This window comes from Ruegeria atlantica (assembly GCF_013032455.1).
Classification (GTDB): domain Bacteria; phylum Pseudomonadota; class Alphaproteobacteria; order Rhodobacterales; family Rhodobacteraceae; genus Ruegeria; species Ruegeria atlantica_B.
This window is the reverse complement of the sequence record NZ_WQCF01000002.1, coordinates 1-57,671: the sequence shown is the minus strand read 5'-3', so window position 1 is coordinate 57,671 and position 57,671 is coordinate 1. Positions and strand designations below refer to the sequence as shown.

General features: G+C 58.0%; 55 protein-coding genes and 1 tRNA gene (1 of these 56 running past the window's edge). 38 read left to right on the top strand and 18 right to left on the bottom strand.

Features of this window, described 5'->3' with window-relative positions:
• Positions 1-575, top strand: partial view of a 5-aminolevulinate synthase gene (gene hemA / locus GOW93_RS04305; protein WP_170381894.1) — the final stretch only. Its footprint begins 649 nt before the window's first position; only the last 575 of its 1,224 coding nucleotides appear in the window; its start codon lies off the left edge, out of view; the stop codon is at positions 573-575.
• A gap of 57 nt (positions 576-632) precedes the next feature.
• Here hemA and GOW93_RS04300 read toward each other — a convergent pair whose 3' ends face one another.
• From GOW93_RS04300 to GOW93_RS04270, 7 genes are all read right to left on the bottom strand, one after another.
• The gene (locus GOW93_RS04300; RefSeq protein ID WP_254443464.1) at positions 633-881 is read right to left on the bottom strand and encodes a cytochrome C oxidase subunit IV family protein; all 249 of its coding nucleotides are present in this window, start codon (positions 879-881) and stop codon (positions 633-635) included.
• Positions 882-886: 5 nt separating this feature from the next.
• Positions 887-1,435, bottom strand: coding sequence for a cytochrome c oxidase subunit 3 (locus GOW93_RS04295; RefSeq protein ID WP_170381892.1), 549 nt, complete (start codon positions 1,433-1,435; stop codon positions 887-889).
• A complete protein-coding gene (locus tag GOW93_RS04290) occupies positions 1,432-3,354 on the bottom strand; it encodes a nitric oxide reductase activation protein NorD (RefSeq protein WP_170381891.1) in 1,923 nt (640 codons plus the stop codon). Before GOW93_RS04290 ends, GOW93_RS04295 begins: the two co-directional genes overlap by 4 nt.
• 9 nt (positions 3,355-3,363) lie before the next feature.
• Complete coding sequence (locus GOW93_RS04285) at positions 3,364-4,173, bottom strand: CbbQ/NirQ/NorQ/GpvN family protein (RefSeq protein WP_170381890.1); 810 nt, start codon at positions 4,171-4,173, stop codon at positions 3,364-3,366.
• Between the two features lie 2 nt (positions 4,174-4,175).
• Positions 4,176-5,576 (bottom strand): cbb3-type cytochrome c oxidase subunit I, encoded by a 1,401-nt coding sequence (locus tag GOW93_RS04280; protein ID WP_170381889.1) that lies wholly within the window; start codon positions 5,574-5,576, stop codon positions 4,176-4,178.
• A 16-nt stretch (positions 5,577-5,592) separates the two neighbouring features.
• Complete coding sequence (locus GOW93_RS04275) at positions 5,593-6,042, bottom strand: c-type cytochrome (RefSeq protein WP_170381888.1); 450 nt, start codon at positions 6,040-6,042, stop codon at positions 5,593-5,595.
• Positions 6,043-6,141: 99 nt separating this feature from the next.
• Entirely contained in the window at positions 6,142-7,323 is a 1,182-nt protein-coding gene (locus GOW93_RS04270; RefSeq protein WP_170381887.1) for an NnrS family protein, read from the bottom strand.
• Positions 7,324-7,557: 234 nt separating this feature from the next.
• On the opposite strand from GOW93_RS04270, the gene GOW93_RS04265 reads away from it, so the two are divergent.
• The 20 genes from GOW93_RS04265 to GOW93_RS04175 all read left to right on the top strand — a co-directional run bounded on the left by GOW93_RS04265 (position 7,558) and on the right by GOW93_RS04175 (position 28,078).
• Entirely contained in the window at positions 7,558-9,234 is a 1,677-nt protein-coding gene (locus GOW93_RS04265; protein WP_170381886.1) for a cytochrome D1 domain-containing protein, read from the top strand.
• 122 nt (positions 9,235-9,356) lie between these two features.
• A complete protein-coding gene (locus GOW93_RS04260; protein ID WP_170381885.1) occupies positions 9,357-11,144 on the top strand; it encodes a NapC/NirT family cytochrome c in 1,788 nt (595 codons plus the stop codon).
• A 53-nt stretch (positions 11,145-11,197) separates the two neighbouring features.
• Positions 11,198-11,599, top strand: a complete 402-nt coding sequence (locus tag GOW93_RS04255; RefSeq protein WP_170381884.1) for a cupredoxin domain-containing protein — start codon at positions 11,198-11,200, stop codon at positions 11,597-11,599.
• 189 nt (positions 11,600-11,788) lie between these two features.
• The gene (gene cobA / locus GOW93_RS04250; protein WP_170381883.1) at positions 11,789-12,550 is read left to right on the top strand and encodes a uroporphyrinogen-III C-methyltransferase; all 762 of its coding nucleotides are present in this window, start codon (positions 11,789-11,791) and stop codon (positions 12,548-12,550) included.
• Between the two features lie 49 nt (positions 12,551-12,599).
• Positions 12,600-12,923 carry a c-type cytochrome gene (locus tag GOW93_RS04245; RefSeq protein WP_170381882.1) on the top strand — a complete coding sequence of 108 codons (324 nt, stop codon included), beginning with the start codon at positions 12,600-12,602 and terminating at the stop codon, positions 12,921-12,923.
• The gene (locus tag GOW93_RS04240) at positions 12,920-14,065 is read left to right on the top strand and encodes a cytochrome D1 domain-containing protein (RefSeq protein WP_170381881.1); all 1,146 of its coding nucleotides are present in this window, start codon (positions 12,920-12,922) and stop codon (positions 14,063-14,065) included. Before GOW93_RS04245 ends, GOW93_RS04240 begins: the two co-directional genes overlap by 4 nt.
• A 3-nt stretch (positions 14,066-14,068) precedes the next feature.
• Positions 14,069-15,058 (top strand): siroheme decarboxylase subunit beta, encoded by a 990-nt coding sequence (gene ahbB / locus GOW93_RS04235; RefSeq protein WP_170381880.1) that lies wholly within the window; start codon positions 14,069-14,071, stop codon positions 15,056-15,058.
• Positions 15,055-15,504 (top strand): Lrp/AsnC family transcriptional regulator, encoded by a 450-nt coding sequence (locus GOW93_RS04230; protein WP_170381879.1) that lies wholly within the window; start codon positions 15,055-15,057, stop codon positions 15,502-15,504. Before ahbB (GOW93_RS04235) ends, GOW93_RS04230 begins: the two co-directional genes overlap by 4 nt.
• The gene (gene ahbB / locus GOW93_RS04225) at positions 15,501-15,983 is read left to right on the top strand and encodes a siroheme decarboxylase subunit beta (RefSeq protein WP_170381878.1); all 483 of its coding nucleotides are present in this window, start codon (positions 15,501-15,503) and stop codon (positions 15,981-15,983) included. Before GOW93_RS04230 ends, ahbB (GOW93_RS04225) begins: the two co-directional genes overlap by 4 nt.
• Before the next feature lie 4 nt (positions 15,984-15,987).
• Complete coding sequence (gene nirJ, locus GOW93_RS04220; protein WP_170381877.1) at positions 15,988-17,202, top strand: heme d1 biosynthesis radical SAM protein NirJ; 1,215 nt, start codon at positions 15,988-15,990, stop codon at positions 17,200-17,202.
• Between the two features lie 76 nt (positions 17,203-17,278).
• Positions 17,279-18,802, top strand: coding sequence for a nitrite reductase (locus tag GOW93_RS04215; RefSeq protein ID WP_170382514.1), 1,524 nt, complete (start codon positions 17,279-17,281; stop codon positions 18,800-18,802).
• The gene (locus tag GOW93_RS04210; RefSeq protein WP_170381876.1) at positions 18,759-19,022 is read left to right on the top strand and encodes a hypothetical protein; all 264 of its coding nucleotides are present in this window, start codon (positions 18,759-18,761) and stop codon (positions 19,020-19,022) included. Before GOW93_RS04215 ends, GOW93_RS04210 begins: the two co-directional genes overlap by 44 nt.
• Positions 19,023-19,151: 129 nt before the next feature.
• The gene (locus GOW93_RS20995) at positions 19,152-19,616 is read left to right on the top strand and encodes a DUF2946 family protein (protein ID WP_438826205.1); all 465 of its coding nucleotides are present in this window, start codon (positions 19,152-19,154) and stop codon (positions 19,614-19,616) included.
• A gap of 44 nt (positions 19,617-19,660) precedes the next feature.
• Entirely contained in the window at positions 19,661-21,784 is a 2,124-nt protein-coding gene (locus GOW93_RS04205; RefSeq protein ID WP_174819017.1) for a NosR/NirI family protein, read from the top strand.
• A gap of 15 nt (positions 21,785-21,799) precedes the next feature.
• Positions 21,800-23,707: a TAT-dependent nitrous-oxide reductase gene (gene nosZ / locus GOW93_RS04200; protein WP_170381874.1), complete on the top strand. Its 1,908-nt coding sequence runs from the start codon at positions 21,800-21,802 to the stop codon at positions 23,705-23,707.
• 2 nt (positions 23,708-23,709) lie between these two features.
• Positions 23,710-24,966, top strand: coding sequence for a nitrous oxide reductase family maturation protein NosD (locus GOW93_RS04195; protein ID WP_170381873.1), 1,257 nt, complete (start codon positions 23,710-23,712; stop codon positions 24,964-24,966).
• Entirely contained in the window at positions 24,956-25,849 is an 894-nt protein-coding gene (locus GOW93_RS04190) for an ABC transporter ATP-binding protein (RefSeq protein WP_170381872.1), read from the top strand. The genes GOW93_RS04195 and GOW93_RS04190 overlap by 11 nt, the downstream gene beginning before the upstream one ends.
• Positions 25,846-26,667: an ABC transporter permease gene (locus GOW93_RS04185; RefSeq protein ID WP_170381871.1), complete on the top strand. Its 822-nt coding sequence runs from the start codon at positions 25,846-25,848 to the stop codon at positions 26,665-26,667. Before GOW93_RS04190 ends, GOW93_RS04185 begins: the two co-directional genes overlap by 4 nt.
• On the top strand, positions 26,664-27,179 hold the full coding sequence (locus GOW93_RS04180; RefSeq protein WP_170381869.1) for a nitrous oxide reductase accessory protein NosL: 516 nt from the start codon (positions 26,664-26,666) through the stop codon (positions 27,177-27,179). The genes GOW93_RS04185 and GOW93_RS04180 overlap by 4 nt, the downstream gene beginning before the upstream one ends.
• On the top strand, positions 27,176-28,078 hold the full coding sequence (locus GOW93_RS04175) for an FAD:protein FMN transferase (protein ID WP_170381867.1): 903 nt from the start codon (positions 27,176-27,178) through the stop codon (positions 28,076-28,078). Before GOW93_RS04180 ends, GOW93_RS04175 begins: the two co-directional genes overlap by 4 nt.
• A 67-nt stretch (positions 28,079-28,145) precedes the next feature.
• Here the strand turns inward: GOW93_RS04175 and GOW93_RS04170 are convergent, their stop codons facing one another.
• The 5 genes from GOW93_RS04170 to GOW93_RS04150 are packed head-to-tail and all read right to left on the bottom strand — an operon-like array spanning position 28,146 to position 33,486.
• Positions 28,146-29,123, bottom strand: coding sequence for an HpcH/HpaI aldolase/citrate lyase family protein (locus GOW93_RS04170; protein ID WP_170381865.1), 978 nt, complete (start codon positions 29,121-29,123; stop codon positions 28,146-28,148).
• 38 nt (positions 29,124-29,161) lie between these two features.
• The gene (locus GOW93_RS04165; protein ID WP_170381864.1) at positions 29,162-30,133 is read right to left on the bottom strand and encodes a 2-hydroxyacid dehydrogenase; all 972 of its coding nucleotides are present in this window, start codon (positions 30,131-30,133) and stop codon (positions 29,162-29,164) included.
• On the bottom strand, positions 30,133-31,020 hold the full coding sequence (gene sucD / locus GOW93_RS04160; protein WP_170381862.1) for a succinate--CoA ligase subunit alpha: 888 nt from the start codon (positions 31,018-31,020) through the stop codon (positions 30,133-30,135). The genes GOW93_RS04165 and sucD overlap by 1 nt, the downstream gene beginning before the upstream one ends.
• On the bottom strand, positions 31,020-32,216 hold the full coding sequence (locus GOW93_RS04155; RefSeq protein WP_170381860.1) for a malate--CoA ligase subunit beta: 1,197 nt from the start codon (positions 32,214-32,216) through the stop codon (positions 31,020-31,022). Before GOW93_RS04155 ends, sucD begins: the two co-directional genes overlap by 1 nt.
• Before the next feature lie 28 nt (positions 32,217-32,244).
• Entirely contained in the window at positions 32,245-33,486 is a 1,242-nt protein-coding gene (locus GOW93_RS04150) for an aminotransferase class V-fold PLP-dependent enzyme (protein WP_170381859.1), read from the bottom strand.
• A gap of 219 nt (positions 33,487-33,705) precedes the next feature.
• Here GOW93_RS04150 and GOW93_RS04145 point away from each other — a divergent pair, with 219 nt between their 5' ends.
• Complete coding sequence (locus GOW93_RS04145; protein ID WP_254443463.1) at positions 33,706-34,335, top strand: response regulator transcription factor; 630 nt, start codon at positions 33,706-33,708, stop codon at positions 34,333-34,335.
• Positions 34,336-34,624: 289 nt separating this feature from the next.
• Here GOW93_RS04145 and GOW93_RS04140 read toward each other — a convergent pair.
• Positions 34,625-34,714: transfer RNA gene (locus GOW93_RS04140), tRNA-Ser, on the bottom strand.
• Positions 34,715-35,029: 315 nt separating this feature from the next.
• Here GOW93_RS04140 and GOW93_RS04135 point away from each other — a divergent pair.
• The gene (locus GOW93_RS04135) at positions 35,030-36,019 is read left to right on the top strand and encodes a FecR family protein (protein ID WP_254443462.1); all 990 of its coding nucleotides are present in this window, start codon (positions 35,030-35,032) and stop codon (positions 36,017-36,019) included.
• Positions 36,020-36,125: 106 nt separating this feature from the next.
• Positions 36,126-38,360: a CHASE2 domain-containing protein gene (locus GOW93_RS04130; RefSeq protein ID WP_368039634.1), complete on the top strand. Its 2,235-nt coding sequence runs from the start codon at positions 36,126-36,128 to the stop codon at positions 38,358-38,360.
• A gap of 56 nt (positions 38,361-38,416) precedes the next feature.
• Here GOW93_RS04130 and GOW93_RS04125 read toward each other — a convergent pair whose 3' ends face one another.
• Both GOW93_RS04125 and GOW93_RS04120 read right to left on the bottom strand, forming a co-directional pair.
• Positions 38,417-39,175 (bottom strand): pyridoxine 5'-phosphate synthase, encoded by a 759-nt coding sequence (locus GOW93_RS04125; protein WP_174819007.1) that lies wholly within the window; start codon positions 39,173-39,175, stop codon positions 38,417-38,419.
• Positions 39,176-39,184: 9 nt separating this feature from the next.
• Positions 39,185-39,835 carry a pyridoxamine 5'-phosphate oxidase family protein gene (locus GOW93_RS04120; RefSeq protein ID WP_170381856.1) on the bottom strand — a complete coding sequence of 217 codons (651 nt, stop codon included), beginning with the start codon at positions 39,833-39,835 and terminating at the stop codon, positions 39,185-39,187.
• 93 nt (positions 39,836-39,928) lie between these two features.
• Between GOW93_RS04120 and GOW93_RS04115 the strand changes: the two genes are divergently transcribed.
• From GOW93_RS04115 to GOW93_RS04100, 4 genes are all read left to right on the top strand, one after another.
• Positions 39,929-41,332: a PLP-dependent aminotransferase family protein gene (locus tag GOW93_RS04115; RefSeq protein ID WP_254443461.1), complete on the top strand. Its 1,404-nt coding sequence runs from the start codon at positions 39,929-39,931 to the stop codon at positions 41,330-41,332.
• Positions 41,333-41,464: 132 nt separating this feature from the next.
• Positions 41,465-43,390, top strand: a complete 1,926-nt coding sequence (locus tag GOW93_RS04110; RefSeq protein WP_170381852.1) for a DUF3604 domain-containing protein — start codon at positions 41,465-41,467, stop codon at positions 43,388-43,390.
• 144 nt (positions 43,391-43,534) lie between these two features.
• Positions 43,535-44,356, top strand: coding sequence for a peptidyl-prolyl cis-trans isomerase (locus GOW93_RS04105; protein ID WP_170381851.1), 822 nt, complete (start codon positions 43,535-43,537; stop codon positions 44,354-44,356).
• A 50-nt stretch (positions 44,357-44,406) separates the two neighbouring features.
• Positions 44,407-45,354, top strand: a complete 948-nt coding sequence (locus tag GOW93_RS04100; protein ID WP_254443460.1) for a HupE/UreJ family protein — start codon at positions 44,407-44,409, stop codon at positions 45,352-45,354.
• Between the two features lie 18 nt (positions 45,355-45,372).
• On the opposite strand, the gene GOW93_RS04095 is transcribed toward GOW93_RS04100, so the two are convergent.
• The 3 genes from GOW93_RS04095 to GOW93_RS04085 form a co-directional block, all read right to left on the bottom strand.
• Positions 45,373-46,056: a GntR family transcriptional regulator gene (locus tag GOW93_RS04095; protein WP_170382510.1), complete on the bottom strand. Its 684-nt coding sequence runs from the start codon at positions 46,054-46,056 to the stop codon at positions 45,373-45,375.
• 309 nt (positions 46,057-46,365) lie between these two features.
• Positions 46,366-47,184, bottom strand: coding sequence for a DUF2189 domain-containing protein (locus GOW93_RS04090; RefSeq protein WP_170381847.1), 819 nt, complete (start codon positions 47,182-47,184; stop codon positions 46,366-46,368).
• A 161-nt stretch (positions 47,185-47,345) separates the two neighbouring features.
• A complete protein-coding gene (locus tag GOW93_RS04085; protein WP_170381845.1) occupies positions 47,346-47,759 on the bottom strand; it encodes an Rrf2 family transcriptional regulator in 414 nt (137 codons plus the stop codon).
• Between the two features lie 250 nt (positions 47,760-48,009).
• On the opposite strand from GOW93_RS04085, the gene GOW93_RS04080 reads away from it, so the two are divergent.
• The 10 genes from GOW93_RS04080 (at position 48,010) to GOW93_RS04035 (ending at position 57,317) form a co-directional block, all read left to right on the top strand.
• Entirely contained in the window at positions 48,010-48,546 is a 537-nt protein-coding gene (locus GOW93_RS04080; protein WP_254443458.1) for a DUF2478 domain-containing protein, read from the top strand.
• Positions 48,547-49,023: a hemerythrin domain-containing protein gene (locus GOW93_RS04075; protein ID WP_170381843.1), complete on the top strand. Its 477-nt coding sequence runs from the start codon at positions 48,547-48,549 to the stop codon at positions 49,021-49,023. It abuts the gene before it with no gap.
• Positions 49,020-49,217 (top strand): hypothetical protein, encoded by a 198-nt coding sequence (locus GOW93_RS04070; RefSeq protein WP_170381841.1) that lies wholly within the window; start codon positions 49,020-49,022, stop codon positions 49,215-49,217. The genes GOW93_RS04075 and GOW93_RS04070 overlap by 4 nt, the downstream gene beginning before the upstream one ends.
• Before the next feature lie 3 nt (positions 49,218-49,220).
• Positions 49,221-49,730, top strand: a complete 510-nt coding sequence (gene ubiT, locus GOW93_RS04065; protein ID WP_170381839.1) for a ubiquinone anaerobic biosynthesis accessory factor UbiT — start codon at positions 49,221-49,223, stop codon at positions 49,728-49,730.
• Positions 49,731-49,747: 17 nt separating this feature from the next.
• Complete coding sequence (ubiU, locus tag GOW93_RS04060; RefSeq protein ID WP_170381837.1) at positions 49,748-50,746, top strand: ubiquinone anaerobic biosynthesis protein UbiU; 999 nt, start codon at positions 49,748-49,750, stop codon at positions 50,744-50,746.
• A 5-nt stretch (positions 50,747-50,751) separates the two neighbouring features.
• Entirely contained in the window at positions 50,752-51,663 is a 912-nt protein-coding gene (ubiV, locus tag GOW93_RS04055; protein ID WP_254443457.1) for a ubiquinone anaerobic biosynthesis protein UbiV, read from the top strand.
• A 20-nt stretch (positions 51,664-51,683) separates the two neighbouring features.
• Positions 51,684-52,826 carry an NnrS family protein gene (locus GOW93_RS04050; protein ID WP_170381834.1) on the top strand — a complete coding sequence of 381 codons (1,143 nt, stop codon included), beginning with the start codon at positions 51,684-51,686 and terminating at the stop codon, positions 52,824-52,826.
• 9 nt (positions 52,827-52,835) lie between these two features.
• Complete coding sequence (locus GOW93_RS04045) at positions 52,836-52,988, top strand: hypothetical protein (protein ID WP_438826206.1); 153 nt, start codon at positions 52,836-52,838, stop codon at positions 52,986-52,988.
• A gap of 139 nt (positions 52,989-53,127) precedes the next feature.
• Positions 53,128-54,225 (top strand): efflux RND transporter periplasmic adaptor subunit, encoded by a 1,098-nt coding sequence (locus GOW93_RS04040; protein ID WP_170381831.1) that lies wholly within the window; start codon positions 53,128-53,130, stop codon positions 54,223-54,225.
• Entirely contained in the window at positions 54,225-57,317 is a 3,093-nt protein-coding gene (locus GOW93_RS04035; protein ID WP_170381829.1) for an efflux RND transporter permease subunit, read from the top strand. Before GOW93_RS04040 ends, GOW93_RS04035 begins: the two co-directional genes overlap by 1 nt.
• The last annotated feature ends 354 nt before the right edge of the window (positions 57,318-57,671 follow it).

Genomic DNA, 57,671 nt, shown 5'->3' with positions numbered 1-57,671 from the left:
CCGTTGGCCTCTATGGCCCTCGCGGCGGTGGTATTGCCGAACGCGAAGGGTTGATGGATCGCCTCACCGTGATCGAGGGCACATTGGGCAAAGCCTTTGGTGTGGTCGGTGGATACATCGCCGCCTCGGCAGCACTGTGTGATTTCGTCCGCAGCTTTGCCAGCGGGTTCATCTTTACAACTGCCCTGCCCCCGTCGACGGCGGCTGGTGCTGCTGCATCGATCCGACATCTGAAACAGTCGAACATCGAACGCGATCAGCAAAAGGCCCGCGTGGCACAAGTCCGCGCAAGACTGGACGCAGAAGGCATCCCGCATCTGCCCAACCCCAGCCACATCATCCCGGTGATGGTGGGCGACCCAGTGAAATGCAAATTCATTTCGGACACGCTGTTGGAAGAGTTCGGCATCTATATCCAGCCGATCAACTACCCCACCGTTCCAAAAGGGACCGAACGTCTGCGGATCACGCCATCTCCGGTGCACACGGATGAGGATATCGATCATTTGGTCGGTGCGCTGTCGACCCTCTGGCAACGCTGTCAGATCGCCCGGATGCCTATGGCCGCCCAGTAATTCAAAGCGCTCCTTAGCTTGGCTAACTGCCGCCCAATTTGGGCGGCTTTTTCTTTTTCAGATCGAGTAAAGGCCAAAGATCAGCACAGCGAAACCGGTGAGAACTATTGTAAACCCTCGCAGCCAGGCCGGACTGTGGGCAAGCTCTAGATACCGGGCAAGAATTATCCGCCCTTTGATCAGCGCCAGCAGCAGAATACCCCCGCCCATGACAGCAGGAGGCACAGGTGTCATAGTCAACAACGCCGACCCTAGGCTAAGCCCCAGAAGGGCAAACCAGGCCTTTATCAATGGATTGTTGACCATAGCGTTCATCCCAACAGGTAAACCACTGGAAACAGCATGATCCAAACCAGATCAACCATGTGCCAGAACTGCGCGCCCGCCTCTATGTTGCGGGGATCATCTCGCCAGGTGACCAGCAGCAGGATACCCACCCCGGCCAGCACATGAGCCGCGTGAAAGCCAGTCAGCAAGTAATAGAACAAAAAGAAAGGGTGGCTTTCATAACTGATACCCTGCGCTGCCTTATCCGCATATTCCACGCCCTTGATGACCAGAAACACCACACCCAGAAAGGCCGCCCCGATCAGCGCCAGACGGGCCACACCGCGACGCGCCACCTGACGCCATTGCAACGCCTGCGCGGCCAGATAGCCCGAGGTGACCAGAACAGCCGTATTGAATGCAGCACCGGTGCGGTGCAGGTGCGACTGCGCCTCGGCAAAGCCTGCCGGGTCAGTCAGGCGCACCCCCATGAAGGCAACCATCCCGGCACCGAATACCAGCAGTTCCGAGATGATCAGCACCCACATAAGCAACTCGCCCGGAAGCTCGTCGATCAGAGACGCATCGCTCATGCGCCAACCAGTTGACGATAAATCTGCGGCAGGGCCATGGTCAGACGGTGCGGGTCTGGTATGACAGCAAAACCGCCCTGCCCGAACATGCGCGGGAACCAGCTTTTGCCGGTTTTGTCGATTGTGACGCCAAAGACCGACTGCCCGCCCCGGCGCGCCTCGCGGACAGCCATGCAGGTGTCCTCAATACCGTGGCGGCCTTCGTAGTGATCCAGGTCGTTGGGTTTGCCGTCGGTGATCACCAAAAGCAAACGGCGTTTGCGCGACTGCTCTGCCAGATCGGCCGAGCAATGGCGGATCGCTGCCCCCAGCCGAGTATAGTGTCCGGGCCGCAACGAGGCGATGCGCTGTTCGACCAGAGAGCCCATCGGTTCATCGAACCGCTTGCAGCGCTGCACGTAGACTCGCTGTCGTTTCAGCGAACTGAAGGCGTGGATGGCGAAATCGTCGCCGCAGGCATTCAGGCCCCAGGCAAGCGCGGCGAGCGCCTCGCGTTCGATGTCGATCACGGCGCGGCCGGTGACGGCACTTTCGGTCGAGCGGCTGACGTCCAGCAGGATCGACACGGCCAGATCACGGGCCTCTGGGCGGGATTGCATCCATATGCGTTCGGTACCTTCGCCATTGGCGCAGCGGTCCACCTGCGCCCGCACAGCGGCCTCAATATCCAACTGATCTCCGTCCAGATGACCGCGCGTCATCACCCGACCGGGGCGCAGGGCCTCGAACTGGCGTTTCACAGAGCGGATGCGGCGGGCGGTAGCGGGGTCCTTGCCAAACTCGGCGGCATCTTCGCGGATATCGGCATCCGACAACAGGACATTGACGTGGTCCGGCAGATACTGACCGGTCCGCACATCCCATTCAGGATAGAGGATACGGCCGGAAAGGCGTTCACGGTTCACGTCCTCGGGTGCAAGATCCAGATGCAGTTTCAACTTGGTCGGCGGCGCCTTGGAAATCTGGCCCAGGCCGATTTCTTCCTGATCATCGGCGGCTTTCTTTGCATTGTCAGGATCATCGTCGTCGATGCGACGATTGATGTTCAGGAACTCGGCCCAGCTGAGAATGGCCTCAAACTTATGCAGAATAAAACTGTCGCTGCGGTTGGCCTGATCCGATTTGCGGCGGCGCGCGCGGTGGGTTTTCTCACTGGATTCTTCAGGTGGACCTTCGGTTTCAGGGTTCTCTACCTCGTTATGTTCCGAAAACCCAACCGGGCGCAGCTCTGGCCACAGTGGGACAGGCCGGAAATGCTGATACCCACGCGGGGCGGTCAGGTCATCGCCCAGAGCCAAAAGCTGCTCGGCCTTCGGGGGCAGGGGCGCGGGGTCGCCCAGCATGTGACGAACCAGCTCTTCAACGGTAGCTTCAACCGGCGGAAGGCCGGAAATGTCGCGGTGATGGAGAACCCCTTTACAAAGCTCGGTATAAAGCGGGCGCAGGCCAGAGGCATCGTCCAATGTCGCCTCGACCATGCTCTGCGCCGCGATCAGCGCGCGCAGGTCGGCACGCAGCGGATCGTCTTCATCAATTCGGGTACCGGCATGGGCCGCTGCGGCCGCCAACCAGACATAGAGCGCGCCGTTTGCTTCGCGCGCGGGGAAAACGGCCAACCGGTCCGGCAGGCGCAGAACTTCGCCATCGAACGAGGCACGCGGCATCAGCTCGGCTTCGGTCGCCAGCTTGCGGCGCCAACTTAGCCGGTGTCGTGAAACCTCGGGTGAGACCGGGCGCAATTCGACGCCCGGACTACCCCCAAGCCCTCGGAAGAGGACAGCCAACCGCCCCGCGACCTCAGAGAGGTCGACCGCGGCTCCAACATGCACCTCAGGTGCATCGAGGCGGCTGGCAAGGGTGTGCCACAGTTTCCCGATCGTTTCTTCGGGTTCCCATGGCTCGAAATCGATCTTGACCATCGGCCGGCCTCACCCAAAGACAGCCGTGACAAGATCGAGGAGCCCGCGTTTGATATCCTCGTCATCAGTCAGAGGTTCGATCATTGCGGCAAGGATGGCGCGGTCGGTCGACATGCCCTGTGCGATCAGCGTCGCGGCATAAACGACCAGACGGGTGGAAACGCCTTCCTCTAGGTCCTGACCCTTGAGCCCGCGCAGCTTGTTCGCCAACCGGATCAGCGGCTTGCAGCGCTCCAGCGCCAGCCCGCTTTCCTGGGCTACAACTTCGGCCTCCATCTCGGGCGACGGGAAGTCGAATTCCAGCGAGATAAACCGTTGCCGGGTCGAGGGTTTCAGGGTTTTCAGGATATTTTGGTATCCTGGGTTATACGAAGCGACCAGCATGAAACCGGGTGCGGCCTCAAGCTCTTCGCCGGTGCGGTCGATCGGCAGGATACGTCGGTCGTCGGTCAGGGGGTGCAACACGACGGTGACGTCTTTGCGGGCCTCGACAACCTCGTCGAGATAGCAGATCGCGCCTTCACGCACCGCCCGGGTCAGGGGGCCATCGACCCAGACGGTTTCTCCACCCTTCAGAAGATAGCGACCGATCAGGTCTGCGGCTGCCAAGTCGTCATGGCAGGCGACCGTATAAAGCGGGCGGCCAAGGCGGGCGGCCATATGGGCCACAAAGCGGGTTTTGCCGCAGCCTGTCGGACCTTTCAGCAGAACCGGCAAGTCATTATTGTAGGCGGCAGTGAACACATCGCATTCATCACCTTGGGCGAGGTAGAAGGGGGCGTTTGCCGCCCCCATTCCCATGTTTCTTGAGCCGTCCATCTTCATGACTCCGCTGCGACGTGGTCAGGATCGTTTTCCAGCCGGTCGCGTTCGATCGGGCCGGGTTCAACCATCTCTTTCCGGGGCACCCAGATCGAGTAGATGAACAGCAGCGCGCCGAGGACAACGACGATACCCGAACCAAGACGCATCCAGTAGAAGATCGCGATCTGGTCTTGTACGTCCATGAAGTAGTCTCCGACCACACGTTGCATGTGTGTCTGCACGGTACCGCCGAAGGTCAGCACGAAGGTCATGAAGACCATACCGCTGGTCATCAGCCAGAACGAACCCATGTTCAGCACTTGGTTGTACGGATCACGGTTCTTCAGGATCGGCATCGCGTAGCTGAAGATCGCCAGGTTGAGACAGACATAGGCACCGTAGAAGGCCAGGTGGCCGTGGGCCGCAGTGATCTGGGTACCGTGGGTATAGTAGTTCACCCCGTGCAGCGTGTGCAGGAAGCCCCATACACCGGCACCGAAGAAGGCAAGCGTGGCACAGCCCAGCGACCACAGCAGCGCAGCCTTGTTGGGGTGGTCACGACGGCCCTTCCAAACCATGACGAAGGCAAAGGCCATCATTGCGAAGAACGGGATTACCTCGAGGCTCGAGAAGATCGAACCGATCCACTGCCAGTACGCAGGCGTACCGATCCAGTAGTAGTGGTGACCCGTGCCAAGGATGCCCGAGAACAGCGCGGCTGCGACGATGACATAAAGCCATTTTTCGACGATTTCACGGTCAACACCGGTCAGCTTCAGCATCAGGTAGGCCAGGATCGAGGCCATGATCAGTTCCCACACGCCTTCAACCCACAGGTGGACAACATACCACCAGTATTGTTTGTCCAGGGCCAGGTTGCCCGGATTGTAGAAGGCAAACAGGAACAGCAGCGCCAGACCCCACAGACCCAACAGAAGGATGTTGGTGATAGCGGTCTTCTTGCCCTTCAGAACAGTCATCGACACGTTGTAAAGGAAGATCAGCGCGGCCACGACGATGCCCGCCTTGACCCATTTTGGCTGCTCAAGGAACTCGCGCCCCTCTTTACCCAGTAGCCAGTTGCCTTCGAACAGGTTGAAGACATAGGTCACAACCACGCCCAGCGTACCGACCACAAGGATGATCAGCTGCAGATAGGCCAGCTTGGGCGAATGGATCTCACGTTCAGATTCTTCTGGGATCAGGAAGTAAGCCGCACCGAAAAAGCCCAGGATCAGCCAGACGATCAATGAGTTGGTGTGCAGCATCCGCACGATATTGAACGGCAGAAGCTCACTCAGGAAGTTCGGGAATACATAGATCAGACCGGCCAGAAGGCCGCCGATCACCTGTATCGCAAACAGGGCCATTGCCACCGCAAAGTAGGCGTAGGCGATTTTTTGGGATTCGTATTTCATTTCTCCGTTCCCTTTCTCAACCGGCCTCGTTAGGCGGCCAGCCCTGAGCGTCGATATTATCCGTCCAGATCAGGAAGTTGGTCAGGTCGCGGAGTTCTTCGTCGCTGAGGTTGAATTGCGGCATCTGCCGACGACCGGGAATGCCGGTCGGCTGCGCCTCCATCCAGCCCTTAAGGGCCTCAAAGGCTGTTTCCGGGTCGTCCAGAACACCCCAGCGGGTCATCACATTCGCGACTTCGGGGGCAAAGTAGGCCCCTTCACCCAGAATCGTATGACAGTTGATACAGGCGTGTTTTTCCCAAACATGTTTGCCCCGGACCACACTTTCATCGAGTTTTGCCGAATTCTCGGAATTCACGATGTACCAGTGTGAATGGGCCGACAGGGCCAGAAAGATGAGGATAAAGAACAGTGACCCGCCATAGAATATGTTGCGGGCCATGCTCTTGGTCATGACTTCTCGCATTGCGCTCTCCTTTGCGCAGATTAGCTAGTCTGACCAACATGGCGGCTGGGCCATGGTGTCTCCTTAACGAAAGTCAAGACCAGCTGAAGTAATTAAAATTCATCCCGCCCGGGCCGCGCGGGGACCGGTCAGCGCGGGCCACATGGCAATCAGGTACAGAGCAAAGGCGCAGATCCACAATCCGTCCGACAGCAACATCGCTACCAAGTAACCCCCGTTCAATTCGCCACCGACCCAACGCGACAGGGCGGCGACGGCCATCAGCCCATATGCAACCACCATCGGTCCCGGCGCGATCAATGCGCGACCACTGTGGCCCAGCGCTGCGCGACTCATGACCGCTAGGGTCATCCCGCCGACGCAGCCGATTCCCAGGACGTGCAGTGCAGCGACCTCGTTGCCAAGGCCCAGCACCGCCAATCCCCAGAGTATCAGCCCCGTCGCCAACATTCCGAGCCCCAGATGCAAAGCCAGAAGAATCGGTTGCCGCGCAGCCCAGCGCGCACGCCAGCGTGCCATGCGCAGAATCTGCACACCTCCTAAAGCCAATGCCCCAATCCCGGGAACCAGCCCTGCGCCTAGCACCAGAACGCTAAGAGGCAGAACCAACGCCAGAATCATGCCTGCTTTGTCCAAAACTGGAACTGAAACCGGCCAGGCGGCCTCGGGTTCGCCCGCGCGTTTCATAGCATTTCTTGTAAAGGCCGGGGTGATCCGCCCACCCAGAATGGCAATCATTGAACACAGCGACAGCAGCCCCGCGCGCAATCCAATCTGCAGCGTATCCGACGTGACTCCCATCCATTCCAGATGTGTCAGCAAGTCTGCGACCCAAATCAGGGTCAGCAGCAGGAGGAAAATCATGTTTTGCGGTTTCGGGCGCCGGATCAACTGGGTCAGGATTTTGGCTGCCAAAACAGGCACAAAGGCCAGGTCAACCACGGCAACGAAGACAGGCGGCAGCATCCCCGAAAACCACATCGCCATCCGCCCGGCCAGCCACAGTCCAGCGGCAAATGTTATAAAGCGAGCGCGCGCTTCGGGCGCACCTGTCCAATTCGGCACAGCCGTCAGGAAGAATCCGCCCAGCGCAGCCGTGGCATAGCCAAAGATCATTTCATGGGCATGCCACATCGGTGGAGTCATGCCGTAATCCGGTGCTAGATAGGGCGCAGTCAGCCACAGCCCCCAGACCAACCCCACGAACAGCCCATAAAGACCCGCAGACAGGAAGAAAACACGAAATCCCTCTCCGAGAACACGGGTGACGACGGTGGACATGACTGCTCTCCTTGACCGTTTTCTCAGCCCTAGCAGCGCGCCCACTTGCGTGACTTAACCAAAATCAAAAGCGCCCTAAACATATGTCTAAAACGCTTATTTTACGGGAGTTATTTAGTACTTTTTTCCCTTCTGCGCGTCAATTTACACCCCCGGTGTTGACTTTCGTCAAGGAGCGCCCACGCGCGATGTCTCACCCTTGGACCTGCCTCACCACGCAAATGGAGAGTGATCATGTCACTTGGAATCAGCTACAACAAAACTGGCCGCGCCTTTGGGGCCGGTTTGGCGATGCTGCTGGGCAGCGTCGCTGCACCAGCCTTCGCCGAAGAGCCAACCCTCAGCGAGGAAGCGTTTGAATCATCCAAACAGCTTTATTTCGAACAATGCGCAGGCTGTCACGGCGTTCTGCGCAAAGGCGCCACAGGCAAGAGTCTTGAACCACATTGGAAGAAAACCGCAGCCGACGGAACCGTGACCGAAGGCGGAACCCTTGCACTCGGGCAGGAACGTCTTGAGAAAATCATCGCCTGGGGTACCGAAGGCGGTATGAACAACTTCTCGGACATCATGACCGAGCAGGAAATCAAGGATATGGCGACGTACATTCAGATGGAGGCCCCCAAGCCGCCTGAGATGTCGCTGGAGCAGATGAAAGAGACCCGCAAGGTCTATGTCGAAGAAGCCGACTACCCGACCGAGCCGCTTCACGGCCGCAACTGGGAAAACTTCTTCGTCGTCATCGAGCGTGACGTAGGTAAAGTAGCCGTTATCGACGGTGACACCAAAGAAGTGCTGACACACATTCCGACAGGTTACGCCGTGCACGTTCTGAAAGCATCGGAACACCACAGCATTACCGAGCCGGAACATCCCGGCCGCTTCTGGTACACCATGGGCCGCGACGGCAAGATGACCAAGATCGACCTCTGGCAGAAGCCCGAGAACATGTTGGTTTCGGAAGTCAAGATTGCCTATGACGCACGCGACGTGGCCGTTTCCGGCGACGGCAAATACGTCATCGGTGGTGGTTACTGGCCGCCGCACTTTGCAATCGTAGATGCCCAGACAATGGAACCGGTCAAGGTTGTATCGACCCGCGGTGTGAACGTGGACGGCGACTATGTGGAAGAGGCCCGTGTGGCCGCAATCTACACAACGCCGAACGAACCGACCTGGATCGTCGCGATCAAGGAATTGGGTCAGCTGTGGCAGGTTGATTATACCGACCTGGATAACCTGCGGATCGACAAGATCGACAGCGCCAAGTTCCTGCATGACGGTTTCTTTGACCCGACAGGCCGGTACTTCCAGATCGCCGCGAACGCGTCGAACAAGATGGTTGTCGTCGACACTGAAACTCACAAGCTTGAGGCGATGATCGACACAGCCGCGCTACCGCACCCTGGCCCCGGCGCCAACTGGGTTGACCCGAACTGTGGTCCGGTGGCTGGCACAACCCACCTTGGTGTTGGTACTGTGACTGTCTGGGGCAACGACCCCGAGAACCGTCCGGACGATGCCTGGAAGGTTTGCTACGAAGTGGAAACAGACGGGCCCGGCCTGTTTGTCCGCACCCACCCGAACTCGGACTACATCTGGGCTGACCAGACCAAGCACCCCGAGCCTGAAATTCAGCAATCGGTGCAGGTCATCTCGAAAGAGACCGGCGAGATCGTGAAAACCATCCAGATCACCGAAGATGAAGGCAGCGCTGCCGTACACTTCGAGTTCAACGCGGATGGCACCGAGGTCTGGGTTTCCAAGTGGAACCTGTCGGACTCGAAAGAGCCCAACGGTCAGATCGTGATCTTCGACGCCAAGACGCTGGAAGAAATCGGTCGCATCGAAGGGCTGTATGCCCCGACCGGCAAGTTCAACGTCTACAACCGGTCGAACCACGTTACCTAACGGGTTCGCAGTAAAACCGGAAAGGGCGGGCCCCTCGCCCGCCCTTTCCTCGTTTGACCATCAGCCAAACTCACCGGCCTGCCACCCAAGGCCAGACAAGACAGCCAAAACGGAGCCCGGATATGACTTCCGAACCGGAAAAGAAAAAACCGATCTGGCGCCGGTATTTCCTATGGGGAATGCCTGTGGCCGGCATTGCCGCAGCCTTTGTCGGCGGCATCGTCTTCTGGGGCGGATTCAACACCGCCATGGAAGCAACCAACACCAAAGATTTCTGCATTTCGTGCCACGAGATGCGAGATTTCGTTTATGAGGAATACACCGGCACGATCCACGACGTGAACCGTTCGGGCGTGGGCGCGGTCTGTTCGGACTGTCACGTACCCAAAGACTGGACCCACAAGATCATCCGCAAAATCAAGGCGTCCAAAGAGCTCTATGGCAAGATGGTCGGCACCATTAACACCCGCGAGAAATTCGAAGCCAAGCGCGTGCATCTGGCCATGAACGAATGGGAGCGGATGAAGTCCAGCGACTCACGCGAATGCCGCAACTGCCACGACTTCGAATCGATGATGCCCGAGTTTCAGAAACCCCGTGCCCGTCAGCAGCACCTGAACGCGATGGAGATCGGTCAGACCTGTATCGACTGTCACAAGGGGATTGCACACTCGGACGCGCGTGATCGGGCCGAGGAAGAGTATCTGGAGCAGTTGGAAGCTCCCAACCCGGCCTTCATCCGCCCAATCCCGCCTGAATATCTGGCCAGCCTTGAACGCATTGAAGCCAAAGAGGCCGCTGAAGCCGAAGCAGAAAAAGCTGCTAAAAAGGCCCAGCAAGAGGCCGTACAGGCCCAAATCGCAGCCGCTGTTGACGCGGCCGTTGCAGAAGAACGTGCCAAGGCAAACGGAGACGAAGCCGCGGCGCCCGCAGGCGGCGGTGGCGGCGATGTCCCAGGCAACGTCGACTGGAACGCCGTGGCCAGTACGGATCTGAAACTGTTCTACCCAGGCCAGGCCTCGTTTGAATGGGTCCAGAACGGCAAGTTCCATGGCGGCGCGCGTCCTCTGACCAAGGGTGGTGATCAATGCACGACCTGTCACGCCAAAGAGCTGGACACGATTGGCAACAAGATTGTCGCCGGTGGTGAACTGGAACCGACCCCGATCCCCGGTAAACGCGGTGTGATCGACGCTACTGTTCAGGCAGCTCATGACGATGAAAACCTGTACATTCGTCTGCAATGGCCGGATGCGGGTCATAGCCCTGCGCCCTTCGTGGACGGTGGCAAGATGGACCCCGACAACCAGATCAAGGTTGCCATGATGATCACTGGCACCGGTATCGAACTGGGTGAACAGGTTGGTTGCTGGGCTTCGTGCCACGCCGACAACTCCTATATGCCCTTTGATCCGGGCGCGGAGGCAATCGCCGCCAATGGTGATGTCGCGGGTCGTCTGACCGCGCAGGACACGGTGACCAAATACATCAGCGAAAGCCGCACCGAGGTTGATACCAAGGGTCGCCGCGGTAAGCCGATGGGTGGTTGGGACAAACTGCACGCCGCTGAACAGATCGAGCAGTATCTGGCCGACGGCACCTATCTTGACCTGATGCGTGTCTACGCCGATGGCAGCGCCACAAACGGCTACCTGCTGGAACAGCGCGTGGTCAATGACGGCGAGATCGCCGCATCGGCCGAGCTGTCCGGTGGTACATGGACCGTGGTCTTCAGCCGTCCTCTGAACTCTGGCGCCCCCGGTGATGTGCCGCTGGAAGCTGGTCAAACCTACACGGTCGGCTTTGCCATCCACGATGACTTTGCCGCAGCGCGGTTCCACCATGTGACGCTAAACACCAGCCTGGCGTTGGATGACGACAGCGCCAGCATTAACGTGGTAAAACAATGACAAAGGGGGCCGGGCAATCCGGCCCCTTCCCTTATGGAAAGGAGATATGGACGATGAAACTCCGCCACCTTCTTCCCGCGCTGCTGCTCTTGGCGGCGCCCGCAATGGCGGATGGGTCCGCCGAAATCTGCGCCGAGGCCGAAGAGCGCTATGTCGAACTGTTTGGTCAACCTTCCTCGGCGGTTGAGGACGCCGAAGTTGTGCTCATGTACAAATACAATTTCTGCCCCTTCGAATTGACCGTAAAAGCGGGCACCACGGTCCGTTGGGTGAATGTGGACAAACGCACAAGCCATTCGGTCCTTCTGAAAGATGGTAGTGAACCGGAAAGCGACCGGTTGTTCCCAGAGGAGACGCTCGACCTGACATTCCTCACACCGGGATCGCAAGACTATTTGTGCGGCCCTCATTGGGAAACCCAGAACATGATCGGCATGATCACCGTAGAACCCTGAGCCGAGGCAAAAATACAGGCAAGATCAAAGGAGCGCGGGCGCAAAACTCGCGCTCCTTAACTTATGTCAAGGAGGTTGGTTTACGATTGAGCCAACCTGCCCTCATGACACGCCCGGCCCACCCAGCGACGTCCCGACTGCGCGAAATAAATCCGGGTTCGAATACATTCAGAACAAGCGAGTTTGCACATGAGCGGTAAGGTTTTTCTGATTGGTGCCGGCCCCGGAGACCCCGAGTTGATGACCCTGCGCGCCCTGCGCATGCTGCAAGAGGCCGACGTGGTCGTCTATGACCGGCTGGTCTCGGCAGACATCCTCAACCTGCATGCCGACAACGCGCGCCTGATCCCGGTTGGCAAAGCCCCTAAATGCCACACGGTGCCGCAGGATCGTATCAACGAAATCCTGGTGGAAGAGGCCAACGCCGGACACACGGTTGCCCGATTAAAGGGCGGCGATCCGATGATCTTCGGTCGCGGCTCGGAAGAAGCGGCCCATCTGATGGCCAATGGCATCGCCGTCGAATACGCGCCCGGCATCACTGCAGCACAGGGCGCGTCCTGTTCCACCGGGGTACCACTGACCCATCGCGGGCTGGCAACTTCGGTACAATATGTCACCGGTCACCGGCAGGCCGACAAGGTGCTGGATCTGGACTGGAAACGCCTGGCCGATCCCGAAACGACGCTGGTGGTCTATATGGGTGTAGCCAATATCGGCCAGATCGCCATGGGGCTGATGACGGAAAACCTGCCCGGATCAACCCCCGTTCTGGCCGTGGGCAAAGCCACGACCCCTGACGAACGCCGTCTTGTGTCCCGATTGGACCAGCTGGCGGCGGATGTGCGCGACGCCAATCTGAAAGCACCGACGCTGTTTATCATCGGCAAGGTCGTATCGCTTTATGCAGAACAGCCCTTGGCGGACCTGTTGGAACAGGCTCATGGCTAGGCTAGGATCAAGATGCAGAGGGCAAGCCCCCCAACCGCGCAGGCGTGAGATGCGCTCTGGTTGGGTGGCGCGCAGCGTTCTGACAACCGCCGTACTGGTAGCTACTTCGGCCTTTGCCGCAGATGCCATCGACCCCAACGCCCTGAAACGGCTTGTTCATCAGGATTGCGGATCGTGTCACGGGCTTTCCTTGAAGGGCGGTCTTGGCCCCGATCTGCGGTCCGAAACTCTGGAACACTATGACCCTGAGGTTCTAACCGGTGTCATCCTAGACGGTATTCCCGACACCGCGATGCCCCCCTGGCGGCCTTTGATCACCGAAGAAGAGGCCGAATGGATCGCTCGTTACCTGCTGGAACAGGAGGCACAATGAAACATCTCATCCTTGGCCTTGCAGCTACTCTGATGATGACTGCGGCCTATGCCGAACCCACCGCAACCGGAGACCTTGGTCTTGTGATCGAGCGCGCCAAGGGATCGGTACTGCTGGTCGACCAATCAGACCGGGCCGCGCTGGCGCGGATCGAAGGATTAGGCGATCTGTCCCACGCCTCTTTGGTTTACTCCCCCGATGAACGTTTTGCCTTCGTGTTCGGACGCGATGGCGGCCTGACCAAAGTCGATATCGTCACCCGCCAGATCGTAAACCGCGTCGTGCAGGCAGGCAACGCCATCGGCGGTGCAATCTCGGACGATGGCAAACTGGTCGCCGTGTCGAATTATGAACCAGGCGGCGTACGTGTCTTTGATGCGGACACGCTGGAGATGGTCGCGGACATCCCCACCGACAGCAAAACCATCGGCCTTGTCGACGCACCAGGTCGTCGGTTCGTCTTTACCATGTGGGACACGGGCGAGACCTGGATTGCCGATTTTGCCAAGGGCGATCCAGCGATCACCAAGATCACCGACATGGGTAAAAATCCCTATGACGCGCTGATCACCGCCAATGGCCGCACCTATATCACCGGCCTGTTTGGCGAAGACGGTTTGACCGCGCTGGATCTCTGGGCGGAGACGCCCGAACCGATCCGCGTATTGCCTGATTACGGACGCGGACAGGAAGAAATGCCCGTCTACAAGATGCCTCACCTCGAAGGTTGGGCGCTGACCGGGCGTGAATTCGTCCTGCCCGCCGTTGGCCATCACGAAGTTCTGTGGATCGACGCTGACACCCTGACTGAGACCGGACGCACCAAGACGCACGGGCAACCGGTCTTTGCTATGGCCCGGCCCGACGGGCGTCAGGTCTGGGTGAATTTCGCCCATCCGTTGAACGATACGATTCAGGTGATCGACAGCGTCAGCAAAGAGATCATCCACGAATTCAAACCCGGCCCCGCAGTGTTGCACATGGAGTTCACGCCTCGCGGGCATGAGGTTTGGCTCAGCGTGCGCGACGCCAACAAGGTCATGGTCTACGACACGCAAACATTTGAAAAACTGCGTGAGATCGATGCCGACAGCCCTTCGGGCATTTTCTTTACCGCACGTGCGCACAGAACGGGGCTGTAACGGATGGAACACATCACTGATCCGATCGACCGCCGCCTGCTGGACGATTTCCAGCGTGACTTTCCCATCACCGACCGTCCATTTCAGATTCTGGGCAATGCGTTGGGTCTTGAAGAGGCCGAAGTGATCGACCGTCTGACCCGCATGCGCGCAAACGGTCGAATTACTCGGGTTGGCGCGACAATTTCACCAGGTGCGGTATCCGCCAGCACTCTGGCCGCCGTTTCCGCACCGGAAGACCGCCTGGAGGAGATCGCTGCCCTGATCGATTCTGAACCTGGCGTGAACCACAACTATCAGCGCGAGGATACGTGGAACCTTTGGTTCGTCGCCACTGGCCCTGACCGCGCGCATGTCAACGACACACTAGCCCGCATCAGTCACCGCACTGGGCTGCGCGTGCTGGATCTGCGATTGGTCCGCCCGTTCAATGTCGATCTGGGCTTCCGCATGTCCGGCAAGACCCGCAACGTACCCGGCCCCCGCAAAGTGGACCGCACGGCCATGCAGGACGGAGACCTTACCCTGCTGCAAGCACTCAGTTCAGGTCTGCCGCTGGTCGCAGACCCTTACGATGCGCTGGCTCGGTCGTTGGGCCGGAACACGCATGACGTGATGGAACGGATCGAGACATTGCAAGGCGCCGGTATAATCTCGCGTCTTGGTGTCATCGTGCGGCACCGCGCGCTAGGTTGGTCGGCCAATGCGATGGTGGTCTGGGACATGCCAGCCAATCAGATCGATACGGCGGGCCCTGCCCTGGCAGCGCATCCCGGCGTGACCCTGTGTTACGAACGTAATCCGGTCGAGGATGTCTGGCCCTATCGCCTTTACTCGATGATCCACGCCCGGTCACGCAGCGAAGCGCTGGACGTTTTGTCGGCCGCGGTCGCCCTGCCAGAAATGGCCGGTGCGCGCCACAAGGTACTGTTCTCGACCCGCTGCTTCAAACAGACTGGGGCACTGATCCAACCGAAAGAGGCCGCCGCATGACGCTGGATGCAACAGACCGCGCGATCCTGAACCGGATGCAAGACGATCTGCCGCTGACCAATCACCCATACGCCGTGATTGCAGATGATCTAGACATTGCAGAAAGTGACTTGTTGAACCGTCTTTCCCGTTTGAAAGACGAACGCATCATCACCCGGTTCGGCCCCTTCTTCGACGCCGCCGCAATGGGCGGCGCGTTCTGTCTGTGCGCCATGGCGGTGCCGATCGAAGAATTCGAAACCGTCCTGACCAAAGTCAATGCGCATCCCGAGGTAGCGCATAATTATGAACGCACGCACCGGCTGAACATGTGGTTCGTTCTGGCGACCGAAACACCCGAGGGGATCGCAGCCACAGCCGAGGCTATCGAACGGGAAACCGGGATCGCGGTCCTGCAATTCCCCAAACTTCAGGAATTCTTCATCGGCTTCCGGGTGGCGGCATGATCGACGCGAAAGACAGAGAGATTATCGAGGCGCTGCAAGGTGGCCTGCCGCTGGTGTCCGCGCCCTATGCGCAGGTGGCCAAAACACTGGGGTTGGACGAAGACGCGCTGTTGTACCGTCTGGCCGAGTTGAAATCCCGCGGAGTCATTCGTCGCATCGCCGCCGCTCCGAACCATTACAAACTGGGCATGACGTCGAACGGGATGACCGTCTGGGATGTAGACGATGCCCGCATCACCAAATTGGGCGCGCAAATCGGCGCGTTGCCCTTTGTCACCCATTGCTATGAGCGCCCGCGTGCCTTGCCCGACTGGCCCTACAACCTGTTCGCCATGGTTCACGGCTCGGACCGGGATGAAGTCGAAGAAAAGCGCGCCGAGATCGCAGCTATTCTGGGCGATGCCTGCCGTGCCAAAGATATCCTCTATTCCACGCGCATCCTGAAAAAGACCGGGCTGCGCCTGAAAACGAAAGGCTGAGACCATGTTCCGCCTGACCGAATACATGCACCAACTCGTCAATCCGACCCCGGTACGCAAACGCCGACCCGGACCAGTCAAACCAGTGGTGATCTGGAATCTGACGCGGCGCTGCAATTTGAAATGCCGCCATTGCTACACCGTCTCGGCGGATGTCGCGTTCCCGGGTGAGCTCAGCCACGAGCAAGCCATGGTAACCCTTGAGGATCTGGGCCAATTTCGCGTCCCGGCCCTGATCCTCTCGGGTGGGGAACCGCTGGATCGTTTTGATTTCTTCGACATTGCCAAGCGTGCTCGCGATCTGGTGCCGATGCTGGCGTTGTCCACCAACGGCACCCGGATTTACGGCGAAACTGCCGACATGATCGCCGATGTAGGATTCAATTATGTCGGCATTTCACTGGACGGGATCGGAGCAACGAATGACTGGTTCCGCGGTGTCGAGGGCGCCTTTGCAGACGCATTGCGCGGTGTACGCGAATGCAAGAAACGCGGCATCAAAGTCGGTCTGCGGTTTTGCCTGACCGAAGGTACCCAGCACCACCTGCCTGATCTGTTGAAGCTTTGCGATGACGAAGGCGTCGACAAGTTCTACCTGTCCCACCTCGTCTATGCAGGCCGTGGCGACAAGAACCGGGGCGAAGATGCTGAACACCTTCGAACCCGCAACGGTCTGGACCTGCTGCTTGAACGCGCGTGGGAGGCCGCATCAGGCGGACGCCCGCTGGACATCGTAACCGGCAACAATGATGCCGACGCCGGATATTTCCTGAACTGGGTCCGCACGCGTTTCGACGATACGAAAGCCGCCCATGTGCGCGAGCATCTGGCGGCATGGGGAGGCAACTCCAGCGGTCTGGGTGTGGCCAATATCGACAATCTGGGCCGCGTGCATCCCGATACTTATTGGTCCGACTACACGGTCGGCAATGTGAAAACCCAGCCATTCTCTGAGCTTTGGACCAGCGACGATCAGATGCTGTCCATGCTGCGCACCCGCCCGCGCCCGCTAAAGGGACGCTGCGGGGCTTGCCAATTGAAGGATGTCTGCGGTGGCAACACCCGTATCCGGGCCTTGCAATTGACCGGCGATCCCTGGGCCGAAGATCCGGCCTGCTATCTGTCAAATCAAGAAATCGGCGTTGAGGGCGCAGGCGAACGTCTGCAGGTCACGCCGTTCCGGGGGAAACGTCATGATCCTGCGCATCAGTTCTTTTGAAATCGACTTTTCTGTCCCTTCAGCCGTGGCACCCGTGAAAACTGTGGGAGTCTCCGGCGGGAGTATTTTGGAAAAGATGAAGATTGGAGCGCTTTGTTCGGTCTTGAGCATTGGAGCAGCATGGGCGGATGCACCTTCGGACTATGCTGAACACTGCGCGTCTTGCCACGGCGAAAACCGTTTGGGTGGGGTCGGCCCTGCATTGATCCCCGAAACGCTGAAACGCATGCGTGGCCCCCGTGTGGCCGCTGTGATTGCCGAAGGGCGTACGGCCACTCAGATGCCCGCTTTTTCGCATGAACTCGACGCGCTGCAGATCGAGGAACTGGCGGGATGGTTGAAATCTCCGCTGGAAACCGACCCAGAATGGGGCGAAGTCGATATCATGGCCAGCCGTACTTTGGATGAGGACTATATTCCGGTTGACGCACCTCTCTGGGACAGCGATCCGATGAATATCACGCTGGCGGTTGAGACTGGTGACCACCATGTCAGCGTTCTGGACGGTGATACGTTCGAGGTTCTGGATCGGTTCGAGACGCCTTTTGCCGTACATGGCGGACCAAAGTTCAGCCCCGATGGGCGCTATGTGTTCATCATGTCGCGTGATGGCTGGGTTCAGAAATATGACATCTGGGCCCTGAAACAGGTGGGCCGCGTGCGCGCCGGACTGAACAGCCGCAACATCGCCATGTCTGGTGATGGTAAATGGGTGGCTGTGGCGAACTATTTACCAAACAGCCTGACCTTGTTGTCAACACAAGACCTGTCGGTTGCGAAGGTCGTTGAGATCAAAAGCAAAAAGGGCGTACCCAGCCGCGTCTCAGCCGTCTATCAGGCGCCCCCGCGTGAGAGCTTCGTGCTGGCTCTGAAAGACGTACCCGAGATTTGGGAGGTCTTTTACGGCGCCAATCCGCCGCAATCCGGCATTGGGCATGACTTCCGCATCGAGGGTCAGTTCAAGAACCCGGACCCCTTCCCGGTGCGCAAGATCACCACGCCGGACTATCTGGACGATTTCTTTTTCGACCAGAGCTACGAATACGTCATGGGTGCGTCCCGCGATGGAAAAGGCGGTCAGGTAATTGATCTGGTGATTGGTCACAAGGTGGCTGATCTGGACCTGCCGGGGATGCCGCATCTGGGCTCGGGCATAACTTGGAAGCATGGCGATACAACCGTAATGGCCACGCCGCATCTGACCGACGGCACCGTTTCAGTCATCGATATGCAGACATGGGAAACCGTCAAAAGGATCAAGACCGAGGGTCCCGGGTTCTTCATGCGCAGCCATGAGAATTCGCCCTATGTTTGGGCCGATGTGTTCTTTGGACCCAACAAGGACGCCATGCATGTGATCGACAAGCAAAGCCTTGAGATCGTTAAAACTCTGCGCCCAGCGCCCGGCAAAACCGTGGCACATGTCGAGTTCACCAAGGATGGCCGCCACGCGCTGGTTTCCATCTGGGAAGATGATGGCGCAGTGATCGTTTATGACGCGCAGACGCTGGAAGAGGTTCGCCGCCTGCCGATGCGCAAACCGTCTGGAAAATACAATGTCTGGAATAAAATCACCTTCTCGGAAGGAACCAGCCACTGAGGGCAAATGGCCAGTTTGGAAACTGGCCATTCTGCTTTATCCGGCCACGGCGCTGACCGTGGCCATCAACCTGTTTCTGGCAGGCCTGATCGCTAACAGCGCCGGGTTTGGCGTGATCGAACCTGTCACAGCAATCCTGTGGTCAATCCCTCTGGGCATACCTGCGTCCTGGCTGGCCGGTCGCTGGCTGCGCGGATTGATGGATGAAGCCGACGACTAACCATCTGCTATTTCTCCAAAAACTTCCTAAAATTAAATTTGGGGCAGTTCGCGAACAAATGACTTAAGTCAAGTTTCGAATCGAGAGGACAACATACGACTCTGGAAAGATTGCCGAGTTGGATTCTCCATGCCCGCCCTCAACCCTCTGCACATTTCAGCTGTTCGCGCGTCCCGCGTCGTATGTGCATGTGCGGGCATCCTCCTTCTGCTATTGCAGCTGCTTGGCCCGGCACTGGCGAGTCCCGGGCAAAGCATGTGGGTGGAGATCTGCTCGGAGACAGGGGCGGTCTGGGTTCAGGTAGACCTTGAGAAAGAAGCCGATGACCCAACCGCGCCCTGTCCGAAATGCGCTGACTGCGCCCTGTGTGCTGTCACATCTGCGGCACCGGTGCCGGACCTCCCCATCCTGGCGCAGGACAGTTTTGTTCATATGGCAAGCTGCGATTCCCACGATCTGCCACATGACAACGGCATAAAACGGTTGTGGCCTGAAACCCGGGGTCCCCCGCGTGCAAACCAAGTAGAATCTGAACGCGCCCAGCGCGCGTCCAAGGCGTCCACCCAATTAATCGGAGGTGCGCCGTGGTCGTAAGTCGCGCAATCCATTTCCTGCTAGCCTTTACCCTGTCCTGCCTGATGGCGATCAGCGCCCATGCCGACAGCCTTGCCAGCTTCCTGCCCGAAATTGAACCCGCCGATCTGGTCCCCGGTGCCGATGCCTTTGGCCCGGTGCGCGATGACGTGCCCGTTGCCCCCATTCTGAAAGGCCGCGAGACCGTAGCCTGGGCCTTCCTGACCTCTGATTTTGTGGGAACCACCGGGTATTCCGGCAAACCCATCCACGTGGTCGCCGCCATTGATGATGATGCGGTCCTGACCGGGGTCAAACTGGTCAAGCACTCGGAGCCCATCGTTCTGATCGGCATTCCCAATTCGCGTATGGTTGAACTGACCGAGGGTTACGCTGGGCTAGATCTCAAGCGTGAGGCCGAGACCGGGGGTGAGGGGCATGACCTCGACATCATCTCGGGCGCGACCGTGACCATCATGGTGATCGACGACAGCCTTGTACGTGGCGGCATCAAAGTAGCCCGTGCGCTGGGGCTGGGCGGCTTGTCTCCGGTGCAGTCGGATGGGCCAAAACGCGAAGTCGATATGGCGAAAAATGCCATCTATGACTGGACCACTCTCTCCGGAGACGGTTCAATCCGGCGGCTGACGCTGGATATTGGTCAGGTCAATGCCGCCTTCGAGGCGACGGGAGATCAGCGCGCGATCAAGCGCCCGGAACCGGGCGAGCCGGATGATACCTTTATCGACATGCATATGGCGCTGGTTTCGGTGCCGTCGATCGGCAAGTCGCTGTTGGGAGAGGCTGAATATCAGAACTTGACCAACTGGCTGGACGAGGGCGAACACGCCATTCTTGTGCTGGGCCGCGGGGCCTACAGCTTTAAAGGCTCGGGTTATGTTCGCGGCGGTATCTTCGACCGGATTCAATTGATTCAGGGTGACAGCTCGGTCCGGTTCTTCGACCGCCAACAGCGCCGCTTGGGTGAGGTTGACGCGCCGGATGCGCCCAGCTTTAGTGAACTGGACATCTTCAAAATCCCAGCCGACGCCGAATTTGATCCGACCGAGCCGTTCCGCCTGCAACTGCTTGTGCAGCGTGCCGTCGGCGCGGTTGAGAAAACCTTCCTGACCTTCGATCTGGGCTACAAGCTGCCCGAACAGTACCTGTTGCCCGTCGCTGCCCCTGTGGTGGTTGATGACGCAACCGGAGAGGCTGCTGCCAAAGCCGCCCTGTGGCAACGTATCTGGAAAGACCGCACGGTCGAGATTGTGGTGCTGGGCGTTATGCTGCTGGTGCTGACGGCCACATTCTTCTTCCAGTTCCACGCGACGATGAATGCGCGCGTCTTCTACTGGTTCCGCATCGGTTATCTGTCCATGACGCTGTTCTTCATTGGCTGGTACGCCAATGCTCAGTTGAGCGTGGTGAATTTGATGGCGCTGGCGGGCAGCTTGCGCACCGGGTTCTCGTGGGATGCTTTCCTGTTGGACCCGCTGGTCTTTATCCAGTGGTTCGCAGTCGCCGCCGCCCTGCTGTTCTGGGGACGTGGCGCCTATTGCGGCTGGCTCTGCCCGTTCGGTGCCCTGCAGGAACTGACCAACAAGATCGCGCGGGCGCTGAAAGTGCCGCAATGGACCCTGCCCTGGGGGCTGAACGAACGACTTTGGCCCGCTAAATACATGATCTTCCTCGTGCTCTTCGGCATCAGCTTCGTCTCGATCCCGCTGGCCGAGAAATATGCCGAGATCGAGCCGTTCAAGACCGCGATCATCCTGAAATTCATGCGCGACTGGCCGTTTGTGGTCTTTGCGCTGCTCCTCCTGGGGATCGGGCTGTTCATCGAACGGTTCTACTGCCGCTACCTCTGCCCGCTGGGCGGAGCGCTGGCGATCCCTGCCCGTATTCGCATGTTCGACTGGCTGCGCCGCTATCCCGATTGCGGCAGCCCCTGTCAGACCTGCGCCAACGAATGCCCCGTTCAGGCGATCCACCCCACCGGTGAGATCAATCCGAACGAGTGCGTCACCTGCCTGCATTGTCAGGTGCTCTACCAGTCCGAGACGAAATGTCCCGTCGTTATCCGCCAGTTGAAACGGCGGGCCAAGACAGGGTCGGTCCAAATGAAGACCCCACTCGGACAGCCACCGGCGAACCATCCGAACGCCAAACCGCAATCCGTTTCCTAAAAAGGAGGAACGATCATGTCGGACAATGAAAACAAACTGAATATCACACGCCGTGGGATGCTGGGTGCAACCGCAACTGGCGCCGTGATTGCCGGGACCGGTCTGGGCTCTACCCTAATGACCGCCAAGGAAGCCAGTGCCGCCGCAAACGCCGCGCTGGAGCCCGGTGAGCTGGATGAATATTACGGCTTCTGGTCCTCGGGTCAGACCGGCGAGGTGCGTATCCTCGGCGTACCGTCGATGCGCGAACTGATGCGTATTCCGGTGTTCAACCGCTGCTCGGCCACTGGCTGGGGTCAGACCAACGAGTCGCTGAAGATCCTGACAGAAGGCCTGCTGCCAGAAACCAAGGAATACCTGGCCGCAAATGGCAAGGTCACCTACGATAACGGCGACCTGCACCACCCGCACATGTCCTTCACAGACGGCACCTATGACGGCCGTTACCTGTTCATGAACGACAAGGCCAACACCCGCGTGGCCCGCGTGCGTTGCGACGTGATGAAATGCGACAAGATCATCGAGATCCCGAACGCGCATGACATCCACGGCCTGCGTCCGCAGAAATACCCGCGCACCGGTTACATCTTTGCCAATGGTGAGCACGAGGCACCGCTGGTCAATGACGGCCAGATCCTCGACGATCCGTCGCAATACGTGAACATCTTCACCGCCATTGACGGTGACACGATGGAGATCGCATGGCAGGTGATGGTGTCGGGCAACCTCGACAACACCGACTGCGACTATCAGGGCAAATACGCGTTCTCGACCTCGTACAACTCGGAAATGGGTATGAACCTGGCCGAGATGACCGAGAATGAGCTGGACCACGTGGTGGTGTTCAACCTGAAAGCTATCGAAGAGGCCGTGGCCGCCGGGAACTATCAGGAACTGAACGGCGTCAAGGTCGTGGATGGCCGCAAAGAGGCCGGCGGCAACCTGACCCGCTATATCCCGATCCCGAACTCGCCGCACGGTGTGAACGCAGCACCCGACAAGAAACACATCATGATCAACGGTAAGCTGTCGCCGACCGTGTCCGTGATCGATGTTGAGAAGGTCGACGCGCTGTTTGCAGACAACGCTGATCCGCGCTCGGCCATCGTGGCTGAGCCGCAGCTGGGTCTTGGCCCGCTTCACACCGCGTTTGACGGCAAGGGCAATGCCTACACCACTCTGTTCCTGGACAGCCAGGTGGTGAAATGGGACATTGCCAAGGCGATCGAAGCCTATGCCGGTGCGGATGTTGATCCGATCGTCGACAAGGTGGACGTGCACTACCAGCCGGGCCACAACTCGACCTCGATGGGTGAGACCGCCGAAGCTGATGGCAAGTGGCTGATTTCGATGAATAAGTTCTCGAAAGACCGCTTCCTCAACGTGGGTCCGCTGAAGCCTGAAAACGAGCAGCTGATCGACATCTCGGGCGACAAGATGAAGGTGGTCCATGATGGCCCGACTTTTGCGGAACCGCATGACTCGATCCTTGTTCACCGGTCCAAGGTGAACCCGGTCAACGTCTGGGATCGCAACGACCCGATGTGGGAAGATGCGCGCAAACAGGCCGAGGCTGACGGTGTCGATCTGGAAGAAGGGGCCGAGGAACCAATCCGTGACGGCAACAAGGTCCGCGTCTACATGACCTCGACCGCGCCGGTGTTCAGCCTTGAGAAGTTCACCGTCAAGCAGGGCGACGAGGTTACGCTCTACGTCACCAACCTGGATGACGTGGACGACGTGACCCACGGGCTGTGCCTGTCGAACTTTGGCATCGCAATGGAGATCGGGCCGCAGGCGACCGCCTCGGTCACGTTCATCGCCGACCGTCCGGGCGTACACTGGTTCTATTGCCAGTGGTTCTGCCACGCGCTTCACATGGAAATGCGCGGCCGGATGTTTGTTGAGCCGCGGAGCGCATAACAATGCGTTGGTCCCTGCTCATACCGCTCCTGCTCGGCTCGCCCCTTTGGGCAGCGGATTGGGATGTGCCCAACCGGGCGGGGGCCATCAATGAGATACTGGCGCAGGCGGCGGATGGAGACACCCTCCGCCTGAGCCCCGGCGTTTACGCCGAAACACTGGTGCTGGACCGGCCCATCACGATTGATGGGCAGGGCTTGGCCACCATTGACGGACAAGGCAAAGGCAGCGTCATCACCGTGACCGGGCCGGGCGTGACCGTGCGCGGGCTGACGGTGATCGGCTCAGGCTCGGACCATGACGGGATCGACAGCGGCATCCAACTAACCAAGACGGCCCACGCGCCAGTGGTCGAGGATAACGTGCTGCTGGGTAATCTCTATGGCGTCGACATCCATGGTGCCAAGGACAGCATCGTGCGTGGCAACCGGATCGAAGGCCGCCAGGACCGGCGAATGAACGACCGTGGTAATGGCGTTTACGTCTGGAACGCGCCGGGTGCGCGGGTCGAAGATAACGATATTCGTTTTGGACGTGATGGGATCTTTGTGAACTCGTCCAAGAAAAATACCTTCACCGGCAACCTGTTCCGCGATCTGCGTTTCGCCGTGCACTACATGTATGCCGACAATTCGGTCGTCAGCGACAATGTCTCGATTGGCAACGATCTGGGCTATGCGGTGATGTTCACGACCAATGTGACCGTCGCTAACAATGTCTCGATCGGGGACCGTGAACATGGCGTGATGCTGAACTACGCCAACAAGAGCACCATCACCGGCAACGTGGTGAAAGGTGCCAAGGAAAAATGCACCTTCCTTTATAACTCCAACAAGAACGAATTCACCGACAACTGGTTCCAGGGTTGCGGCATCGGCATCCACTTTACCGCCGGTAGTGAACGCAACCGTATCCTTGGCAACGCCTTTGTAGGCAACCGGACCCAGGTAAAATACGTTTCGACCAAATGGGTCGAGTGGTCCGAAGACGGGCGCGGAAACTACTGGTCCGATTTCGCAGCCTTTGATGTGGATGGCAATGGTATCGCCGATGCCCCCTATCGCCCCAATGACAGTATGGACCATGTGCTGTGGACCCAACCCGCAGCCAAACTGCTGCTCGGCTCGCCCGCCGTGCAGTTGGTGCGCTGGTCGCAATCGGCCTTCCCAGCACTGCTGCCGGGGGGTGTGATGGACAGCAACCCATTGATGCAAGCCCCTGAACCCCCAGCAATGAAAAAGGTGCCTCATGACGGATAAGGCCCTGTCAATCGACCATGTTCTCAAGGACCGGGGAAAAACCCGCGTTCTTGACGATATCACCCTGTCTCTAGCCCCCGGCCAGCGCGTTGCGCTGCTGGGTCATAACGGCGCGGGCAAGTCGACTCTGATCAAATCCATCCTCGGCCTAACGCCGATCCACGGCGGCGCCATTCGGATCGGAGACGCCGCCCCCGGCAGCGCGAAGGCACGGCGGGAAACGGCTTACCTGCCCGAAGCGGTGTCGTTTCACCCGGCGCTTACGGGCCGCGAGCAACTGACCCTGTTCGCGCAGCTCTCCGGAGCTAAGGCCGATGTGCCTGCCTTGCTGGAGCGCGTCGGTCTGAGCGACGCGCTGGATCGCCGGATCGGAGCCTATTCCAAAGGGATGCGGCAGCGCCTGGGTCTGGCGCAGGTCCTGCTGGGCCAGCCGAAGGTCGCACTGCTGGATGAGCCGACATCGGGCTTGGACCCGATCTCACGTCAGGATCTCTATGCCATCATTGATGAGCTGGCCGCACAGGGTACGGCGGTCCTGATCGCCTCACATGCGTTGACCGAAGTCGAAGCCCGCACCGATCGTATCGCTATCATGCGCAAGGGCCGGATGGTGGCTGATGACACGCTGAACAACCTCTCAGCGCTGGCGGGTCTGCCGATCCGCCTAAAGGTCCGCGCCAGTGACAATCCAGAAGCGCTGGCCGCAGAACTGGGAGGCAATCGGATCAACGGCGCGGCGGTCGAACTACTCTGCAGTCCCGACGACAAGATGGAGGCCCTGCGCCGCATCGCCGGACTGGGCGACGCGGTGGCGGATGTGGAAATGACCCCGCCCAAGCTGGAAGACCTCTATCGCCACTATGCACAGGAGGAGATGCAATGACCCGCTTCCTCGCTATCACCCGCACTGAAATGCTGATCCTGCGCCGCAACCGCTGGCTGCTGGTCGCCACGCTGATCATGGTGCTGTTCGCTTTGGCGCTGACCTTTGCCGGCAGCGCCCCAACCGGCACTTTGGGCGTCGACATGCTCACTGTCTCGGTTGCGTCGATGACCACCTTGTCGGTCTACCTCGCCCCCTTGCTAGCGCTGATGATCTCCTTCGACGCCATCGCTGGCGACGTGGATCGAGGCAGTCTGTCGCTGCTGCTGTCTTACCCGGCAGGGCGCGGAGAAATCCTGTTGGGCAAGTTTACAGCGCACCTCGCTGCCCTCGCCTTTGCGATGACCGTTGGTTTCGGCACCGCGGGCGCAGTGGCCGCCTTCTTTGGCGGGGCCGGACCGGAAAGCCTGATGGCTCTGGTGCGTCTCATCCTCACTTCGATCCTGCTGGGCGCCGTGTTTCTGGCGCTGGGTTACCTGCTGTCTGCCCTGGCGAGGGGCGCTACGGCCGCAGCAGGTCTGTCGGCCGGGCTCTGGCTGGTTTTTGTCGTCCTCTATGATCTGGGCCTGTTGGGGGCCGTCGTCATGGACAAGGGCGGCACCTTTACCCAATCCGTCTTTCCATGGGTGATGGTAGCCAACCCGGCCGACGCATTCCGTCTGTGGAACATCGCTGCGACTGAAGGCGTCGCGATGGCTTCGGGCATGACCGGAGCCGCACAGGCCCTGCCCGTCTGGGCCGCGCCTGCATCTCTTCTGATCTGGCCAGTGCTCGGCTTTGCCCTTGCCCGCCTCGCGTTTCGGAGGGTTGAGCCATGAAACATCTTGCCCTGATCGCCTTAATCGCGTTGGCCGCCTGCAAGGAAGAAGTGGCCGAAGCCCCGGACCCGGTCGACCTAACCCCGGATGCACTGAGCTTTTTCTGCCAAATGAACATCGCCGAACATGGCGGGCCAAAGGGGCAGATTCATCTGGACGGCTACCCCGCACCGCTATTCTTTGCTCAGGTGCGCGACATGGTGGCATATCTCAAAAGCCCCGAGCGTGATGCCAAAATCACCGCCGTTTATGTCAGCGACATGGGCGTCGCCCCAAACTGGCGACAGCCGGGCATTTCCAACTGGATCGACGCCGATGGCGCAACCTTTGTGGTCGGGGCCGATGTCGCCGGTGGTATGGGCGCGCGCGAGGTTGTTCCCTTCGCTAATCCTACCGATGCGGAAACCTTTATTGGCCAATATGGCGGCACTTCCTTGCCTCTCTCTGAGATCCCGGACACCGAGGTGCTTGGCCCTGTGGATCTGGACTTGATACTGGAGACCCCCTCATGACTTCTCTCTCGCGTCGCCGGTTCTTGACCATGTCGGCCGCTTGCGCAGCCTTTCCTGCTGGAGCCGCAACAGCCCCCGTGGCCCATTGGCGCGGTGTTGCATTGGGGGCTGAGGCCAGCTTGCGGCTAGAGGGGCTGACCAGCGCACAAGCCGCACCAATTATCGCTGCCGTCGAGGCCGAGGTAAACCGGCTGGAGAACATCTTTAGCCTCTACCGTCACAACTCTGAAATCAGCCGTTTGAACCGTGATGGTCATCTGCTGGCACCGGCACCTGATCTGCTGAACGTTCTCAGCCTGTGCTCGGCCCTCTATCAAGCTTCCGACGGCCTGTTCGATCCAACCATTCAGCCCGTTTGGCGCGCACTTGCCTCTAGTTCAAACCAGTCCGACTTGACAGAGGCACTGGAAACGGTGGGCTGGGATCGCGTTTCGGTTCAGGCAGAGGTGATCCACCTTCCTCGTCCCGGATTGTCGGCCCTTACCCTGAATGGTGTCGCGCAAGGGGCCATTACCGATCGCATCAGCACCCTGCTTGCTTCGCATGGTTTGCGCGATGTGCTTGTGAACATGGGGGAAATCGCAGCCCATGGGCACCGGAACGACGGTCAAGCCTGGCAGGTCGGTCTTGCAGGTTCGGCTGGCGAGGTTCAGAAGACGATCCAACTTCGCGACAGAGCCGTCGCGACATCCGACACCAACAGCGTCATGCTGACAGAGACACAGGGCCATATTCTCAACACCAATGGATCACATCACCGCAAGCAGGTTGTATCTGTTTCAGCGCCGACCGCGGCGGTCGCCGATGGCCTGTCAACGGCCCTGTGCCTGTTGCCACGGGCTCAGATGGATGCCGTGATCGCATCCTTTCCCGGGGCTGCGCTTGAGATGCTCGGATAAACTTGCCGAGAATGAAAAATGCGAGGCCGGATCGACCTCGCATTCACAGGTTCAACTTGCGAAGAGTTTAAGCCGCAGCGATCTGCCCGGCCTTTTCAACCAACACCTCGGCCTGACGGATCGAGGCATAGTCGATCAGGCGGCCATCCAATGATACGGCACCTTTGCCCGAAGCTTCGGCCTCGGCCATTGCAACGAGAATGCGCTGCGCCTTGTTCACCTCGGCATCCGATGGGGACATGACTTCGTTTGCCAGCGCAATCTGGCTTGGGTGGATGGCCCATTTACCTTCGCAGCCCAGAACGGCGGCGCGTTTCGCAGCCGCACGATAGCCTTCTGGATCTTGGAAGTCACCAAAAGGTCCATCAATCGGGCGCAGACCATTGGCGCGGGCAGCAACCACCATGCGGGCCAGAGCGTAGTGCCACATGTCGCCCCAATGGGTCATGCGGTCTCCGTCAGCGTCGGCGTCGGTCAGGACCGAATAGTCGGGGTTTACGCCGCCGATGATCGTGGTGCGCGCGCGGGTCGACGCTGCATAGTCCGCAACACCAAAATGCAGGCTTTCGTTACGTTTTGATGCTGCCGCAATCTCGCTCACGTTCTGCATGCCTAGCGCCGTTTCGATGATGTGCTCGAAACCGATCCGCTTTTTATAACCCTTGGCGTCCTCGATCTGTGTTACCAGCATATCGACGGCATAAACGTCTGCAGCGGTTCCCACTTTGGGGATCATGATCAGGTCCAGACGTTCTCCGGCCTGTTCGACCACGTCCACCACGTCGCGGTACATGTAGTGCGTATCGAGCCCGTTGATCCGCACCGACATGGTTTTGTTGCCCCAGTCGATATCGTTCAACGCTTCGATAATGTTCTTACGCGCCTGTTCCTTTTCATCAGGTGCGACCGCGTCTTCCAGATCAAGGAAGATCACATCCACATCCGATTTAGCTGCCTTTTCGAACATGCCCGGCTGGCTACCGGGAACGGCCAGTTCACTGCGGTTCAGGCGGCCGGGGGCCTGGTCGATTGAATGAAAGCTCATGAGTTTGATCCTTGGTTCAGAGTTTTGTCGGTTCGGTGTCAGATCACCCGGTCGCGCGGTTCGCGGCCCTGGAAAAAGTCACTTAGGTTATCAAGCACACGGAACCCCATCGCCTCACGCGCTTCCTTTGTGGCGCTGCCCAGATGGGGCAGCATCACCAGATTGTCGCATTGCAGCAGATCGGGGCTGATCCGGGGTTCGCCGTCGAACACATCCAGCGCCGCACCGCCGATCATGTCGAACATCAGGGCCTGAATCAGAGCCCATTCGTCGATCACCTCACCACGTGCGGTGTTGATCAGGAAGGCGTCCGGTTTCATCAGGCTGAGCCTACGTGAGTTGATCAGGTGCCGGTTCGCAGCCCCTCCGGGACAATGGAGCGACACGAAATCGCACTGAGGCAACAGCTCGTCGATTGTGTCCACTTGGGTCGCGTTGCACTGGGCCAGCACTTCCGGCGATACCTGGCTACGGTTGTACACAAGAACGTCCATGCCGAAACCGTGATGGGCGCGGCGGGCCATTTCCTGACCGATGCGACCATAACCGATGATGCCCAACGTTTTGCCGCTGACCTTGGTGCCGATCAGATGCGTGGGCCGCCAGCCGGTCCAACCACCCGCCCGTAGTTCACGCTCACCTTCGCCCGCCCGGCGTGCCACCATCAGCAGCAGGCTCATGGCGATATCAGCGGTACATTCGGACAGCACGTCAGGCGTATTCGTCACGGTCATACCCAGTTCACGCGCTGACGGTTCGCAGATATGGCTGTAGCCAACACCGTAGTTGGCGAGGATCTTTGTCTGCGCACCGGGCACATCCAGCGCCTCGGCGCTAAGCGTGTCGGTGACGGTGGGCAGCACCGCGTCATAGGACTTTAGCGCCTGCCGGATGTCAGCCGGGGACATAGGCTTGTCCCCGGTATTCAGAACGACATTGTAATTCTCAGCCAGCTGCGCCTCGACGGCAGCAGGCCAGCGACGGGTAACAAGAACCGAGGGTTTGACCATCACGCGGCCTCCATCACTTTGGCGATTGTTTCACCGATCACGGCGGGGTTTTCAGCCACGGTCACACCGGCAGCGGAGAGGATTTCGACCTTCTCGCTGGCGCTTTCGCCAAAAGCCGAGATGATTGCGCCCGCATGGCCCATGGTCCGGCCCTTGGGTGCAGTAAGACCGGCGACATAGGCAATCACCGGTTTGGTGATGTGGTCACGGATGTATTCCGCTGCTTCAGCTTCCTGAGGCCCACCAATTTCACCGATCATGGCGATTACGTGGGTGTCTTCGTCCTCTTCGAACCGCTGCAGGATATCCTTGAACGACGAGCCATTGATCGGGTCACCGCCGATGCCGACACTGGTCGACACGCCGATCCCACGCTCTTTCAACTGCGCAGCGGCCTCATAGCCCAGCGTACCAGAACGCCCTATGATCCCTACGTGACCGGGCAGATAGATATGCCCCGGCATGATCCCCAACAGAGCCTTGCCCGGTGAGATCGTGCCTGCGCAGTTCGGCCCGGTCAGAACCATGCGTTTTTCCTTGGGATAGCGGTACATGTACCGTTTCACCCGGATCATGTCCTGCGCCGGAATGCCGTCGGTGATACAAACGCAATAGCGGATACCGGCATCTGCGGCCTCCATGATCGAGTCGGCGGCGAATGGCGGTGGTACGAACACAAGGCTGGCATCTGCGCCAGTTGCCTCGACGGCCTGTTTCACAGTGTCGAAGACTGGAACGCCTTCGACGGTTTCTCCGCCCTTACCGGGCACGACACCACCGACAACGTTGGTGCCGTAGTTCAGCATGTCCTTGGTATGGAACCGAGCCATGCGCCCGGTGATGCCCTGCACGATAACGCGCGAGTCACGATCGAGAAAAATGCTCATTACACAGCCCTCATCTTGGTGTTTTGGGACAGATCGTTTCGCCATGCACCAACGGCGCGTTCTGCGGCTTCCATCAGTGTTGTGGCGCGAATGATCGGCAGGCCGGATTTCGCGAGGATTTTCTGGCCTTCTTCGACATTTGTTCCAGCCAGTCGCACAACAACCGGGATATCCAGGTCTAGCTCTTTCAGCGCCTGTACGACCCCTTCGGCCACCCAGTCACAGCGGTTGATACCGGCAAAAATGTTAACCAAGATCGCTTGCACGTTGTCATCTGAGAGAACCAGTCGGAACGCCTTGGCCACACGTTCGGGTGACGCGCCACCGCCGATATCGAGGAAGTTTGCGGGCTCACCACCAGCCAGCTTGATCGTGTCCATCGTCGCCATCGCCAGACCGGCACCGTTGACGATGCAGCCTATATTGCCATCCAGCCCGACATAGGACAGACCCCGATCCGCCGCGCGGCTTTCGCGCGGGTCTTCCTGGCTTTTGTCGCGCAGTTCGGCGATTTGCGGGTGCCGGAACAGGGCGTTGTCGTCAAAGCTCATCTTGGCATCGAGCGCTAGAACGCGGTCGTCACCAGTAATGACCAGCGGGTTGATCTCGACCATGGTGGCGTCCAGATCGCTGAAAGCGGCGTAGCAGCCCTGCAACGTGCGCACCATCTGCTGCACCAGCTTCGGCTCCAGTCCCAGTTTGAACGCAATTTCGCGCGCCTGGAATTCCTGCAACCCGACCGCCGGCTCGACAATGGAACGCACGATGCTGTCCGGGCGGTCGGCCGAAATATCCTCGATCTCCATCCCGCCTTCGGACGAGGCCACGATCATCACCCGCTGGCTTGACCGGTCAAGGACGAAGCCCAGATAGATCTCGCGGTCAATCGGCACAGCGGACTCAACGTAGACACGATAGATGCCCTTACCCTCGGGGCCGGTCTGATGCGTGACCAGTTTGCGACCAAACAAGTCATCGCAGGCTTGATAGATTTCGTTTTCGGTGTTGCATAGCTTGACGCCGCCCGCCTTGCCGCGACCACCCGCATGGACCTGAGCCTTGACGATCCACTTGTCGCCACCCAGTTCGCGCGCCCGATAGGCCGCCTGTTCAGGGCTGTAGGCCAAAGCGCCAGAAGGCACGTCGACACCGAAATTCGAAAGAAGCTCTTTCGCTTGGTATTCATGGATATCCATCTGCAATCCTCCCGTTCATGCAGCGTGATTAAGCGGCGATCGACGTGCCGTAGCGGCTTTCGAGCAAAGCCTCGACCGCATCCTGATCGACCTCGGCACCTAGTTCACGCAGGGCCTCGGCAAACAGACGTACGATCCGGCTGACGGCCTGCCGGTTCAATTGGTTCAGGATGCCGATGCGGACCTGCACCGGTGCGCTGAGCGTTGGCCAGATGCCGAAGCCACGGGCTCGGCAGTTCTGCACCAGTTCCATCTCACGGCCCGCCAGTTCCGGCGGCAGGTTCAACACCACAAGGCTGGGCATGTCCGAGGTTACCTCGCAACCCATCTCGATCACGGCGTCCCGCAGGACCTTTTCGTGGGTGCGGTAAGACATTGACCGTTTCGCCAACCCTTCTTGTAGGGTCAGACGCAGGGATTCGTGGAAGGCCGCGACCGCATAACCGGAATGGGTGCGGTGATAGGTGCCCTTATCCACATCCGCACCATCGACGACTCCCCAGTGGCGGGCCTCGAAAATCGGGTTGTGGACATAAGTGTAGGCACCGGTCGTTTTCAGCGTTTCGATATAGGCGTCTGTAAAGCTGACGGGCGCGTAGGTCAGCGGCAGACAGCACAGGCCCTTTTGCGGGCAGGACGCCCAACCAGCGATGCCCGGATAATCGTCGATCGAAAAGTCATCGACACCCAGAGACGAAACCGCGTCGATCAAGCCCATGGCACCATGACGCTCGCAAGCATCCGAGAACCCGCGCAAGTCGTTGATCCGGCCCGAACCGGTTTCCCAATGCGCCATGAAAGCCCATTTCGGCTGATGCTCTGCCAGAGCGGCGTCGATCAGTTCACCGGTTACCGGTTGGCCGTGCGGAACCTCAATTACAGTGACGCTGGCCGCTTGTGGGTCTAGTGGATTGGCGGCGTGCTCTTCAGGTGTCGCGGCCTTGATCCGCAGGGTCAGCGCGTCGATGCCCGAGAAGGTGCCATTTGTGAAGGCAATCACTTTGTCCCCGGGCATAACGGCGGAGAACATGGTGTCCAGCGCGCTCCAACCGGTGCCGGCAACGGCAAAAGTATAGGCGTTATTGGTGCCCCAGATCTTGCGCAGCATGTGCTTGCACTCGATCATGCCGCGCAGGACATCACCCTGCATATGATCCGCAACACCTGCATTTGTGAATGCGTGCAGAACACGGGTATCCGTATTGCCCGGCCCCGGACCTGCAGCAAGCGTCTCGGGGATCTCGAGCGGAGCGAAAATCTGGAAAGTCATTGTTAGACATCCTCGGCAGTTGGTCGGACAGCGCGTCCGATACGTTTCGTTACTGGACAGGAAACCGGGACTTGCCCGAACGCACAACGTAACTTACTACTGCTTTAGGATGTCCATTTGGGTGGGAAATATGCCACCCATTTTGGTAAAAATACCAAAGTATACAAGTTTCTGCCCTACCCGAATGGGTAGTTTTTTCGAAATTCAGGGCAATAACAGATGGTTGAGACCCAAACTACTCAGATCGACGTCATGCTGGCCGACGGCAACCCACTGGTCCTTTCAGCCATGTCCGAGATTTTTGAGCGCGACCCGCGATTCTCTCTTGTCGCGACCTCGGCCACTGCCGAAGGCTTCCTGGGAACTGTGATGCGTGTCCCTGTTCAGGTTGGTGTGGTGGATTGGAACCTGCCCGTTCTGGGTGCTGCGAAGCTGATCGAGGTTCTGCGCGAACAGGCCAACGCCCCTCGTTTCGTCGTTTATGGTGAGGCAACAGGCGACACTCCTCGCCTGGCGATGCAGGCCGGAGCAGCAGGCTTTGCCGCACGGTCCGGGGCGGTCGAAGGTCTGCTGGAAACCTGCGCCGATGTGGCGGCGGGAAAAATGGTGTTCCCGTTCATTGATATCCGCAAGATGCAACAGGACCCAATCCAAAGCCTGTCCCGAAAAGAGCGCACCATTCTCGAAGCGCTGTCGCAGGGCATGTCAAACCGCGACCTGTCCCGAGAGCTTCAGATTTCCACGAATACCGTCAAATTTCACCTGTCGAACATTTACGACAAACTGGGTGTTAAAAACCGAACGCAGGCCATCGCCTATTATTATTCCTCTCAGTTTTCCGGGGGATAAGTGAAAGCACCGACCATCGAAGGCAACCGGTGCGCGCATTTCGTTGTTGGCACCAGTCGATTTGCCATGTCTCTCTGTGGAAACATCGTCATTTCCGATGCACCCAGACAGTTTGCACGCAGGCGAAGAGATTCAGAGTGCCCCAATACAACGATCTATTTGAACTGTCGGGCGAGTATAACTGATTCATCCATCGCAAAGAGCGGAAACCAAGCGCATTTGGGGTGATGGGTATTCAGGCGGGAATCGCCAATAACGCCATTAAATATCATTTAAACTCAATGGTATATGGCGGAGACGAAGGGATTCGAACCCTCGAGACGGTTTCCCGCCTACTCCCTTAGCAGGGGAGCGCCTTCGACCACTCGGCCACGTCTCCGCTGGCCGGTATATCCCTGCCTGTCACCCGGATACAAGGCGATTTTCTATACCCCGTTCAATTTTCTCGTATCTTTCTTATTCGTCAGGCCATAGCGGCCGTTTTTGAGGTCACTTTCAGGATTGGTAACACAAACGCAAGCGGCGCTACGGCCCTGCTTTGCTTGACCAGGCATCCGTCATTCAACTCGCACGTCGCCCGAAACACACTGATCACTTGCCAAAAGCGCGAAATTTAAGGCATATTTGCATGAGCTTATTATTTTTAAATTCAATACTCTGAATATATCGAGGCACAAACCGAGCGGTGAGCGCAATGCGCTCTGTACTTACCTTTGGGGGAAGGAAGTTAGGTTTGACCTGGTTAAAATCGTTATTCATAATTTGTTGTCTGCTGCTTTTGCCGTCGCAGGCCTTGGCCAACATCGGAAAAGTTATCGGCGTAAAGCAAGGTGCTGAGATTACACGCTCGGGGAAATCCCAACCAGTGCGGGCCGGGATGGAAGTGGTATCCGGCGACTCCATTTCCACCAACGGCACCGGGCTGGTTCAATTGGTATTTGTGGACGAAACCAAGATTGCGATTGGTCCGAATGCACGCATGAAACTGGATGTGACCATGCTACGAAGCAATCGAAAGGCCAAAAACTTTGCGGTTCAGGCATTGGGTGGCAGTTTTCGTTTTATTTCCGGAAAGAGCAGAAAACGCGCCTATTCCATTCAAACACCAACGGCGACAATGGCTGTTCGCGGTACGACCTTCGATATGTGGGTCGTTTCCGAGATGCAAAGCGCCATGCTGGTTTTAGAAGGTACAGTTCGCATGTGCGGCGCGCGCGGCTCGTGTCGAACGACCGGGCGACAATGCAGTATGTTCGCCACTTCCCAGCAAGGCAATATCGGTCGTCCTGTAGATCAAGAACACTATGAGCTGGCATTGAAAAGCGGGTTCCCATTCATTCAATCGCAGGCGGGCCTGAAGCCACCGCTGCAAGTGGACTTTGCCGGGTGCGCTGCAGAATCCGTACCGATACCAATAGAAAAGGCCGAAGCTCCCCCACCGCCACGCGCTACACCCCAGAAGGTGGCCTTCCAGGCGGAACCGCCATCCGAGCCGCCGAGCGAACCACCAAACGAACCGCCGGCAGCAGAGCCCGCTGCCAAAACCAATAAGTCTGGTCATCAAGACGGCAGCAACCCCGGCGGCCAGTCACGAAACGCTTCGGGCGTAGGGAATCCGGGCAAAGGTAAAGGTCGCGACGGCGCCAAGGGAAGGGGCAAGGGCAAAAAGGGAAATGCCAGATGACGTATGCGCCACCGCCAGTAACAGCGTTGAACGTCAGATAAGGGCCTAACGACGGGAGGCATTGTGCAAACCTGCGCCAAGAACGCCCATGCAATCGGAGGCAAAGGTGATCGGTAAGCCAAAAGAGCGTGCAGGGCGGCGGCGAGCCTTTCAGATGGTGGGGCTCGGACTGATATTGTTCGGGTGTTTTATCAGAGTACTTGATCCATATCCGGTGCGAATTGCCCGGCTGACCTACTTCGACATTCTACAGCGCTTGTCGCCCCGAGAATATAACCCGGACCTGCCAGTGCGAGTTGTCGATATTGACGAGCAATCGCTGGCCAATTGGGGGCAATGGCCCTGGCCCCGAACCCTATTGGCAGAGATGGTAAAAAACCTCGGCGAATACGGGGCAGCCGCCATAGCGTTCGATATGTTGTTCGTCGAACCTGATCGGTTCTCCCCTTCTCGGTTGTTAAACGACCCCGCACTTGCCGACATACTGACGGTCAAGAGACACGCTGCGAAGTTGGACAACGACGTCTTGTTCGGTTTGGAGATCGCCAACTGGCCCGTCGTTCTGGGCGCGGCTGCTCGGCCAACGCTCGAAGGCAGGCCCGTCACACCGATGGCGGGTATAATCGAGATCGGCGAAAGCCCGGCATCCGGCTTGGTCAGCGTTCCCAACTGGACACCGCCTGCCCCACCGTTGGATCAGACGGCTGCAGGCATTGGTGGCGTCAATGTCTCACCCTTGGGCGGCATGGGGATCATTCGCCGTGTGCCCATCCTTTGGGGAGGGCCGGACGGGACTTTGCCGGGGTTAGGGCTCGAAGCGCTCAGGGTCGCCTTAGGTGAATCCGTTATCATTGCCGAGGGCGCGCAGGACGAAGCGGGCATCATGCTGGCGATCGAAGTTGGTGATTTCCGGCTGCCAACCACAGAAAACGGTGAGGTTTGGGTCAGGTACAGGCGCGACAACCCAAACCTGTATTTGTCCGCGAACGACATCATGCAGGCGACGGACAATCCCAATCTGCGCGCCGAGATTGAGGGCCGCATCATTCTGGTCGGCACGTCCGCCGCCGGTCTATTTGACATGCACCAGACGGCGTTAGGTGAATCCGTTCCGGGCGTGTCGATCCATGCACAGCTTTTGGAACAGATTTTGACAGGTGAAATGCTGAGCCGATCGGACGTGACCGCCGCTCTTGAATTGTTGTCCTTCGTCAGCTTGGGAATTGTCGTCACGGTTGTCATGTCCCGATTTGGCGCGGTCGCCTCGTTCGTGGCGGGCGGTGTCTCCGCCGCTGTTGTCCTTGCCAGCAGTTGGATGGCTTTCCAGAACCAACTGGTTCTGTTCGATGTTACATTTCCACTATTGGGAGGCATGGCAAATTTTGGCCTGTTGGCGGGCTATCTGTTCATTTCGACCGAGCGTGAAAAGCGAGCAATCCGGCAAACCTTTTCGCACTATGTGGCACCCGAGATTCTGGATGAAATGGAGAGGTCGGGCCATCAACTGCAACTGGGTGGCGAGACCCAGGAAATCACTGTGATGTTCTCGGACATCCGAGGTTTTACGCCCTTGTCCGAGACCGTATCGGCAACCGATCTGGTAACCTTGTTGAACCAGCTATTCTCGAAAATCGGGGATCAGATACTGCGAGAGAGAGGTACTATCGACAAATTCATCGGTGATGCTGTCATGGCTTTTTGGAACGCCCCGGTCCCGGTCGAGGACCACCCTTGCCGCGCTGCATCAGCCGCGCTGTTGATGCGAGAGGCGCTGGTGGATTTCAACGCTTCGGCCGTCATGAAAGGCAGGCCACCGATTGCCTTGGCAACGGGCTGCGCCACGGGGCAGGCTTGTGTGGGGAATATCGGCTCGAAAAGCCGGTTTAACTACACCGTCATCGGTGACGTGGTAAATGTCGCCGCCCGGATCGAACAAAGCTGTCGCCATGTCGACTATGATATTCTGGTATCCTGTGCGGTTTATGAGAATACCCGCAATGTCATGGCCATGCTCGAAGCTGGTTATGTGGACCTCAAAGGCAGAACTGACCTGGAACCTGTCTACGTCCTGGTAGGCGGCCAAGAGACGTTAGACGCGCCCGCATTCCAGAAACTTGAGGCGACACACAAAAAGATTATTGCCGCCATTCGCAACCGCCAACCGCACGATCAGATCGAAGACATGTGCGCCGACTGTGTTGCACAGGCACAGCATATCGAACCAGGTTTGCGAAGGTTCTATAGTGCCCTGCCTGGTCGAGCTGCGGATTTCCGATCCGACACCCAGTCAAACCAGCTGATATTCAGCCATCAAGAAAGCGAAAGTAAACCGTCTGCATAAAACGACGATCCGCGGGTAAGCAAAAGCGATTTGGATACGGTTTGATTGCCGAAAGGCTACGCGCGCCGTGTTTCGGGCCCGGATCCACAAGTCTCCAGATACCGGCGGACGGTTTCGGCCATCCCGAAGGTAAGTGCATCACAGAATAGCGCGTGGCCAATGGACACCTCGGCAATCGAAGGAATCCGGGCGATCAGCTTGCCTGTACCGGAGACCGTCAGATCGTGCCCGGCATTGATCTTCAGACTTTGCGCCTCGGCTGCGGCCGCCGCAGAGGCGAGTTGTTCCAGCTCGCGCGCTTCAACGACCGAGTCGCTGTGAGCCCCGCCAAAGGGGCCGGTATACAGCTCAACCCTGTCTGCCCCCGTCAAGGCGGCAAGGGCCATCTGGTCCGCGTCCGGGTCGGCGAACAAAGACACCCGGTGGCCGTTCGCCTTTAGCGTCGCAACCACATCGGATAGCATCGTGCACTGCAATCTGAAATCCCAGCCATGATCGCTGGTCGCCTGCGCCGGATCATCCGGCACCAGCGTAACCTGATCTGCCCGGACCTCATGCACCAGCGATAAGAACCGTGCATCCGGGTAGCCTTCGACATTGAGCTCGCGATCTGGAAACTCTGTATCCAGCAAATTACGCAAGGCCCACACATCTCCGGGCCGCGTGTGACGTTCATCTGGCCGGGGATGAACAGTCACCCCAGCCGCACCTTCTTTCAGTGCGATCCGCGCGAGGTCCACGATATCCGGCCAGGGGTGCTCTCGTCGGTTGCGCAGCAGGGCTGCAACGTTCAAGTTTACGGAAAGGTCCGTCATGATCCAACCCTACAGCCGAAAGGTTTGTACGTGCTCAGGAACCGATACCCCGTCAATGTTCCGCGGATCAGGGATCGGGTCTCCGACCGCAGTGTGAACCGGAATAACCCCGGCCCAGATCGGCAGGTCATAATCCTCTTCCTCATCAACGGGGCCACCCGTGCGCACCTTGGCGCTGCCTTCTAAGATTTCCATGCCCAATACCATGGTTGCCTTTAAATCCTGCGCGTGATCAGGCCGCAGTTCTTGATAGCGCCCCGGAAACAGCCCGTTTACAAACCGGCCAAGCTTATCAAGCTTTTCCGCCGGATCTTCGATCTTGACGGCTGTCCCATACAATGTGACCGACCGCGAGTTGACCGAATGGTGCATGCCGGACCGGGCCAACACAAACCCGTCCAGAATTGCGACCGAAAGGCAAACCTGCGCATCGCGCGAATTGCGCAGCGCGCGGCTAGCGGAAGAGCCGTGCCAATAGACGCGGTTGCCTTCGCGCCACTGCAACGTAGGCGTGACGAAGGGCTTGCCATCTATGACATATCCCACGCTGCACATGGGTTGCGCGTCCAAGATGGCGTTGATCGTAGTACGGTCGAAATGGCCCCGCTCATGTGAGCGACGCAGACGGCTTCTGTCGGTAACTGTCAGTGTCTCGGTCATTTTACTAACTCGGGTTTGTTCTTGCTGTAACCCTGATGCCCGGATATTGGTTGTTTTCAAATGTCCAATTCTAATGTTTTTTCTAAGTCCAATTTGAATCGCGACCTGTTTGCGATTTCTCTGGATGCGTCCTATAAAACATCGCTTCAGGCGCAACTGCTTGAGGCGTTGCGCAACCTGATATCCGCTTCTCCTGATTTGGTTGGCGCGCGGCTACCCGCCAGTCGCACTCTTGCATCCGAGTTGTCGATATCGCGAACCACAGTGCAAGCCGTCTATGATCAGATGATCAGCGAAGGGTACCTGACGACCCGACAAGGCAGCGGAACCTATGTGGCCAGTGAAATCACCCACCTGTCCCAACCTCAGCCGATGTCGCGCCCGGTCAGCCCGGCAACTGAAAACTGGCGGCCTTTCCAAACCGGTCTACCCGATCAATCTTTGCTGCCAAACAGGCAATGGGCTCGCCATCTTGAGCGCGCCTGGCGCAACCCGTCGCCCGAGCTGCTGGCGCGCCCAGACCCACTAGGGTGGTATCCACTACGCGAGGCGATCTCGGACCACCTTGCAGCATGGCGCCACCTGAACTGTGATCCGGGGCAGGTCATGATCACGTCAGGCGCGCGGGAAGCCTTTGAGGTTATTTTCCATGGTCTGCTTGGATCCGGCAAAAAGATCGCGATCGAGGATCCGTGCTGGCCCACATTGCGAACAATCCTTGCCGATACTGGAAACACGGGCAATCCAATTCGCATCGACGAGAACGGTCTGAGTTCGACGCGGATACCTGCGGGCATTCACGCAGCAATCGTCACCCCCTCGCGGCACTATCCGACCGGGGTCAGCCTGCCATTGTCCCGCCGGGTATCGCTGATGGACTGGGCGCGCAAAGCCGGAGCGATCGTAATCGAAGACGACTATGACAGCGAATTCCGCTATCGCGGGCAACCCTTGCCATCCCTGTCCGGACTGGACGGTCTGACCAACACGATCTATCTGGGCAGCTTCTCCAAGCTTGTCAGCCCAGCGCTGCGGATCGGGTATATGGTTGTTCCCAAAAGGCTTCTGCCCCAAACCCGCGCTTACCTTGGCCGCGTCGGGCCACGCGCATCGCTGATCCCGCAACCTGCCTTGGCCACCTTCATGAACAGCGGGGAATTCGCCATGCATCTGCGACGAATGCGGCGTACCTACGCACGGCGGCAGAACCATCTTCTTGATGCCCTTGCACCAGTTTCCGACCTGCTGAACCTGCAGCCCGACTCCTCCGGCATGCATCTATGTGTAGGGTTGCAAGCCCTCGTGGCTGATCGCGTTTCTGACATTGAAATAAGTAAACGCGCCGAGAATATTGGGCTGCGTATCAATGCTCTATCGGCCCACTGCGCCCTACCTGAAAAGATGCAAGGCCTGTTGCTCGGATACGCGGCCTTTGACGAAGACACGCTCTCGAACGCGGCTGAGCGGTTGATTTCACTCCTTCGTTCAGATTGTTGACAATGCCACTGGTGGAAAGGTGGCAAAGTTTTTCACACGTGAACGATTCTTAGTGATACATTCAAAATATAAAATTTATCTATGCTTATTCCAAAACTTGGAATCGCGGTGTCTGTGAAAGGGGAGATTCACATGCTTCGACTGATTGCCTGCTTGTTAACTTTGGTTTTAATCCCGGCCAGCGCTTTGGCTGACGCGGTCCCCAGCAAAGAGGCCGCTGAGGGCACCTTTCCCGCGCGTCCATTCTCACCCTATGCCAATCGATCCTTTCCGGAACGCCCGCTGTGGGGCGACACCCATCTGCATACCGGTCTCTCACTGGATGCCGGGGCCTTTGGCAACACGTTGCTACCGGACGAAGCATGGCGATTTGCCAAGGGGGAACAGGTCATCTCATCCACAGGTCAACCCGTCAGGCTGGCCAGACCGCTGGACTGGATGGTACTGACCGATCACACGGACCTGATGGGTTTTGCGCCCGATCTGCAAGCAGGCAAGCCCGGAGTTATTTCCGACCCAAAAGGGCTGGAATGGTATGAAGGGTATAAGGCGGGCGGTGAAGAGGCCGGAAAAGCGGCTTTCGACATTATCACGAACTTCTCGCAGATGACCCTGCCAGAGATTTTGCTGGAATCCTACAGCCCCGGTGCTGATGCATTCGCCTTTACTTGGGAACATATCGTTTTGGCCGCAGAACGGCACAACGATCCGGGCAATTTCACTGCCTTTATTGGCTTTGAATGGACCTCGGTCCCCAAGGGGTTCAACCTGCACCGCAATGTCATGCTGCGCGACGGGCCGATCCGCGCGCTACAGGTGGTCCCGCCAGTTACGCAACCGCCCTATGGCGACACCGACCCCAAGGCGCTCTACGCGTGGCTGGAAGAGTATGAGGCCAAAACCGGCGGCCGGGCGGTGGCCTTTGCCCACAACGGCAACTTGTCAAACGGCTGGATGTTCCCGACAGAAGACACCTATCACGACGGCAAGGTCGACGAGGAATACGTTCAGAACCGCGCAAGATGGGAGCCCCACTACGAAGTTACGCAAATCAAGGGCGACGGCGAGGCGCACCCCTATCTCAGCCCGGATGACCCGTTTGCAGATTACGAGAACTGGGATGTTGGCAACCTGGACATCACCGAGCTGAAAACCGAAGACATGCTGGCAGGCGAATATGCGCGCGAAGCCCTGAAGCGCGGTTTGATGCTGGAAGAGAAATTAGGCGTGAACCCTTACAAGTTTGGCATGGGCGGTGCGACGGACAGCCATACCTCGCTTGCCACAGCAGAAGAAGACAACTTCTTTGGCAAATCCGTCAGCGTAGAACCATCGGCGACGCGCATTCAGCACCCCTTTATCGCCAATGATTTAGGCGAGATTCCGGGCGATCTGCTGGTCGCCTCTGGCTATACCGCCGTCTGGGCCACGGAAAACACGCGCTCAGCCATTTTCGATGCGTTCAAGCGGCGGGAGACCTATGCCACCACGGGGCCACGGATCGGTTTGCGTTTCTTCGGCGGGTGGGAATTTGATGATACCGACCTTGAGACCCGCTTCCTCGCAGATGTCGGCTATACCAAAGGCGTTCCCATGGGCAGCGACCTGCGCCCACGCGAGGGCGACGGCGCCCCGAAATTCCTGATCGGCGCCCTGCGCGATCCGGTCGGTGCAAACTTGGACCGAGTTCAGGTGATCAAAGGCTGGCTGAATGCAAATGGTGAACTTCAGGAAAAGGTCTACAACGTTGCATGGTCAGACGATCGCGCTTTGGACGCCGATGGCAAACTTCCCGAGGTCGGCAATACCGTGGATCTGGAAAGTGCAAGCTGGAGCAACTCCATCGGTGCTTCTGAACTGATCACCGTATGGACTGATCCCGAATTCAACCCTGATGAGCGCGCCTTCTATTATGCGCGGGTTTTGGAAATCCCCACTCCGCGCTGGGTACTTTACGACAAGCTCCGCTATAATATCGATTTGCCGGAGAACGCGGTATTGACCCATCAGGAGCGCGCCTACTCGTCGCCGATCTGGTACACTCCGGCCAGTGAATAATGCATATGGTTGGGGGCGGGCCTCTCGCCCCCCCCCGAAAACCCACGACGAGATTAGAAACAAGGTCGAATGTGCAGCCATTTGACCTACACAAAAACTCAATCCCAGGATTGTAGCTGGTCTGCAGAGCCTTCAGGACTATTCATGCGCTTTTTGAAAGAACCGTTGTTCCATTTTATACTGATCGGGGCCGCTATCTTTGGCTGGTTTGCCCTTGTTTCACCAAACAAAGAGAGTGGCGCGCCACCCGAGGTAATTGTCTTTGATAACAACGACGTCGACCTGCTGATCGCACGCTTTGAAACCACCTGGAAACGCCCACCCAATAGTGACGAGTTGCAGGCCCTAATCGATGGTGCCGTACGCGAAGAGGTGTTGGTGCGCGAAGCTCGCAAACTCGGACTGGATCGCGGGGATCAGGTGATCCGCGCGCGGTTGGCCCAAAAGATGGATTTTCTGGCCGACGCGATTGCTTCCGCCGTCGAGCCTGAGGATTCTATCCTTGAGGCTTATATTGTGGCGAACCCTGCGCGCTTTGCGACACCGCCACGGCTGGCCTTTGAACAGATATATCTGGGAGAAACTCCAGAACCGGATGAGGTCGAGGCTGCGATATCCAAGCTGAAAGCCGGTGAAGATTGGGTGACTGTCGGCGTGCCATCCCTGATGCCCAAGGCGATGCCGCTAACGGCACCAAAAGCAATAGATGCAACCTTTGGGCCGGGGTTCCATTCCGGGCTCGAGCCTTTGGAAGTCGGTGTCTGGGTCGGGCCGGTTCGATCAGGATACGGGCTGCACATGGTCAGGGTTACGGAAACCCGCGAAGGGTCCTTGCCGCCGCTCGCGGATATCCGTGAGGCGGTTGTCTTGGCCTGGCGCCGCGACACGGCCGAGGACTTGTCACTGGCACAATACGAACACCTTGCCGGGCAGTACCGCATTGAGAAGCCGGTGTTTGGCGAATGAAGGCTCTGCTGAACCTCATATTGGCAATATGGTTGCTGTGTTGCCCGAACATGAGTACCGCCCACGCACTTGATCCGGGGTATCTGGACCTGCGTCAGTTGTCCCCTAACACATGGCAAGTTCTTTGGCGCATTCCTGACGTGAATGGCCAGCCGATGCGTATCGACGCGATCCTGCCTGAACCTTGCACCCCAAGACAAGGGACACAGCCGGTCTTTGACACGGTCGCTTGGGTGTCCACCTGGATCGCCGATTGCGAGGCTGAGATTGCTGGTCAAACCGTCTCAATCAAAGGGCTAGAGCGCCAAAACAATGACGTTCTGCTACGCGTTCAACCCTTGGACACGGCGATCACGACTTTGCGGTTCACGCCAGACACTCTGACACTGACCTTGCCTGAGAACCCTACAACGATTTCCGTTTTCCTTAGTTATTTTCAACTTGGTTTCGAACACATTCTGGAGGGCTGGGATCACCTTCTATTTGTTGTCGCCTTATTCGTGCTGGTGCGCGACCCGTGGCGATTGGTTGGGGCGATAACGGCATTTACCGTCGCTCATTCAATCACTCTGGCACTGGCTACACTTGGAGTCCTTCGCGTGCCCGCCGCGCCGGTTGAGGCCGTAATAGCTCTGTCGATCGTATTTCTGGCGCTGGAAATCATCAAACACAAAGAAGGTCAGATCCGGCTTTCCGAGCAGTTCCCTTGGATCGTCTGCTTTTGCTTTGGTCTGCTGCATGGGCTGGGTTTCGCTGGCGCCCTGTCTGAGATTGGCCTGCCTTCTCAGGACATCCCGACCGCGCTTCTCGCCTTTAACCTCGGCGTCGAAGCTGGCCAACTTGCCTTCATTTCGGTCCTGTCGGTTGCTATTTACCTTTGGCGCAGGGTCTCGCGATCCAGTCCAGCTGGTTTTCACGCCGTTATCAAACCAGTAACCGGATATGCCATTGGCTGCGTTTCAATCTACTGGTTGGTTGAACGTGTCAGTGGGTTTTGACCCGCGGCCAGATCGTGTCTACCTGCCGGTTTCGTCGATAGTGCGGTCCCGTTCCTGCAGCGCGCGGATGCGCATTCGTTGCGCCGCGTGAATATGCGCCCGCATCTCTGTTTCGGCTGCTGCACCATCACGGGCTTTCAAAGCGATCATGATGCGTCGGTGCTCTGCTACCGCCGCCTCGGCCCGGTCGCTATCCAACAACTGTGAAGGCCCAAGGATCAGCAGCGCCTTTTGCAGCGACAACATGGATTTAGCGAGAAACCGGTTCTTTGCTGAATCCAGCAGCGTGGCATGGAAGGTGCGGTTGATCCGCACCGCATCAGGGCCTGTGCCCGCCTCGGCCAACCGATCGTTCAGTACGTCCAATTCATCCAGTTCAACATCCGACGCAGCCCGCGCCGCCAGACGAGCCGCCGTGCCTTCGAGCACAGCACGCATCTCATAGAGCTCCATCACTTCGGCGTAATCGAGACTGCGAACCGTAGCGCCCTGCCTCGGTACGTGGACGACAAGCCCGTCCGCCTCAAGTTGTCTGATCGCTTCTCTGACGGGCGTTCGGCTAACGCCCAGACGCTCGGACAGATCAATCTCGCGCAGGCGTTCACCTGGCAGAAGAGTACCGCATCGAATCTCATCCAGCAGGCGCTGATACGCAGAATTGCCTTGCGGTCCAGTTTGTAGCGGATCACCTTGAACAGTCATCATGGGCTCTCTTGTTGCTTTGTATCCAGCCGTATGCTTTTGCATACTTTGTAAGTCAATAACTTTGGATCCAGCACGTTGCCTATCCGGAACAAAACATCTTCTCTTCTGACACAGCGGGGCTTGACGTTCGGACTTGCGATTCTGGGAACGATTGCATTTTGGGCATCCAACCTTCCTTTACCCTTTCTGTTCGGCCTGATGAGCGCGTGTTTGATTGCAGCCCTTGCCCAGACCCCTTTAGAGAGGTTCGGGCAGGTTCCCATCGCAGCCCGCACCATTCGGGCGTTGCAGTTGTGGCTGAATAAATCACTCCTCCGCTGACGACACGGCCCGCCGGTAGAGATGCCACGTGGTGTGGCCAAGGATCGGCAGGGTGAAGATCAGGCCCAAGAAGGCCGGGACCAGCGACAACAGCATCGTGACCGAAATGATCGCCGCCCAGCCAAGCATGACCACCGGGCTTTCCGCGACAACGCGAAGGGACGTGAGCATTGCGGACACAAAATTTGTCTCCCGGTCGAGCAGCATTGGCATGGCGACGACAGTCACCGAGAACAGGACAGCCGACAGAAAGGCGCCGACGCAGGTGCCAACGGCCAGAAAGGTCCAACCCTGCGGTGTGAAGAATACAATGTTCAAGAACCCGTCAAAATCCGAGAATGATGTATCCTGCAGAATGATCGCCAGCCAAAGCCGGATTTGATAAACCCACACCCAGAAAATGAACAGGGTGACAAAGGCCATCCAGCCCATTTCGCGCTTGCGTTGATTGGCCATGACAGTAAGGATTTCAGACCAACCGAAACCCTCTCCTTTCTGCAACCGGCGGGACATTTCATAAAGCCCCGCAGCGGCGAACGGCGCGATCAACGGAAAGCCCACTATGGCGGGAATGATCAACCAGATCTTGCCAAGCCAGACCAGGCTCCAAACCAGCAGGATTCCAAAAACCGCATAGAACAGCCCGAAGAAACCGCTCATTACGGGGCGAGCCAGAAAGTCGGAAAACCCAGCCTTCAGCGATGCGGTAATATCACCTGACGTCAGCCTATTGACCTCAGGCATGGATTGCTGCGGCGGCGTCAGATTTTCGGGTGGCGTGGGGCCTGCGGTTTTGGATGTCATGACACATTCCTCTCAATGCATGGTGCCGCGCTGGTCCATTCACCGACAGATGCAGCGGTAAAACAGACATCCTTCCTTAGTACGCAAGTTTGCATCACCTGAGGCATACGAGCAAGGGAGGCGAAATGACAAAATTTATTCTAAGATCCGTGACTTGGTGTTCACATATTTTCGGGATGATAGACGCAATCGGCCAAAGTACTACGGTTGAGGTCGGCTAAGAAGGACGCTTCTGCTTGCGCCAATCGTGCCTTTAGGCGGCAGTTTGGCGTCAAGGTACAAGCAGCACCACCAGGCGAAAAGCACTCAACCAGCACCTGACCGGATTCCAGAAAGGCCACCACATCGCCCAGCCGTATTTCCTCTGGTGGGCGAGCCAAGATTGCACCACCGCTACCGCCGCGCCGCGTCTCAAGATAACCCGCCCCAGCAAGAGCAGAAATCACTTTGGCGAGGTGGTTGCGTGACACCTGGAATTCAGCCGCGAGTTCGCTGGTCGTCATGGCGCACTCTGGCGCACCAGCCAAGCGCATCAAAACACGCAGCCCGTAATCGGTAAAAGAAGTGAGGCGCAAGGTCGCAATCCTGTTTTGGTATTTGCAATGCGTATTAACCGAGAGTATTCGGCAAATCAAATACCAATTCGATGTCACCAGACGACTCGAAAGCGAAAGGATCGGCCGTGAAACAGGATGCAGCCACCCTTACACAAAAGAACATTGACACTCAGGTTGGTCCTGTTTTGACCCAGTACCAAAAGACACTTCGAGCAACCCCCGCCCCACTGGCCCCCTTGGCGGGGCGCGCCCAACAGAGGCTGGGCAGATGATGAGACTGGCGAGTGTTTCGGCCACGGGTCGAGGTGCTACAGATCAGTTGCTTTCCGCAGTGGTCGAGCGTTTGCAGGCTGAGGGGGTCCGACTTGGCGGTGCCCTGCGTCGGCAAGAAACACAGTCTGAGGCTTCGAATTGCAACAGCGATTTATGGCTTTTGCCTGATGGGCCGATCGTCCGGATCACGCAAAATCTTGGCGCTGGCTCCACAGCCTGTCGGATGGATGCCGGGGCGCTGGAAGAGGCTGTTGGTACAGCGACCGCACGGCTGGTTGCAGGCAATGTTGATTTGATCGTACTGAACAAGTTCGGAGTCAGCGAGGCCGAAGGGCGCGGTTTTCACGCCCTGATCGTCGAGGCCCTGTCGCGCAACGTGCCGGTCTTGACCGGTGTGTCCGACGCTCATCGGGCGGCTTTCGAACACTTCGCGGGCGGCATGGCAACAGCGCTATCACCCGACGAAAGTGAAGTTCTGGCTTGGTGCCTGACAGTGGTCAAACCCGCTGCGTCACGCATCGAGGAGGCGTAAATGCACGATCCGACAACTCAGGCGCCAACAGCCGCGCTGATTGATCACATCTGGACCCGCTACCATGACACACACCGGCGCGAGATGCCCGATCTGATTGCTCTGGCCTGCAAAGTCGAGACGACCCATGCGAGTGACCCAAACACACCGCATGGTTTGAGCCATGCGCTTAAGGTGATGTTCGAAGAACTCGAGGATCACATGCGCGATGAAGAGGAAACCGTCTTCACTGCACTGCAGACCGGATACCCGACTTGCGCGGCCAAGGCCGTCCCAGACCTACGCAAAGCCCATGGCAATCACGAGGCCGCGCTGAACCGCATCGCCGCTATAACTCATGGCTTCCGCCTGCCGCACTACGCCTGCCAAAGCTGGCGCCGCCTCTATGTCGGCCTCGGCAAGCTGGTCGAAGATCTGGACGAACACATGTACCTTGAAAACGAGGTGCTTTTCCCGCGCATCGAGTCCCGGGCATGAACGGCAAGAAGACATTTTCTTCGCTGTCCGAAGCGGAACCGGTGATGCCTGAATTAACCCCGACCCCGCGCCCAGCGCTGATCGTCACTACACCATCCGCAGCGAACTTACTGACCAACTTTTCGCAACCCAAGGACAGCCCGATTGGCTTGATCGAGGCTAAGACCGACCTGTCGACAGCAGGGGAGACCTGAGAAATGACCGCCAACACAGACCCCGTTCATCGCCCGCGTTTGCCGGGTCAGCGCCCGGTGGCGCGGCTGTCGGCTGCAATTGTACAGCCAGTCCTGTCGCGGGTGGTGCGGCGTGTCGCCAAAAGCCACCCGTCGCTTTTTGCCCGGCTCGGGCCGCATCAAAAAACTGATTACATCATCGACCCGGTTGAGTTGCCCTTTGCTCTGCACCTTCGCCCTGATCCACAAGCGCTGATCTTCCGCGCCGTTCCGCGCGATCTTGCACCCGTTGCCGGGGCAGCGATCCGTGGACGCTTCATGCTGCTGCTAGAGTTGGTCGATTCAGAGGAGGACGGTGATGCAGCCTTCTTCTCGCGCGATCTCGAGGTGACCGGCGACACCGAAGCTGTGGTGAGGCTGAGAAATGCGCTCGACGATGTCGACGGTTCCATCGCCGAAGAAACCGCCAACATGTTTGGCGCACCGGGCCGCGCGATCCTGGCACGACTGCGCCGTTCATACCCCGCAACCTGAAAGGATACAGGCCAACCATGAGCCTTGCCGAACTAATCTGTCCCGCCGGTACGCCAGCAGCCCTACGCACCGCCGTCGATGCTGGTGCCGACGCCGTCTATTGCGGCTTCCAAGACGCCACCAATGCCCGCAACTTTCCGGGCCTGAATTTTACACCGGCGGAACTGGCCGAGTCCGTTGCCTATGCCCATGCGAAGGGGGCCAAGGTTCTGCTGGCACTCAACACCTATCCGCCTGCGGGTAAGGTCGACCTCTGGCGGCAGGCCGCCGACACCGGTGCGCGCTTTGGCGTCGATGCGTTCATCGTTGCCGATATGGGTGTCGCTGACTATATCGCCCGCACCCATCCCGGCATTCGGTTACATCTGTCAGTACAGGCCGCAGCCTCCAGCCCCGAGGCCATACGTTACTATTGCGAGAACTTCGGGGTTAAGCGCGTTGTCCTGCCGCGCATTCTGACGATCCCCGAGATCCGCGAAATTCGTAAGGAGATCCCCTGCGAGATCGAAACCTTCATCTTTGGCAATCACGGGCTGATGGTGGAAGGGCGGTGCAGCTTGACCAACTATCTGACCGGGCAATCGACGAATATGGACGGCGTGTGCTCCCCGGCCTCGGACGTCGAATATGTTCGCCACGATGACGGGTCGATGTCCTCGCAGCTTGCGGGCTTTACCATCGACTGTTTCGGCCCGGACGAAAAAGCAGGATATCCCACAATCTGCAAGGGTCGCTATGCCGCGCCGCACAGACCCGAGGGGTATTACGCCTTTGAAGAACCCATAAGCCTGAACCTGTCGCGCCTGTTGCCCGAGCTGATCGAGGCAGGCGTTCATGCCTTCAAGATCGAAGGGCGGCAGCGGTCAAAAAGTTATGTGCGCAACGTTGTGAAAGCCTTTCGCGCGGCAGTGGATGACATCCGCGCGGGCCGAGAGGCGAATATCGCCGACCTCGTGGCACTGACCGAAGGGCAGAAGCAGACACAGGGCGCCTTTGAGACAAAGAAATGGCGGTGATGAAAATGACAAAACTGACACTTGGCCCGATCGCCTATCACTGGTCCGCCGAGCGGCGACGCGATTTCTACGCCAGCGTCGCGGATGAGGCACCCGTTGACGAGGTGTATCTGGGTGAAGTCATTTGCTCCAAGCGCGCACCTTTCCAAGAGGCTGAACTACCAACAATCATTGAGCGGCTGGAGCGCGCGGGCAAACGGGTTATCTTGTCTTCGCTTGCCGAAGTAATGCTGAAGCGCGAGCGAAAAGCGACCGAAGATCTGGCCACAATGGACAGTCACGAGATCGAGATCAACAACGCCGCAGGGTTATATGCACGCGGCAAACAGCCCCATCGTATCGGCCCTTTCATGAATGCCTATAACGAGGCCACGATCAAATGGATGGCCGATCAGGGGGCAACCCATGTCGTCCTACCTACCGAGCTGCCCTTCCCCGCCATTGACGCAGCGACGCAGGCGGCTCGCGATCTGGGGCTTGGCGTCGAGGTTCAGGTTTTCGGCCGCGCCTCGCTGGCCGTATCGGCGCGCTGCTACCACGCGCGCGCGCACGGTCGCACCAAGGACAACTGCCAGTTTGTCTGCGAAGACGACAGTGACGGGATGCCGCTGACCACCAGTGACGATCGGCCAATCCTGCGGGTGAACGGTATCCAGACCCAGTCGGAAAGCTATGTCGACCTAATGCGGGAAGTAACACGGCTGACAGGTAACGGTGTCACCCATTTGCGCCTGATGCCGCAAGCGGTGGACATGGTAGCAGTCGCGCAGCTCTACCGTAGCGCATTGGACGGAAGCCTCGATCTGCCCGAGGTGGAGGCCATGTTGCGTCAGATTTGCGATAAGACTCCGCTCAGCAACGGCTTCTTTTACGGAGAGGCTGGATACCGCCGCATAGCCACAGCCAGTCCGGCATAATCATTCTTGGACACCGTCCAATGACGGCACCCCATCGCCCCATGTTTCTGGCTGGCGCAACCTGGGCAATCGTCGGGGTTGGGTTGGTCAACTGGGACGTAGGAATTGACCTGACGCATTCGCCACTTGGTAACCGGTGGGCCTGGCACGGGCATGAGATGGTGTTTGGTTTTGCCGCAGCCATGTTTGCAGGCTACGCGCTGACTGCGATGCCAAGCTGGTCCAATGGGGCTCGTATGTCGAGCCGGGATACTGCGCTCCTTTTGGCGCTTTGGGTCTTGGCCCGGCTGACAGCAGCAGGTGCAATTGGCACAGAGCCCGCCTTGGTCGTATCAGGAACTGCTGCCTTTATGGGCTTTGTGACACTGACCCTCGCGCGGGCAGCCTTGCAATCCGTTTCTGCAAAAAGCGTCGGATTTGCGCTTTTTGCGCTGGCGATGACCGGCATCCAGATCACAGTGCTCCGAGGAGGCATCTTGCCGTCCATTCCGGTTCTGGGCTTTGCGATCCTGTTGCAGATAGTGGGCGGCCGCATGATTGCGGGCTTTTCCTGGAACCGGCTGAGTTGCACCGTTTCCTACGAATGGCGCTACAAGTTAGCAAAGCTTTGCGGGTACCCCTCTGCGGTGGCACTTCTCGTTGCATTATTGCTAGACACGCTTGGGATCGCATCCGACTGGATAGTTGCATGCCTGGTAATCACCGCCACAACCGAGGTCGCCCGATTGTTGCTTTGGCTGTCTGAAGAAACCTTCAAGGATTCTTTGCTGAGCATGCTGACTCTGGCCTACTCTTGGCTGCCTCTGGGTTTGTTTCTAGTGGCGCTCGGCAGGACGAATGTTGGGCCGCTGTCAGACAGCGCGGCTCTGCATGCGCTGACTGCCGGCGCAATCGCATGTTCGATCTATGCCGTCGCTTCGCGCGCTGTGGCGCGGCGCGGAAATCGCTTACGGCCAGTTTTGATCGATCAATGCGGTTTCGCACTTTTGTGGGTGGCTGCCGTTATTCGAGTATTTATCCCGGTAGATACGCAAGGGCACGCTGACGCGCCGCTGATTTGGTGCATAGTCTGGTCCATTGTCTTGCTGCGGCATGGCGCGGCCCTGCTCCGCCCTGTTCCCCGACCAGTCTTCAGCGGGCCAAAACGTTCCATTGATGAGTAATCCGAAAGGCTGCAACCGCGATGCCACAAGCGTAGCAACCGCATCGAGATCGTGTTCAGCAGATTGAAGGACAGGCAGCGTGTGGAAACGCGATATGGCCGCTACCCAAAGGCTTACCTGTCAGCAATCGCACTTATAGCCATCGTAATTTGCTGGTTGTGAGTCGCGACATATACAAATTCTGGTTTTTGACTTTGTTTGATAAGTGCGTACAATTCAAACAGCTTTTAGTGCCAAAATTGCAAATTAGGCCCCCTTCGCAGAGACGATGAGAAGAAAGCGGGCCGCAAGGGAGGGGGAAATGAAGAGATTATCTGTTTGGCTTTTTGCCTTCTCGACGCTTGCGGGCTGCTGGGAGAAGGAAGAAGAAGCGACCACAACAATTATCCGGCCTGTCAGAGCTACTGAGATTTCTGATCTATCCAGCTTACATGACCGTTACTTTGTCGGAACAGCCAGAGCTGCACGCGAAGTGTCATTGGCGTTCCGCGTGCCTGGCAACGTTGTCGGAGTCGACGTTCAGGTTGGTGACCTTGTGACGAAAGGTGACGTAATCGCGGCGCTGGATCCTGCCCCCTACCAAGCTGAGGTTGACCGACTAACGGCAGAGCTTGCAAGCGCGCAAGCGACCTTCGACAATGCTAAATTGCAAACAGATCGACAGCGATCATTGGTTGAGAAAGAAGTTGCCGCGCAGGCAACGCTTGATCGCTTTGTCGCGGGTGAAACATCAGCTCAGGCGGCAATCAATTCTGTGCAAGGTGCGCTGGATAGGGCAACACTTGACTTGACCTATACAAGCCTCGCGGCGCCGTTTGATGGCCGTGTGGTCGCGAAATACATTGAAGATTTCGAAGAGGTTGCAGCCCAAACCCCGGTTTTGCGTATTCTGGATGCCGAGCACATCGAAGTGGTGATCGACATCCCCGAACGGTACATCGCCCTGATCCCGCATATTGAGAACATAACTGTCACTTTCGATGCTTTGGGTGACGTGGTTCTACCGGCAGAAATCAGTGAGATTGGATCAGAGGCTTCGGCGACGACCCGAACCTTCCCCGTCACGTTGATCATGGATCAACCGAAAGACGCACTTGTCCTTCCGGGCATGGCAGGGCGTGTCCGCGGCCAACCAAAGGAAGGGTACGAGCCATTTGATGCAATCATGGTACCTGCCAGCGCAGTCTTCGTGCCTGAAGGGGAAACCGACCCACACGTTTGGGTGTTTGATGCCAGTTCAGAAAGTGTGACCGCGCGAAAGGTTGTGCTTGGCACGCCACGATCACAAGGGGTTGCGGTTAGCGAAGGTCTGGAATTTGGCGACGTTGTTGTCACTGCCGGAGCGAATTCTTTGCGAGAGGGTCAGAAGGTTTCGCTACTTTCTGAGGATGCGGAGTAATGGGCCTCGCCGCGTTTTCGATCCGCAACGCCAAGTTCATTTGGTTCACGGTTATCATGCTCACGTTGGGCGGCATTTCAGCGTTCTTTAGCCTTGGGCAGTTGGAAGACCCCGAATTCACCATCAAAACAGCCGTAGTAACCACTCCCTATCCAGGGGCTAGTCCTGCTGAGGTTGAGCAGGAGGTAACCGAACGGATTGAGCTAAAGCTCCAAGAAATAAAGGAAATTGATTACATCTCGAGCGAAAGCCGCGCCGGTGTGTCGACCATCAAAGTCGAAATCCGGCCGAACTATTGGTCAGACGAATTGCCACAAATCTGGGATACGCTGCGCCGTAAAGTCAGAGACGTGGAAACAGACCTGCCCCCAGGCGCAGGTCGTCCCGCTATCAACGATGATTTCGGCGACGTCTTTGGTCTTTTGCTTGCTATGACGTCGGATGGGTTTTCCGCTCAGGAGCTTGATGGTTTCGCAGAAGATTTCAAACGAGAATTGTCGTTGATCGAAGGTGTAGGGCGCGTTGATCTTTGGGGAGAACGCGACAGGGTCATCTACTTGGAAACAAGAGAGGAAGCCTTGGCCGCGCTAGGTGTTTCGGCTCAGACTATTCTCAACACGTTGCAGACCCAGAACGCGATTGTCGACGCTGGGCGGGTCAATATCGGTGACTACCGTATGCGCATTGCGCCAAGCGGGACCTTTACCAGCCCAACCGATATCGCGGATCTGGTCGTTCGGCCAAGTGGTCTGGATCAGGCCCAAAGCGGTCAAATACGGGGGCCTGAGCTGCTGCGGCTGGGTGAAATTGTTGAAGTGAAGGAAGGCTATGCCGATCCGCCAACGACAATGATGCGCTACAACGGCCTGCCCTCTATCGGCTTGGCAATATCATTTCAGTCTGGCGTCAACGTTGTCAGCGTTGGCGAGGCTGTAGACGCGAGAGTATCAGAACTGATCGCGGGTTTGCCTGTGGGCATTGAAGTCGAACGGGTTCATTGGCAGTCCGATGACGTAAACCTCGCGGTAAGCAGTTTTCTGGTGAGCCTTGGTCAAGCCGTCGCCATCGTTCTGGTCGTTTTGACTTTGGCAATGGGCATTCGGATGGGGTTCATCATCGGCAGTGGGCTGATCCTGACGATACTTGCCACCTTCATTCCATTGGCAGCACTGGGCATCGATCTTCAACGAATGTCTCTGGGGGCGTTGATCATTGCGCTTGGCATGATGGTCGACAATTCGATCGTTGTTGCGGATGGCGCAATGGTCCGGATGTCGCAGGGAATGGACCGCGCGAAAGCAGCAATTGATGCCGCAACCCGCCCTGCCATGTCGCTACTTGGGGCCACCTTCGTCGCGGTTATGGCGTTCTACCCGATTTTTGCCTCTGTTGAGAGCGCCGGAGAATACTGCCGCACGCTCTTCTCGGTCGTTGGCATCGCACTCTTGGTCAGTTGGTTGCTGTCAATGACGGTCACACCCTTGCAGTGTGTTGCTTTGCTGCCAGAACCAAAGGGAGAAAACAGCGAGACTTTCGATACAGGCTTCTATGCCATTTACCGTCGCTTTCTGGCTGCAGCGATCCGGGCTCGCTATCTGACAATCGGAGTGGCGGTGGGAGCTCTGGTCATTGCCGGGATTGGTTTTGGTTCGGTGACGCAGTTGTTTTTCCCGACCTCGTCCATGACCAAGTACATGATCGACTATTACGCGCCTGAGGGAACTCGGATCGAGGCAGTCTCCGAAGCCATCAGGCGTATCGAAGAGCAGGTGGAAATGGATGATCGCGTGACAGGTATCGCCAGCTTCATTGGCGCCGGGCCACCGCGTTTCTACCTGCCAGTAGACCCCGAAGGCACCAATCCATCCTACGGACAAGTCATCGTGAACGTCGACGACTATCGTGACATCCCCGAAATGACAAAAGCGATCTCGCTCTGGATATCGGCGAATATGCCCGAGGCGACCTCCTTCACACGCCAGTTCGGCGTCGGTCCCAGCAATACCTGGGCATTCGAAAATCGCATTATCGGTCCGGCGGATGCCGATCCAGAGACTTTGCGCGAAATTGGCGACAGGGCTGTTGCAATACTTGATCAGCATCAGTGGACCAAAGTGGCGCGCACGGATTGGCGCAACCGTGTCCTGAAGACAGTTCCCGACTATGATCAGGACCGAGCGCGATGGACAGGTATCACTTATGAAGACTTGGGTAATACGACGAAACGGGCCTTTGATGGCCGATCGGTTGGGCTCTACCGCGAAGGCGACGAACTGCTTCCAATCATAGTGCGCCCTGGGGCGGAAGACGTGGCAGCCGTGGACAACTTTGAACTGCTGCAAATGCAGTCACCGTTTTCCGTCGAACCTGTCCCGTTGGCCCAGGTTGTTCGTAGCGTGAATATCAAGCCAGAAGACCCCACGATCAATCGCCGTGACCGGCGCCGTGTTCTAACCGTTCAGGCCAATCCGATCGACAGTGTCACACTGCCAAGCTATCGCGCAGCCGTTCTCGCCGATTTTGACGCCTTGGAAGCAGGCCTGCCGCAGGGCTACAGCATGGAATGGGGTGGAGAGTACGAGGACACCATGTCCGCGCAAGCGTCATTGATCCCGGGAATGATACCCGCGTTTTCGATTATGGCCCTTATCGTGGTCGGGCTTTTCAACTCGTACCGCAGGCCGCTGACCATTTTCTTGACAGTGCCATTTGTACTCATAGGGATCGTTCCAAGCTTGCTCCTCACGAACACACCGTTTGGGTTTGTTGCGCTACTTGGAGGCATGAGTTTGGCGGGTATGATGATCAAAAATGCGATCGTTCTGATTGATCAGATCAACGATAACTTGGCCGAAGGCCAGCTGGGTTACGACGCCGTTTTGAATGCCGGCGCTTCAAGATTGCGTCCCGTCGTACTGGCCGCAGCAACGACAGTTCTGGGCGTCATACCGTTGCTGCCGGACGTATTCTGGGTTGGTCTTGCCGTCACGATCATGGGCGGATTGACCGTGGGTACGATGCTCACAATGATACTGGTACCGGTCTTGTTCGCCACACTGAATGGCATTCGACAACCAGCCAAGATCGTTTGACGTCGCCATTAAAACGGTCTTTGTGTCGGATTTTGCGTTCGCGAAACAGGTAGTTCTTTAACTTAGACAGCTAATTCCGGGGGGTTAAGTTGAACAATACAGTACTGTACTTTTTAGTTGGCATTTTCGTGGTTGGTTTGATTTCGCTGGGATATTTCGCCAGAGGCAGTGGAGCGCTTCTAGTCATCGCGATACTGGTTGGTGTGTTGCTCGCAATGATCGCGTTCTTTGGAGGCTACTTTGGCGAAACTCCAAAGTGAGGACGGAAAGTTAATTTTTGAGATGTGCTATCAGTGACCTGAGCAGCCTCATCTGACTGGTCCAAATTGATTGTTAGTGCATCGTCGGCCTGTA

Bases quoted from the DNA above. Each gene is read 5' to 3' on its own strand.
- GOW93_RS04145 (WP_254443463.1), top strand. From the start codon at position 33,706: ATGGTTGAGACCCAAACTACTCAGATCGACGTCATGCTGGCCGACGGC.
- GOW93_RS04245 (WP_170381882.1), top strand. From the start codon at position 12,600: ATGCGCTCTGGTTGGGTGGCGCGCAGCGTTCTGACAACCGCCGTACTG.
- GOW93_RS04135 (WP_254443462.1), top strand. From the start codon at position 35,030: ATGCGCTCTGTACTTACCTTTGGGGGAAGGAAGTTAGGTTTGACCTGG.
- GOW93_RS04165 (WP_170381864.1), bottom strand. From the start codon at position 30,133: ATGGTCAAACCCTCGGTTCTTGTTACCCGTCGCTGGCCTGCTGCCGTC.
- GOW93_RS04150 (WP_170381859.1), bottom strand. From the start codon at position 33,486: ATGACTTTCCAGATTTTCGCTCCGCTCGAGATCCCCGAGACGCTTGCT.
- GOW93_RS04100 (WP_254443460.1), top strand. From the start codon at position 44,407: ATGAGTACCGCCCACGCACTTGATCCGGGGTATCTGGACCTGCGTCAG.
- GOW93_RS04180 (WP_170381869.1), top strand. From the start codon at position 26,664: ATGAAACATCTTGCCCTGATCGCCTTAATCGCGTTGGCCGCCTGCAAG.
- GOW93_RS04170 (WP_170381865.1), bottom strand. From the start codon at position 29,123: ATGAGCTTTCATTCAATCGACCAGGCCCCCGGCCGCCTGAACCGCAGT.
- GOW93_RS04230 (WP_170381879.1), top strand. From the start codon at position 15,055: ATGACGCTGGATGCAACAGACCGCGCGATCCTGAACCGGATGCAAGAC.
- GOW93_RS04240 (WP_170381881.1), top strand. From the start codon at position 12,920: ATGAAACATCTCATCCTTGGCCTTGCAGCTACTCTGATGATGACTGCG.
- GOW93_RS04205 (WP_174819017.1), top strand. From the start codon at position 19,661: ATGGCGATCAGCGCCCATGCCGACAGCCTTGCCAGCTTCCTGCCCGAA.
- GOW93_RS04080 (WP_254443458.1), top strand. From the start codon at position 48,010: ATGATGAGACTGGCGAGTGTTTCGGCCACGGGTCGAGGTGCTACAGAT.
- GOW93_RS04270 (WP_170381887.1), bottom strand. From the start codon at position 7,323: ATGTCCACCGTCGTCACCCGTGTTCTCGGAGAGGGATTTCGTGTTTTC.
- nosZ (WP_170381874.1), top strand. From the start codon at position 21,800: ATGTCGGACAATGAAAACAAACTGAATATCACACGCCGTGGGATGCTG.
- GOW93_RS04095 (WP_170382510.1), bottom strand. From the start codon at position 46,056: ATGACTGTTCAAGGTGATCCGCTACAAACTGGACCGCAAGGCAATTCT.
- GOW93_RS04290 (WP_170381891.1), bottom strand. From the start codon at position 3,354: ATGGTCAAGATCGATTTCGAGCCATGGGAACCCGAAGAAACGATCGGG.
- GOW93_RS04265 (WP_170381886.1), top strand. From the start codon at position 7,558: ATGTCACTTGGAATCAGCTACAACAAAACTGGCCGCGCCTTTGGGGCC.
- GOW93_RS04260 (WP_170381885.1), top strand. From the start codon at position 9,357: ATGACTTCCGAACCGGAAAAGAAAAAACCGATCTGGCGCCGGTATTTC.
- GOW93_RS04155 (WP_170381860.1), bottom strand. From the start codon at position 32,216: ATGGATATCCATGAATACCAAGCGAAAGAGCTTCTTTCGAATTTCGGT.
- GOW93_RS04035 (WP_170381829.1), top strand. From the start codon at position 54,225: ATGGGCCTCGCCGCGTTTTCGATCCGCAACGCCAAGTTCATTTGGTTC.
- ubiV (WP_254443457.1), top strand. From the start codon at position 50,752: ATGACAAAACTGACACTTGGCCCGATCGCCTATCACTGGTCCGCCGAG.
- GOW93_RS04275 (WP_170381888.1), bottom strand. From the start codon at position 6,042: ATGCGAGAAGTCATGACCAAGAGCATGGCCCGCAACATATTCTATGGC.
- GOW93_RS04295 (WP_170381892.1), bottom strand. From the start codon at position 1,435: ATGAGCGATGCGTCTCTGATCGACGAGCTTCCGGGCGAGTTGCTTATG.
- GOW93_RS04215 (WP_170382514.1), top strand. From the start codon at position 17,279: ATGAAGATTGGAGCGCTTTGTTCGGTCTTGAGCATTGGAGCAGCATGG.
- GOW93_RS04285 (WP_170381890.1), bottom strand. From the start codon at position 4,173: ATGGACGGCTCAAGAAACATGGGAATGGGGGCGGCAAACGCCCCCTTC.
- GOW93_RS04120 (WP_170381856.1), bottom strand. From the start codon at position 39,835: ATGACCGAGACACTGACAGTTACCGACAGAAGCCGTCTGCGTCGCTCA.
- GOW93_RS04185 (WP_170381871.1), top strand. From the start codon at position 25,846: ATGACCCGCTTCCTCGCTATCACCCGCACTGAAATGCTGATCCTGCGC.
- ahbB (WP_170381878.1), top strand. From the start codon at position 15,501: ATGATCGACGCGAAAGACAGAGAGATTATCGAGGCGCTGCAAGGTGGC.
- GOW93_RS04105 (WP_170381851.1), top strand. From the start codon at position 43,535: ATGCGCTTTTTGAAAGAACCGTTGTTCCATTTTATACTGATCGGGGCC.
- GOW93_RS04110 (WP_170381852.1), top strand. From the start codon at position 41,465: ATGCTTCGACTGATTGCCTGCTTGTTAACTTTGGTTTTAATCCCGGCC.
- GOW93_RS04050 (WP_170381834.1), top strand. From the start codon at position 51,684: ATGACGGCACCCCATCGCCCCATGTTTCTGGCTGGCGCAACCTGGGCA.
- GOW93_RS04175 (WP_170381867.1), top strand. From the start codon at position 27,176: ATGACTTCTCTCTCGCGTCGCCGGTTCTTGACCATGTCGGCCGCTTGC.
- GOW93_RS04300 (WP_254443464.1), bottom strand. From the start codon at position 881: ATGGTCAACAATCCATTGATAAAGGCCTGGTTTGCCCTTCTGGGGCTT.
- GOW93_RS04070 (WP_170381841.1), top strand. From the start codon at position 49,020: ATGAACGGCAAGAAGACATTTTCTTCGCTGTCCGAAGCGGAACCGGTG.
- ubiT (WP_170381839.1), top strand. From the start codon at position 49,221: ATGACCGCCAACACAGACCCCGTTCATCGCCCGCGTTTGCCGGGTCAG.
- nirJ (WP_170381877.1), top strand. From the start codon at position 15,988: ATGTTCCGCCTGACCGAATACATGCACCAACTCGTCAATCCGACCCCG.
- ubiU (WP_170381837.1), top strand. From the start codon at position 49,748: ATGAGCCTTGCCGAACTAATCTGTCCCGCCGGTACGCCAGCAGCCCTA.
- GOW93_RS04280 (WP_170381889.1), bottom strand. From the start codon at position 5,576: ATGAAATACGAATCCCAAAAAATCGCCTACGCCTACTTTGCGGTGGCA.
- GOW93_RS04075 (WP_170381843.1), top strand. From the start codon at position 48,547: ATGCACGATCCGACAACTCAGGCGCCAACAGCCGCGCTGATTGATCAC.
- ahbB (WP_170381880.1), top strand. From the start codon at position 14,069: ATGGAACACATCACTGATCCGATCGACCGCCGCCTGCTGGACGATTTC.
- GOW93_RS04190 (WP_170381872.1), top strand. From the start codon at position 24,956: ATGACGGATAAGGCCCTGTCAATCGACCATGTTCTCAAGGACCGGGGA.
- cobA (WP_170381883.1), top strand. From the start codon at position 11,789: ATGAGCGGTAAGGTTTTTCTGATTGGTGCCGGCCCCGGAGACCCCGAG.
- sucD (WP_170381862.1), bottom strand. From the start codon at position 31,020: ATGAGCATTTTTCTCGATCGTGACTCGCGCGTTATCGTGCAGGGCATC.
- GOW93_RS04125 (WP_174819007.1), bottom strand. From the start codon at position 39,175: ATGACGGACCTTTCCGTAAACTTGAACGTTGCAGCCCTGCTGCGCAAC.
- GOW93_RS04040 (WP_170381831.1), top strand. From the start codon at position 53,128: ATGAAGAGATTATCTGTTTGGCTTTTTGCCTTCTCGACGCTTGCGGGC.
- GOW93_RS04210 (WP_170381876.1), top strand. From the start codon at position 18,759: ATGTCTGGAATAAAATCACCTTCTCGGAAGGAACCAGCCACTGAGGGC.
- GOW93_RS04255 (WP_170381884.1), top strand. From the start codon at position 11,198: ATGAAACTCCGCCACCTTCTTCCCGCGCTGCTGCTCTTGGCGGCGCCC.
- GOW93_RS20995 (WP_438826205.1), top strand. From the start codon at position 19,152: ATGCCCGCCCTCAACCCTCTGCACATTTCAGCTGTTCGCGCGTCCCGC.
- GOW93_RS04195 (WP_170381873.1), top strand. From the start codon at position 23,710: ATGCGTTGGTCCCTGCTCATACCGCTCCTGCTCGGCTCGCCCCTTTGG.
- GOW93_RS04090 (WP_170381847.1), bottom strand. From the start codon at position 47,184: ATGACATCCAAAACCGCAGGCCCCACGCCACCCGAAAATCTGACGCCG.